49 protein-coding genes and 1 other annotated feature (2 of these 50 running past the window's edge) are annotated in these 57,671 nt (G+C 54.0%); of the genes, 14 read left to right on the top strand and 35 right to left on the bottom strand.

What is annotated here, in order from left to right; genetic code table 11:
* Positions 1-663: the 3' portion of a bis(5'-nucleosyl)-tetraphosphatase (symmetrical) ApaH gene (apaH, locus tag SBO83_RS11535; protein ID WP_396131607.1), read on the top strand. 192 nt of this gene lie to the left of the window's left edge; 663 of the gene's 855 nt are visible here — the last part of the coding sequence; its start codon lies off the left edge, out of view; it ends in the stop codon at positions 661-663.
* A gap of 66 nt (positions 664-729) precedes the next feature.
* On the opposite strand, the gene folA is transcribed toward apaH, so the two are convergent.
* A complete protein-coding gene (gene folA, locus SBO83_RS11530; protein WP_278878633.1) occupies positions 730-1,218 on the bottom strand; it encodes a type 3 dihydrofolate reductase in 489 nt (162 codons plus the stop codon).
* A 421-nt stretch (positions 1,219-1,639) separates the two neighbouring features.
* On the opposite strand from folA, the gene SBO83_RS11525 reads away from it, so the two are divergent.
* A complete protein-coding gene (locus SBO83_RS11525; RefSeq protein WP_396131606.1) occupies positions 1,640-2,254 on the top strand; it encodes a LysE family transporter in 615 nt (204 codons plus the stop codon).
* An 82-nt stretch (positions 2,255-2,336) separates the two neighbouring features.
* Here SBO83_RS11525 and kefC read toward each other — a convergent pair whose 3' ends face one another.
* The 5 genes from kefC to dapB all read right to left on the bottom strand — a co-directional run bounded on the left by kefC (position 2,337) and on the right by dapB (position 10,582).
* Positions 2,337-4,190 carry a glutathione-regulated potassium-efflux system protein KefC gene (gene kefC / locus SBO83_RS11520; RefSeq protein WP_353500964.1) on the bottom strand — a complete coding sequence of 618 codons (1,854 nt, stop codon included), beginning with the start codon at positions 4,188-4,190 and terminating at the stop codon, positions 2,337-2,339.
* Positions 4,177-4,737, bottom strand: coding sequence for a glutathione-regulated potassium-efflux system oxidoreductase KefF (gene kefF, locus SBO83_RS11515; RefSeq protein ID WP_396131605.1), 561 nt, complete (start codon positions 4,735-4,737; stop codon positions 4,177-4,179). Before kefF ends, kefC begins: the two co-directional genes overlap by 14 nt.
* Before the next feature lie 145 nt (positions 4,738-4,882).
* On the bottom strand, positions 4,883-8,107 hold the full coding sequence (gene carB / locus SBO83_RS11510) for a carbamoyl-phosphate synthase large subunit (protein ID WP_396131604.1): 3,225 nt from the start codon (positions 8,105-8,107) through the stop codon (positions 4,883-4,885).
* Positions 8,108-8,124: 17 nt separating this feature from the next.
* The gene (gene carA / locus SBO83_RS11505; RefSeq protein WP_353500961.1) at positions 8,125-9,285 is read right to left on the bottom strand and encodes a glutamine-hydrolyzing carbamoyl-phosphate synthase small subunit; all 1,161 of its coding nucleotides are present in this window, start codon (positions 9,283-9,285) and stop codon (positions 8,125-8,127) included.
* 475 nt (positions 9,286-9,760) lie between these two features.
* On the bottom strand, positions 9,761-10,582 hold the full coding sequence (gene dapB / locus SBO83_RS11500) for a 4-hydroxy-tetrahydrodipicolinate reductase (RefSeq protein WP_396131603.1): 822 nt from the start codon (positions 10,580-10,582) through the stop codon (positions 9,761-9,763).
* Positions 10,583-11,191: 609 nt separating this feature from the next.
* Between dapB and SBO83_RS11495 the strand changes: the two genes are divergently transcribed.
* Positions 11,192-12,343: a porin gene (locus SBO83_RS11495; RefSeq protein ID WP_353500959.1), complete on the top strand. Its 1,152-nt coding sequence runs from the start codon at positions 11,192-11,194 to the stop codon at positions 12,341-12,343.
* Between the two features lie 140 nt (positions 12,344-12,483).
* Positions 12,484-13,353 (top strand): SMP-30/gluconolactonase/LRE family protein, encoded by an 870-nt coding sequence (locus SBO83_RS11490; protein WP_396131602.1) that lies wholly within the window; start codon positions 12,484-12,486, stop codon positions 13,351-13,353.
* A 77-nt stretch (positions 13,354-13,430) separates the two neighbouring features.
* Here the strand turns inward: SBO83_RS11490 and ispH are convergent, their stop codons facing one another.
* From ispH to ribF, 5 genes are all read right to left on the bottom strand, one after another.
* Positions 13,431-14,384 carry a 4-hydroxy-3-methylbut-2-enyl diphosphate reductase gene (gene ispH, locus SBO83_RS11485; RefSeq protein WP_396131601.1) on the bottom strand — a complete coding sequence of 318 codons (954 nt, stop codon included), beginning with the start codon at positions 14,382-14,384 and terminating at the stop codon, positions 13,431-13,433.
* Positions 14,365-14,835 (bottom strand): FKBP-type peptidyl-prolyl cis-trans isomerase, encoded by a 471-nt coding sequence (gene fkpB, locus SBO83_RS11480; protein ID WP_396131600.1) that lies wholly within the window; start codon positions 14,833-14,835, stop codon positions 14,365-14,367. The genes ispH and fkpB overlap by 20 nt, the downstream gene beginning before the upstream one ends.
* A 3-nt stretch (positions 14,836-14,838) precedes the next feature.
* Positions 14,839-15,345: a signal peptidase II gene (lspA, locus tag SBO83_RS11475; RefSeq protein ID WP_353500957.1), complete on the bottom strand. Its 507-nt coding sequence runs from the start codon at positions 15,343-15,345 to the stop codon at positions 14,839-14,841.
* Positions 15,345-18,161 (bottom strand): isoleucine--tRNA ligase, encoded by a 2,817-nt coding sequence (ileS, locus tag SBO83_RS11470; protein WP_396131599.1) that lies wholly within the window; start codon positions 18,159-18,161, stop codon positions 15,345-15,347. The genes lspA and ileS overlap by 1 nt, the downstream gene beginning before the upstream one ends.
* Positions 18,162-18,232: 71 nt before the next feature.
* The gene (ribF, locus tag SBO83_RS11465) at positions 18,233-19,171 is read right to left on the bottom strand and encodes a bifunctional riboflavin kinase/FAD synthetase (protein WP_353500955.1); all 939 of its coding nucleotides are present in this window, start codon (positions 19,169-19,171) and stop codon (positions 18,233-18,235) included.
* A 509-nt stretch (positions 19,172-19,680) separates the two neighbouring features.
* Between ribF and rpsT the strand changes: the two genes are divergently transcribed.
* A complete protein-coding gene (gene rpsT, locus SBO83_RS11460; protein ID WP_034787052.1) occupies positions 19,681-19,944 on the top strand; it encodes a 30S ribosomal protein S20 in 264 nt (87 codons plus the stop codon).
* 97 nt (positions 19,945-20,041) lie between these two features.
* On the opposite strand, the gene nhaR is transcribed toward rpsT, so the two are convergent.
* The 4 genes from nhaR to dnaK form a co-directional block, all read right to left on the bottom strand.
* Positions 20,042-20,932 (bottom strand): transcriptional activator NhaR, encoded by an 891-nt coding sequence (gene nhaR, locus SBO83_RS11455; RefSeq protein ID WP_396131598.1) that lies wholly within the window; start codon positions 20,930-20,932, stop codon positions 20,042-20,044.
* A 47-nt stretch (positions 20,933-20,979) separates the two neighbouring features.
* Entirely contained in the window at positions 20,980-22,161 is a 1,182-nt protein-coding gene (gene nhaA / locus SBO83_RS11450; RefSeq protein ID WP_396131597.1) for a Na+/H+ antiporter NhaA, read from the bottom strand.
* A 225-nt stretch (positions 22,162-22,386) separates the two neighbouring features.
* On the bottom strand, positions 22,387-23,520 hold the full coding sequence (dnaJ, locus tag SBO83_RS11445) for a molecular chaperone DnaJ (RefSeq protein WP_396131596.1): 1,134 nt from the start codon (positions 23,518-23,520) through the stop codon (positions 22,387-22,389).
* 112 nt (positions 23,521-23,632) lie between these two features.
* Positions 23,633-25,534: a molecular chaperone DnaK gene (gene dnaK / locus SBO83_RS11440; protein ID WP_353500951.1), complete on the bottom strand. Its 1,902-nt coding sequence runs from the start codon at positions 25,532-25,534 to the stop codon at positions 23,633-23,635.
* Between the two features lie 318 nt (positions 25,535-25,852).
* On the opposite strand from dnaK, the gene satP reads away from it, so the two are divergent.
* On the top strand, positions 25,853-26,425 hold the full coding sequence (satP, locus tag SBO83_RS11435; protein WP_396131595.1) for an acetate uptake transporter: 573 nt from the start codon (positions 25,853-25,855) through the stop codon (positions 26,423-26,425).
* Positions 26,426-26,498: 73 nt separating this feature from the next.
* Here satP and SBO83_RS11430 read toward each other — a convergent pair whose 3' ends face one another.
* The 3 genes from SBO83_RS11430 to tal all read right to left on the bottom strand — a co-directional run bounded on the left by SBO83_RS11430 (position 26,499) and on the right by tal (position 29,632).
* On the bottom strand, positions 26,499-27,815 hold the full coding sequence (locus SBO83_RS11430) for an MFS transporter (RefSeq protein WP_396131594.1): 1,317 nt from the start codon (positions 27,813-27,815) through the stop codon (positions 26,499-26,501).
* A gap of 127 nt (positions 27,816-27,942) precedes the next feature.
* Complete coding sequence (gene mog / locus SBO83_RS11425; protein ID WP_396131593.1) at positions 27,943-28,530, bottom strand: molybdopterin adenylyltransferase; 588 nt, start codon at positions 28,528-28,530, stop codon at positions 27,943-27,945.
* Positions 28,531-28,678: 148 nt separating this feature from the next.
* Positions 28,679-29,632, bottom strand: a complete 954-nt coding sequence (gene tal, locus SBO83_RS11420) for a transaldolase (RefSeq protein WP_396131592.1) — start codon at positions 29,630-29,632, stop codon at positions 28,679-28,681.
* 282 nt (positions 29,633-29,914) lie between these two features.
* On the opposite strand from tal, the gene SBO83_RS11415 reads away from it, so the two are divergent.
* Positions 29,915-31,360, top strand: coding sequence for an amino acid carrier protein (locus SBO83_RS11415; protein WP_396131591.1), 1,446 nt, complete (start codon positions 29,915-29,917; stop codon positions 31,358-31,360).
* A gap of 137 nt (positions 31,361-31,497) precedes the next feature.
* Entirely contained in the window at positions 31,498-32,271 is a 774-nt protein-coding gene (gene yaaA / locus SBO83_RS11410; protein ID WP_396131590.1) for a peroxide stress protein YaaA, read from the top strand.
* Positions 32,272-32,339: 68 nt separating this feature from the next.
* Here the strand turns inward: yaaA and thrC are convergent, their stop codons facing one another.
* The 5 genes from thrC to SBO83_RS11385 all read right to left on the bottom strand — a co-directional run bounded on the left by thrC (position 32,340) and on the right by SBO83_RS11385 (position 38,116).
* On the bottom strand, positions 32,340-33,629 hold the full coding sequence (thrC, locus tag SBO83_RS11405; protein ID WP_396131709.1) for a threonine synthase: 1,290 nt from the start codon (positions 33,627-33,629) through the stop codon (positions 32,340-32,342).
* A gap of 3 nt (positions 33,630-33,632) precedes the next feature.
* On the bottom strand, positions 33,633-34,562 hold the full coding sequence (gene thrB, locus SBO83_RS11400) for a homoserine kinase (RefSeq protein ID WP_034787017.1): 930 nt from the start codon (positions 34,560-34,562) through the stop codon (positions 33,633-33,635).
* 1 nt (position 34,563) lies between these two features.
* On the bottom strand, positions 34,564-37,023 hold the full coding sequence (thrA, locus tag SBO83_RS11395; RefSeq protein ID WP_396131589.1) for a bifunctional aspartate kinase/homoserine dehydrogenase I: 2,460 nt from the start codon (positions 37,021-37,023) through the stop codon (positions 34,564-34,566).
* A gap of 55 nt (positions 37,024-37,078) precedes the next feature.
* Positions 37,079-37,196, bottom strand: a sequence feature (Thr leader region).
* A complete protein-coding gene (gene thrL, locus SBO83_RS11390; protein ID WP_229333726.1) occupies positions 37,135-37,197 on the bottom strand; it encodes a thr operon leader peptide in 63 nt (20 codons plus the stop codon). (Overlaps the previous feature by 62 nt.)
* 232 nt (positions 37,198-37,429) lie before the next feature.
* Positions 37,430-38,116, bottom strand: a complete 687-nt coding sequence (locus SBO83_RS11385) for a tRNA/rRNA methyltransferase (RefSeq protein WP_396131588.1) — start codon at positions 38,114-38,116, stop codon at positions 37,430-37,432.
* A gap of 664 nt (positions 38,117-38,780) precedes the next feature.
* Here SBO83_RS11385 and arcA point away from each other — a divergent pair.
* Entirely contained in the window at positions 38,781-39,497 is a 717-nt protein-coding gene (gene arcA / locus SBO83_RS11380) for a two-component system response regulator ArcA (RefSeq protein WP_034787008.1), read from the top strand.
* A gap of 89 nt (positions 39,498-39,586) precedes the next feature.
* On the opposite strand, the gene creA is transcribed toward arcA, so the two are convergent.
* Positions 39,587-40,063: a protein CreA gene (gene creA, locus SBO83_RS11375; RefSeq protein ID WP_396131587.1), complete on the bottom strand. Its 477-nt coding sequence runs from the start codon at positions 40,061-40,063 to the stop codon at positions 39,587-39,589.
* Positions 40,064-40,274: 211 nt separating this feature from the next.
* Between creA and robA the strand changes: the two genes are divergently transcribed.
* Positions 40,275-41,141 carry an MDR efflux pump AcrAB transcriptional activator RobA gene (gene robA / locus SBO83_RS11370; RefSeq protein WP_353500940.1) on the top strand — a complete coding sequence of 289 codons (867 nt, stop codon included), beginning with the start codon at positions 40,275-40,277 and terminating at the stop codon, positions 41,139-41,141.
* A 22-nt stretch (positions 41,142-41,163) separates the two neighbouring features.
* Here the strand turns inward: robA and gpmB are convergent, their stop codons facing one another.
* A complete protein-coding gene (gene gpmB, locus SBO83_RS11365; protein ID WP_396131586.1) occupies positions 41,164-41,811 on the bottom strand; it encodes a 2,3-diphosphoglycerate-dependent phosphoglycerate mutase GpmB in 648 nt (215 codons plus the stop codon).
* Positions 41,812-41,862: 51 nt separating this feature from the next.
* Between gpmB and yjjX the strand changes: the two genes are divergently transcribed.
* Entirely contained in the window at positions 41,863-42,396 is a 534-nt protein-coding gene (gene yjjX, locus SBO83_RS11360) for an inosine/xanthosine triphosphatase (RefSeq protein ID WP_034786997.1), read from the top strand.
* 8 nt (positions 42,397-42,404) lie between these two features.
* On the opposite strand, the gene trpR is transcribed toward yjjX, so the two are convergent.
* Positions 42,405-42,749, bottom strand: coding sequence for a trp operon repressor (trpR, locus tag SBO83_RS11355; RefSeq protein ID WP_396131585.1), 345 nt, complete (start codon positions 42,747-42,749; stop codon positions 42,405-42,407).
* Between the two features lie 55 nt (positions 42,750-42,804).
* Positions 42,805-44,733 (bottom strand): murein transglycosylase, encoded by a 1,929-nt coding sequence (sltY, locus tag SBO83_RS11350; RefSeq protein WP_396131584.1) that lies wholly within the window; start codon positions 44,731-44,733, stop codon positions 42,805-42,807.
* Between the two features lie 420 nt (positions 44,734-45,153).
* Between sltY and ettA the strand changes: the two genes are divergently transcribed.
* Complete coding sequence (gene ettA / locus SBO83_RS11345; protein WP_353500937.1) at positions 45,154-46,821, top strand: energy-dependent translational throttle protein EttA; 1,668 nt, start codon at positions 45,154-45,156, stop codon at positions 46,819-46,821.
* Positions 46,822-46,865: 44 nt separating this feature from the next.
* Here ettA and SBO83_RS11340 read toward each other — a convergent pair whose 3' ends face one another.
* Positions 46,866-47,786: a LysR substrate-binding domain-containing protein gene (locus SBO83_RS11340; protein WP_396131583.1), complete on the bottom strand. Its 921-nt coding sequence runs from the start codon at positions 47,784-47,786 to the stop codon at positions 46,866-46,868.
* Positions 47,787-47,887: 101 nt separating this feature from the next.
* On the opposite strand from SBO83_RS11340, the gene SBO83_RS11335 reads away from it, so the two are divergent.
* A complete protein-coding gene (locus SBO83_RS11335) occupies positions 47,888-48,889 on the top strand; it encodes a zinc-binding alcohol dehydrogenase family protein (protein WP_396131582.1) in 1,002 nt (333 codons plus the stop codon).
* Between the two features lie 65 nt (positions 48,890-48,954).
* Here the strand turns inward: SBO83_RS11335 and nadR are convergent, their stop codons facing one another.
* The 3 genes from nadR to serB form a co-directional block, all read right to left on the bottom strand.
* Positions 48,955-50,214 (bottom strand): multifunctional transcriptional regulator/nicotinamide-nucleotide adenylyltransferase/ribosylnicotinamide kinase NadR, encoded by a 1,260-nt coding sequence (gene nadR / locus SBO83_RS11330; protein WP_034786984.1) that lies wholly within the window; start codon positions 50,212-50,214, stop codon positions 48,955-48,957.
* 77 nt (positions 50,215-50,291) lie between these two features.
* Entirely contained in the window at positions 50,292-51,674 is a 1,383-nt protein-coding gene (gene radA, locus SBO83_RS11325; RefSeq protein WP_396131581.1) for a DNA repair protein RadA, read from the bottom strand.
* A gap of 29 nt (positions 51,675-51,703) precedes the next feature.
* Complete coding sequence (serB, locus tag SBO83_RS11320) at positions 51,704-52,669, bottom strand: phosphoserine phosphatase (RefSeq protein WP_396131580.1); 966 nt, start codon at positions 52,667-52,669, stop codon at positions 51,704-51,706.
* Positions 52,670-52,920: 251 nt separating this feature from the next.
* Here serB and SBO83_RS11315 point away from each other — a divergent pair, with 251 nt between their 5' ends.
* Positions 52,921-53,718 carry a YtjB family periplasmic protein gene (locus SBO83_RS11315; protein WP_396131579.1) on the top strand — a complete coding sequence of 266 codons (798 nt, stop codon included), beginning with the start codon at positions 52,921-52,923 and terminating at the stop codon, positions 53,716-53,718.
* On the opposite strand, the gene yjjJ is transcribed toward SBO83_RS11315, so the two are convergent.
* The 4 genes from yjjJ to deoA form a co-directional block, all read right to left on the bottom strand.
* A complete protein-coding gene (yjjJ, locus tag SBO83_RS11310) occupies positions 53,715-55,061 on the bottom strand; it encodes a type II toxin-antitoxin system HipA family toxin YjjJ (RefSeq protein WP_396131578.1) in 1,347 nt (448 codons plus the stop codon). The genes SBO83_RS11315 and yjjJ overlap by 4 nt on opposite strands.
* Before the next feature lie 252 nt (positions 55,062-55,313).
* Positions 55,314-56,033 carry a purine-nucleoside phosphorylase gene (gene deoD, locus SBO83_RS11305; RefSeq protein WP_353500931.1) on the bottom strand — a complete coding sequence of 240 codons (720 nt, stop codon included), beginning with the start codon at positions 56,031-56,033 and terminating at the stop codon, positions 55,314-55,316.
* 109 nt (positions 56,034-56,142) lie between these two features.
* The gene (gene deoB / locus SBO83_RS11300; RefSeq protein WP_353500930.1) at positions 56,143-57,366 is read right to left on the bottom strand and encodes a phosphopentomutase; all 1,224 of its coding nucleotides are present in this window, start codon (positions 57,364-57,366) and stop codon (positions 56,143-56,145) included.
* A 108-nt stretch (positions 57,367-57,474) separates the two neighbouring features.
* Positions 57,475-57,671, bottom strand: partial view of a thymidine phosphorylase gene (deoA, locus tag SBO83_RS11295; RefSeq protein ID WP_353500929.1) — the final stretch only. 1,123 nt of this gene lie beyond the right edge of the window; the window shows 197 of its 1,320 coding nt (coding positions 1,124-1,320); its start codon lies off the right edge, out of view — the gene reads right to left on this strand; the stop codon is at positions 57,475-57,477.

Here is a 57,671-nt window from a genome sequence, read left to right as displayed (position 1 = left end):
AATCATGACCTGCACTTGCTGGCGATCTATGCGGGGATCAGCTTTAACAAACCCAAAGATCGTCTCAATCCCCTGTTGGAAGCCGAAGACGCCGATGAGCTGATCAACTGGCTGCGTCGTCAACCGGTATTGCAGGTTGATGAAGAGCTGAAGCTGGTGATGGCTCATGCGGGCATCACGCCGCAGTGGGATCTGGAAACCGCGCAGATGTGCGCCCGTGAAGTGGAAGCCGTGCTGAGCAGCGACACCTATCCGCTGTTCCTCGACGCCATGTATGGCGATATGCCGAACAACTGGTCGCCAGAGCTGAGCGGCTTAGCACGTCTGCGTTTTAGCACCAACGCCCTTACCCGCATGCGCTACTGCTTCCCGAACGGTCAGTTGGACATGATGTGCAAGGACACGCCGGAGAACGCGCCGCGCCCACTTAAACCTTGGTTTGATATTGAAAGCCCGATCCGCCAGGCCGGATACAGTATCGCCTTTGGGCACTGGGCTTCTCTGGAAGGTAAAGGCGCGCCGGAAGGCGTTTATGCGCTGGATACCGGATGCTGCTGGGGTGGCGTATTGACCATGATCCGTTGGGAAGATAAGCAATATTTCACCCAACGCTCTAATCGCCGTAGCGACAAAGAGCAGGTTGCGGCGCCGACCGCGTCCTGAGCACCCTTGGGCAGATCAAAAAAGGCACCTTTTCAGGTGCCTTTTTTATTTAGCCGGCGTTGGGGCTTAGCCGCGGTTCCTGTCCAGAATTTCAAAGCAGAAGCCGTGAGAGTTCTGCTCGTCAGCGTCGTGGAATTCGCTGAAGGTGCTTTCCCACTCATCCGGCTCGTAGTCGGGGAAGTGCGTGTCCCCTTCTACTTCGGCATCAATGTGCGTCAGGTATAAACGGTCAGCGCGCGCCAGGAACTGGTCGTATACGTGACCACCGCCCATGACCATCACTTCCTCAACATCGCCCGCTGCAGCAATAGCAGCATCAATGGAGGTAACCCAGGTGACTCCGTCGTGCGTGCCCGGTTGTGAACTGATCACGATATTTAAGCGACCAGGCAAAGGACGACCAATAGACTCGAACGTTTTGCGTCCCATGATGACCGGTTTGTTCAGCGTATTACGCTTAAACCAAGCCAGGTCAGCCGGTAAATGCCAAGGCATGGCGTTTTCCATGCCAATAACGCGATCCGCCGCCAGTGCGGCGATCAGGCTGATAATCATTATGAAGCCCTGTGTAGAAGAGGATATTTACGGTGACTCAAAAAAGTGCAGACACTATACGGAAAGCCCCTCAAGCCGTCGATAGCGATAACTGCCCAACCTACAGATATAAGATGGCTCTTAGTCATGCGCGATTTATCATCATAAAAGTTCCAATTCGGCACCTTAATCCACGTCATATATAACGAATAATTATCTTAAAACGGTATATATCACTTATACGAATTCCAGACTCTTCAGAGCTTGTACAGTGCGGCTTACATGCTGGCGGTATTCGCGTACAGGGCCGTACAGCCCTCACCACTCCGCCGACGCGACTTTATACGAAACACAAAAAAAAAGCGTCGCCCTTAGTTTATGACTTTCAGGATTGGCGTATGATGCCGCCCTATCTGCTATTGAATCAACGACGGTTATTACCATGCTTGAAACCTCCCTGTTTGTCGCCAGCATCTCCCTGCTCGGCATGCTCTCCCCCGGCCCAGATTTCTTTCTGGTGATAAAGAATGCGGCGCGCTATCCGAAAGTGGCGGCGCTGATGACGTCTCTGGGTGTGATTTGCGGGGTGATAACCCATATGTCTTACTGCGTGGCCGGGCTGGCGGTAGTGATCACCACCACGCCGTGGCTGTTCGACATGCTGAAGTATGTCGGCGCGGCTTACCTGATTTGGGTCGGCATTCAGGCGCTGTTCTCGCGCTCCAATAGCAAAATGAATCTGGACGGCTTAGAGCAGCAACAAATCAAGCTGCACAAAGCTTTCATTCAGGGCTACTTGTGCAATTTGCTCAACCCAAAGGCCACTCTGTTCTTCCTGGCGATGTTCACTCAGGTGCTGCAAGTGAACTCCAGAGTGGGCGAAAAGCTGTGGTATGCCTCGATTATCATTGGGCTGTCAGCCATTTGGTGGCCGCTGCTCTCCCTGCTGATCCAAAGCGCGCCGGTGCGCCGTGGTCTGGCAAAAGCACAGAAGATTGTCGATAAGCTGCTCGGTGGCGTGCTGATTGGTTTAGGGATTAAAGTCGCGCTGAGCTAATACCCCGTGGCCTTAACGCAAAACGGGCGATGCCTGCGCACCGCCCGTTTAATAATAAACTTCTTATCTCTTCAAGTTCGCCTTATCCCTTGGCTTCAATCACCTCATCTTCCGGCGCTTTACCGTCAATACTTCCACGCCAGCCCTGCTGCTGCCCTGAGGCCAGACGCTTCTGATCCTGCTCGATGGCGTCCGTCAGCATATCTTTGGCACGCTGCATACTGGCAACGCGGAACTCGGTATCCTCATAATTCTCGATAGTGGCTTCGAGCATTTTAAGGTTGTAGCGACGGAACAGATCGGCTTTTTCCCGCGCCTCGTAAGCATCTAATCCCAGGAACTCCAGCGTCTCACGCCCGACGCGTAGCGAGCCTTCAAACAGCTCACGCTCTGGCGCCTCAACGCCAAGGCGACGCAGCTGATACCAGTGGTCGACGTCGCGAGCGCGGGCGATAATTTTCAGGTTCGGGAAATGCTCTTTCGCCAGCTCGGTGAGCTGGAGATTGGCCTCAACATCGTCAATCGCGTTAATCAGCACCTTGGCCTGCCCCGCACCAGCGGACTCCAGCAGGTCAACGCGGGTGGCGTCGCCGTAAAACACTTTTGTGCCGAACTTGCGCAGAGTTTCGATATGGTCCGGGTCGTGATCCAAAACCACGGTATGCACGTTATTGGCCAGCAACAGGCGGCCGGCGATCTGCCCGAAACGCCCAAATCCGGCAATGATCACCGTGGCATTTTCATCATCAATGGTATCGTCAGGGCGATTGTCTTTCGGCGCGTTGCGCTCCAGACGACTCGCCAGCACCAGCAGCAGCGGCGTGACCGCCATGGAAAGCGCCACCGCCAGCGTCAGGGCTTTCGCCCACTCCACTGGCAGCACACCGGCCATCTGCGCGGTGCTGAAAATCACGAAAGCGAATTCACTGCCCTGCCCGATAAGAATGGCAAACAGGCCGCGCTGGCGTTTTGGCACGCCGAGCATCGGCCCAATAAGCCACAGCAGCGCAGCTTTCAGCAGCATGAAGCCCACCAGCAAAGTGGCAATTAACAGCGGCTGATGCACCAGCGTGCCGAAATCGATAGACATGCCGACGCCGATGAAGAACAGCCCAAGCAGCAAACCTTTAAAGGGCTGAATATCGCTTTCCAGCGCGTGGCGGTATTCCGAACTCGCCAGCATCACACCTGCCAAAAACGCCCCCATCGCCATCGACAGGCCTGCCGTTTCGAGCAAAATACCAAAGCCGAATACCAGAAAAAGCGCCACGGCGCTGAACACTTCGCGCATACCTGAACGGGCAACAAAGTGCAGCAAGGGCCGCGCCACGTAGCGCCCGAGCAGGATAACCGCTGCCAGTGCGCCAATCACTTTCGCGGCGGATAGCCCAAAGCTTGCCAGCGTAGTGGCTTCTCCGGTGCTCGCCAATAGAGGGATCATGGCAACCAGCGGAATGGCCGCGATATCCTGAAACAGCAGCACGGCAAAGGCGCTACGGCCAATGGGTGAAGTGGTCAGGCTGCGCTCGCTCATGGCCTGCATGGCGATGGCGGTGGAGGAAAGCGCCAGCGTCAGGCCAATCAGCAAAGCGACTTTCCAGTCCAGACCCAGCAAATAACAGAACAGGCTGAGCAGTAAACCACAGCCGCCCATCTGGATACTGCCACCGCCGAATACCGAGGCGCGCAGGGTCCATAGGCGTTTCGGGTCCAGCTCAAGGCCGATGATAAACAGCATCAGCACCACGCCGATCTCCGCAAAGGTCAGAATCGACTCAGGGTCGGAAACCAGTTTTAGCCCCCACGGGCCGATGATGCAGCCCGCAATCAGATAGCCCAGCACCGAGCCTAAGCCAAGGCGCACGGCAATCGGCACAAACAGCGCGGCGGAGCCGAGGTAGAGCAGCCCTTCAAGCAGCAAATTATGGTTTTCCATCGCTGCCTCCCACTGGCGCGGTTTCTTTCAAACTCAGACAAGCCGACAGGCGGCGGCGATACTCTTCGCCGGAGGCTTTCAGCGCCGCCTCGTCGCAAATAAAGGTGTTATGTACGGCAAAATACGGCAGCCAGTTCATCCCGCAGTAAACTGCCGTGGCCTGCAGCGGCTGGGCTAGAACGTCGAAATCAGGATGGTCGCCCAGCTCAAAGTGATGCTCATTGCCGCCGGTGGTCACTGCCCACAGACAGTGTTTGCCGTTCAGGGCATTGCCTTCGTGGCCATAGGCCCAGCCGTGCTCCAGCACTTTATCAATCCACAGTTTTAGCAGCGGCGGCATGCTGTACCACTGAAGAGGATGTTGGAAAACCACCAGATCGGCGCGCTCGACCGCCGCCTGCTCAGCGCTGATATCAATGCTGAAATCGGGATAGAGATCGTAAAGAGAGCGGACTTCGACATCAGGAAGATCAGCGATTGCCGACAGCAAGCGCTGATTGGCCCGGGAGTGGCGTGGATAAGGGTGGGCGTAAACAATTAAAATCATCAGTCAGCTCATATCGTCAAAACATAGATTAATCATAAAGTATTTCTGCGGTTTATAACTGCCGCCAGTGCCAAGCGAAAGTAATAAAAACGCCCGCTTCCTTTCGGTTGCGGGCGGCGCAGTACCAGACACTAAAGTCTTAAGGTTACTTTTTAATTTTAGCGTGCATTTCCTGAACCGAAATCACCTGCTCGGTTGGGTCGGAAGAGAGCGCCATTGCGGTCGCGAAACCGCCGTTCAGGGTGGTGTCATAGTGCACTTTGTATTGCAGCGCGCTGCGGCGAATCAGCTTGGAATCCTCAATCGCCTGACGACCCGCCGTGGTGTTCACGATATACACATACTCGCCGTTTTTGATGCGGTCCTGAATGTGCGGGCGGCCTTCATGCACCTTGTTGACCAGGCGTGGGTTAATCCCCGCTTCGCCCAGCACCACAGCAGTACCGTGAGTAGCGTCCAGCTCGAAGCCGCGTTTAAGCAGCTTGGCGGCCAAATCCACCACGCGACCTTTATCCCCTTCGCGCACTGACAGCAGCGCACGCCCGGCTTTCTTCATGCCGGAGTTACTGCCGAGCTGCGCCTTGGCGAAGGCTTCGGCGAAGGTGCGACCGACGCCCATCACTTCGCCGGTAGAGCGCATTTCTGGCCCTAAGATTGGGTCAACGCCCGGGAACTTGTTGAACGGCAGCACCACTTCTTTCACCGAGTAGTACGGTGGAATGATCTCTTCGGTGACGCCTTGCTGAGCCAGCGTCTGCCCCGCCATCACGCGAGCCGCCACTTTCGCCAGCGGAATGCCCGTGGCTTTAGAGACGAACGGCACGGTACGCGCGGCGCGTGGGTTAACCTCAATCAGGTAAACCTCATTGTTTTTCACCGCGAACTGCACGTTCATCAGGCCGCGAACGCTCAGCTCAAAGGCCAGTTTCTCAACCTGTTGGCGCATCACGTCCTGAATCTCTTTGCTCAGCGTGTAGGCTGGCAGAGAACAGGCGGAGTCGCCGGAGTGCACGCCAGCTTGCTCGATGTGCTCCATGATGCCGCCAATCAGTACGCGCTCACCGTCGCAGATAGCGTCGACGTCCACTTCTACCGCGTCATCAAGGAAACGGTCGAGCAACACCGGCGCGTCGTTAGAGACGCTAACCGCGTTCTGGAAGTAGCGACGCAGGTCGATTTCGTCATACACGATTTCCATCGCGCGGCCGCCCAGCACGTAAGACGGGCGCACCACCAGCGGATAACCAATGCCGCTGGCTTTTTCTACCGCTTGCTCAATGGTCGCGACCGTGGCGTTAGCGGGCTGTTTCAGGCCCAGGCGGTTAACTGCCTGCTGGAAACGCTCGCGGTCTTCGGCGCGGTCGATGGCGTCAGGGCTAGTGCCGATAATTGGCACGCCGGCGGCTTCAAGTTCACGAGCCAGTTTCAGCGGAGTTTGCCCGCCGTATTGCACGATCACGCCTTTTGGCTGTTCGATACGCACGATTTCAAGCACGTCTTCTAGCGTCACTGACTCGAAGTACAGGCGATCAGAGGTGTCGTAGTCGGTGGAAACCGTTTCAGGATTACAGTTCACCATGATGGTTTCGTAACCGTCTTCGCGCAGCGCCAGCGAGGCGTGAACGCAGCAGTAGTCGAACTCGATGCCCTGACCGATACGGTTTGGTCCGCCGCCTAACACCATGATTTTTGGCTTATCGTTAGTCGGGTTGGACTCGCACTCTTCTTCATAAGTGGAGTACATGTAGGCAGTATCGGTGGAGAATTCTGCCGCACAGGTATCAACACGTTTGTAGACCGGGTGCAGGTTATATTTGTGACGCAGCTTGCGCACTTCGCTCTCTGACACACCTACCAAGGTCGCCAAACGCAGGTCGGCAAAGCCTTTGCGCTTCAGCATGCGCAGGTAGTCGTGAGTCAGGATGTTGAAGCCGCCTTCGGCTACGTCGTTTTCCAGCTTAACCAGCTCTTCAATCTGCACCAGGAACCAGCGGTCGATATTGGTCAGGTTGAAGATGCCGTCGACAGACAGGCCAGCGCGGAAGGCATCGGCGATGTACCAGATGCGGTCTGAACCGGCTTCTTTCAGTTCGCGGCGGATCTTGGTCAGGGCTTCCGGATCATCCAGACTCACTTTCGGGTCGAAGCCGCTGGCACCCACTTCCAAGCCGCGCAGGGCTTTTTGCAGAGATTCTTGCTGGGTGCGGCCAATCGCCATCACTTCGCCGACAGATTTCATCTGCGTGGTCAGACGGTCGTTGGCACCGGCAAACTTCTCGAAGTTGAAGCGAGGAATTTTGGTGACAACGTAGTCGATTGATGGCTCGAACGACGCCGGGGTTTTGCCGCCGGTGATGTCGTTCATCAGCTCGTCCAGCGTATAACCTACCGCCAGCTTGGCGGCCACTTTGGCAATCGGGAAGCCGGTTGCTTTAGAAGCCAGAGCAGAAGAGCGCGACACGCGCGGGTTCATTTCGATAACAATCAGGCGACCGTTTTTCGGGTTCACGGAGAACTGCACGTTAGAACCGCCGGTTTCCACGCCGATTTCACGCAGTACCGCCATCGAGGCGTTACGCATGATTTGGTACTCTTTGTCGGTCAGGGTCTGCGCCGGAGCCACGGTGATGGAGTCACCGGTGTGGATGCCCATGGCATCGAAGTTTTCGATTGAACAGACGATGATGCAGTTGTCGTTCTTATCGCGCACCACTTCCATTTCGTACTCTTTCCAGCCAATCAGCGACTCATCAATCAGCAGCTCTTTAGTTGGGGAAAGATCCAGACCGCGCTCGCAAATCTCTTCGAACTCTTCGCGGTTGTAGGCGATACCGCCGCCAGTGCCGCCCATGGTGAATGATGGGCGGATGATGCATGGGAAGCCAACGTCAGCGGCAACCGCCAGCGCTTCTTCCATATTGTGAGCAATGCCGGAACGCGCGGTGTCGAGGCCAATCTTCTTCATCGCCACGTCGAAACGGCGGCGGTCTTCGGCTTTGTCGATAGCGTCGGCGGTGGCACCAATCATGGTGACGCCAAACTCCGCCAGCACGCCCTGACGTTCCAGCTCGAGTGCGCAGTTCAGTGCTGTCTGGCCGCCCATGGTTGGCAGCACGGCATCTGGACGCTCTTTCTCGATGATTTTACGCACCACTTCCCAGTGAATGGGTTCGATGTAGGTTGCATCGGCCATTTCCGGGTCGGTCATGATGGTCGCCGGGTTGGAGTTCACCAGAATGACGCGGTAACCCTCTTCACGCAGGGCTTTACAGGCCTGCGCGCCGGAATAGTCAAACTCACAGGCCTGACCGATAACAATCGGGCCAGCGCCGAGGATCAGGATGCTTTTTATGTCTGTACGTTTTGGCATGTTTTAGTGCTCCTGATTTATTTGCCAGTCTGAGTGGCGTGAGAACGGTATTGCTCAATCAGCTCGATAAAGTGGTCGAACAGCGGTGCCGCGTCGTGCGGGCCCGGGCTGGCTTCTGGGTGCCCCTGGAAGCTGAACGCGGCTTTATCCGTGCGATGAATCCCCTGAACCGTGTGGTCGAACAGCGATTTGTGGGTCACGCGCAGGTTGGCTGGCAGGCCATTTTCATCTACCGCAAAGCCGTGGTTCTGCGCGGTGATCATCACCACATTGTTGTCGAGATCTTTCACCGGGTGGTTACCACCGTGATGGCCAAGCTTCATTTTCAGCGTTTTCGCGCCGCTGGCCAGTGCCAGTAACTGGTGGCCCAGACAGATGCCGAAGACCGGAATATCAGTCTCGAGGAAGGCCTTGATGGCGTCGATGGCGTAGTCGCATGGCTCCGGGTCGCCCGGTCCGTTGGACAGGAAGATGCCGTCTGGATTGAGCTTTAACACGTCTTCGGCTGGCGTTTGTGCCGGCACCACGGTCAGGCGGCAGCCGCGGTCAACCAGCATGCGCAGGATGTTGCGTTTTGCGCCGTAGTCATAAGCCACCACGTGGAATTTCAGCTCTTCGGCCGGTTTCGCTTCAGGCAGTTCGCCTTCTAATGTCCAGCTGCCCTGCTGCCAGCTGTAAGACTCTTTGGTAGTGACTTCTTTCGCCAAGTCCATGCCTTTCAGGCCCGGGAAGGCTTTAGCTTTCTCCAGTGCCAGCACCGCGTCCACGGAATCGCCAGCGATGATGCAGCCGTTTTGTGCGCCTTTTTCACGCAGCACGCGAGTCAGTTTACGGGTATCAATGTCGGCGATAGCGACGATGTTGTGGCGTTTGAGATAGTCAGAAAGATTTTCGGTACTGCGGTAGTTGCTGGCAATAAGAGGTAAATCGCGGATAACCAAACCTTGAGCGTGTACTGCAGAGGATTCTTCATCAGCGGCGTTAGTGCCGACATTACCAATATGGGGATAAGTAAGAGTAACAATTTGGCGGGAATAGGAAGGATCAGTAAGGATTTCTTGATAACCGGTCATCGACGTATTGAAGACCACTTCCCCCACTGCCGTACCTTCTGCCCCGATGGCCCGACCGTGGAATTGGGTTCCGTCTTCCAGAACCAATAGCGCTGACTTTATCAAAGCATCCTCCAGGAATAATCAATCACATTATTTGCATATTAATTCAGATAAGCCGATCTAAATCAATGCAAAAATCGCCCTCGAAGCCAATTTTCGGCAAATTGCGCGCATTCTAATGATGGGCGCTCGCTTTGTCTACCAAAAGCACCAATATTTCTCTGTTTTATACAGAACTCAGTGAAATAGCGACCTCACAGCCATAAAAGCACGGGCTAAGTCACTATAGTAAACGTTTGCGAGGGCGGTTGTCTGAAAAAAGGCGGGAAATCGGCAAATGTTACACATCGGATCTGTTGAGGAGGTCGTTTTGTAGTCAGCGAAGAGCTTTAAAACTCACAAAACATATTAAAATAGGCATCAAAATAAGAAAAAGAAGCCAAACATGATTTTTCATAAAAAAGAAAAGGGCAGCCAAGGAACCGCCCTATAATCAAAGAACTATGATTAAAACAACCACATCACAATGGTGTAAAACTTAAATATCATCTAATTTCAGCACATCACGCATATCGAACAAGCCAACTTTAACGTCCTCCAGCCACTTTCCTGCACGAACTGCGCCTTTTGCAAATGTCATTCGACTTGAAGCCTTATGGGTAATCTCAACGCGCTCGCCGATATCGGCAAAAATCGCCGTATGCTCACCCACGATGTCTCCTGCACGCACGGTCGCAAAGCCGATGCTCTTAGGATCACGCTCGCCGGTATGGCCGACGCGGGAAAACACCCCGTGCTCCTTGAGATTGCGACCCAATGTGTCGGCAATCGCCTCACCCATCGCTAACGCCGTGCCCGAAGGCGCATCAACTTTGTGGCGATGGTGAGCTTCAATAATTTCGATATCCGTGTAGTCGCCCATCACCTCGGCGGCTTTTTCCAACAGCTTGAGGACCAGATTGACACCTACGCTAAAGTTCGCGGCGAAAACAACCGGAATAGACTCGGCTGCCTGCTGGATTGCCGCCTTACCTGCGTCATCAAAGCCGGTAGTGCCGATAACAATACCTTTGCGATGTTTCACGCAGAAGTCGAGATAAGCCAGAGAAGCTTCTGGACGCGTGAAGTCGATCAAGACGTCGAAGTCGTTCACCACGTCATCCAGACTGTCGCTCACCTTAATGTTCAGGCGACCAACACCTGCCAGCTCGCCCGCGTCAGTTCCCACCAGCGAGGAGCCTTTGCGCTGAATGGCTGCGCCCAGCACTACGCCATCAGCTTCGCAAACCGCCTGAATAAGCTGGCGTCCCATTCTTCCACCCGCGCCCACAATGGCCATGCGCAGTTCAGCATTACTCATAATCTCTCTCTTTATAAATGTGTTCTGCTTTATAACAGCAGCAGGTTATCGGCCCCTCTGGAGAGGAGCCAGCAAAATTGCGGCATAATTAGAAAATTATGATATAGCCCAGCTAACATCAGTAAAACATATCAGCTCAAAAGTTATCCATTTGATGATTTTATGTTACTCATCAATGAAAAGCGTCAGGGTAAACAAGGCGCGTTTCTGAAAATAGCCATTTCCCACTCGCGCATAATCATTCAATTTTATGCATAGGGTTGCAGCAGAGTTTGGCTGCGGCATACAGCACCGTTGGCGTATCCCTGATTTGTCTTTACGCAGCACAATCCCCCTCGCTAATTGCTACATAAAGCAACAAACGCGCACTTTTAACGATCTAAAACATCAATTTTTCATTATATGTAACGAAATGATATTGATAAAACCAATAAATATGGTAATAAATAGCCCGCTAATTTTAACCCACGAAACTTGATTTCGTTGCGTTAATAATTCGGCGCGTTTTCACCTTTGCCAGATAGTCACCGGTAAAGGGAATATAAAATAATAATGAGCCAACATCATTGATGATTCTCTTAAAATCATCGAGTTGGCGCAGGGGCAACGATGAAATTCAAACTAAACAGAGTCACACAGGTGGCTTCTGCCGGGCTACTCTTTGGCCTGACGTCTTTCGCTTCACAGGCTGAAATCACCCTTATTAAGCAAGATCCGCAGCCAAATGACCTGCTGAGTCGTCTCGACTTCAAGGTTGGCGGCAGTATTCGCCCACAGTGGAATATGGAAACGGGCAATAAAGATAAAGGCTCTTACAAAAACAACGGCTTTGACGGCGGCTCGCGTTTTCGCTTCACGGCGGATTACTACCTGTTTGATGATATCAGCTGGGTCAGCTACTACGAACTGGGTGTCAACTTCCCTGCCCTGTTCGACTGGGATAATCACTATGCCGACGGCGCGCGCAATACCTCTCGCCGCCAACTCTACACCGGTCTGAAAAGCAAAACCTACGGACAGTTGACCTTCGGCCAGCAAAACAGCGTGTATTACGATGTGGTGGGCGTGAAAACCGATATCTGGGACTACGACATGCTCGCTCAGGCGCCGGGCAACGGCGTGAATGGCGACTACGACGGCTCTTATCGTTCGCGCAAAATGTTGAAATACAAGAACACCTTCGGTGATGCTGATGTCTACGCCTCTTACCTGTTCGCCGATACCGATCTGCTGACCGGCGATGGCCTGCGTTATAAACGTAAAGGCGGCGGCTCTATCGGCGTGGATTACCATATCACCAAAGAACTGACCTGGGGCACGGCGTACAACTACACCAACGCCGAGATGAAAAACCCGGGCGGCAACAGCTCCACCAACTATGACCAAAATATCATTGGTACCGCATTAAGCTGGAAACCGGGCAACTGGACGGCCTCTTTCGGCGGCGGTTATTACAACAACTTCCTGACGACTAAGCAGAAAGCGGATAATAACTACTTTGCTGGCGACGCCTACGGTCTGGAATACTTCCTGGGCTACGCCTTCCCAATAAACCAGTACGCGGTCAAAACCGTTCAGCCATACTTCATGGGTGACCGACTAACCTACGTCTCCGGCCGTGATTATCAGCGTATCGATAATGGCTTAGGCGTATCGGTTCAACTCGATTACGGCTTCCGCGTTGATTATGAACACGTATTTAGCTCCACCACCGACGACCGTGGCGACATGAACCTGGTTCGTCTGAGATACGATTTCTAACCCTTATTAGCTCACCTCAGGGGCTGGCTTTACGTTTTATTAACGGGCCGGCCCCTTCTTTTTACGCCTTTTATTCTATCCTCCATCAGCAAAGCCAGACTAGACTATGTAAAGACACTGCCATGAAGGAGAGCTTTACGATGTCAGCATTTTTACGATCCGCCATCACTGCGATAGACGACTACCGTGCCGAGCTGGGAGAGACGCCGGTATGGTGTCAACGCACGCAGTCATTACTGTGGGTCGATATTCTCAACTTAAAACTGCTGCGCTACTGGCCGTCCCAGCACAAAACCGAGGTACGCAAGCTGCCCTCGTTAACCAGCGCCGTGCTGTTAACCAGCGCGCTGAATCGCTTTTTGTTGGTCTCGCAAGATGGCCTGCACCTGTATGACTATGCCTTCAGCAAGACAGAGAAAATCTGTGATTATGTCGGCAGAGAAGGCACCAGAACGAATGAAGCCGCTATCGCGCCAGACGGCTCCCTGTGGTTCAGCACTATGGATGCGAAGGAAGAGCAGACGCTGGGCGGGTGGTATCGCTATGAGAGCGGTGCGCCACATCCCGAGCTGATGATGGACAACGTGGGCATTCCCAACACGCTGGCGTGGCATGAAAGCAAAGTGTGGTTTGCCGACAGCATGAAGAAGCGTTTTTACTCTGCCAACGCCCGCCATATCAATCCGCTGAAAATCGCCTGCTTCTCGTCTGGGGATAAAACGCCGGATGGCTCGGCAGTCTCCTTGGACGGCCTGCTGCTCACCGCCTGCTGGGGCAGCAGCTGTCTGTTACGCCAGCAAATCAATCAGGGCGAGCTGCTGACCCTCGACACTATTGCCCTTCCCGTCGCTCAGCCAAGCTGCTGTACCTTTGGCGGGCCGGACATGAGCGAGCTGTTCATCACCTCGGCGCGCAAAGGCTTGGAGAACCCAAGCGAACTGGACGGCGCCCTGCTCCACGTGCAGACCGGCACCACGGGCACGCCGCAGAACCTGTTCCGTCTCAACTGATTATCATAAAAAAAAAGCGGCCAGTTTTCACTGACCGCTTTCTACTCTTGCGCGCCTTGCTCGATTAGCTGATGAACTTAGTCAACCTGACGCACATCAACCCGCAGCTCTTTCGGCACTTCGAAAACGATATTCTCTTCGCGCCCTTCCACGTTAATCACATCCGCGCAGCCAAAGGCTTTCAGCTTGCTGATCACGTCCTGCACCAGAATGTCTGGAGCAGAAGCACCGGCGGTGACGCCAATGCTCTTGGCGTCTTTCAGCCAAGACTCTTGGATATCAGCGGCGGAGTCGATCAGGTAAGAAGGCACACCAACGCGCTGCGCCAGTTCGGCCAGACGATTAGAGTTTGACGAGTTCTTCGAGCCGACCACCAGCACCACGTCAGCCCCGTCGGCCAGATGGCGCACGGCCTCCTGACGGTTAGTGGTGGCGTAGCAAATGTCGTCTTTGCGTGGGCCGATGATTTTCGGGAAACGGTCGCGCAGGGCGTCGATCACTTCCGAGGTATCATCCACCGACAGCGTGGTTTGGGTCATGAAGCACAGGTTACTTTCATCTTTCACCTGCAGCTTATAGACGTCCGCTGGCGATTCGACCAAGTACATGCCGCCATTAGGGTTGCTGTACTGCCCCATGGTGCCTTCCACTTCTGGGTGACCGGCATGACCAATCAAAATCGCCTCGGTGCCCTTACGGCTGGCACGTGCGACTTCCATATGGACCTTCGTCACTAATGGGCAGGTGGCGTCAAACAGCATGGTCAGATCACGCGCTTTCGCCTCGGCGCGCACGGCTTGAGATACACCGTGTGCCGAGAAAATCAGGATTGAGCCGTCCGGCACTTCGCTGATTTGCTCGATAAACACCGCGCCGCGCTGGCGCAGGCTATCAACCACGTAACGGTTGTGAACCACCTCATGACGCACATAGATCGGCGCGCCATACAGCTCGAGGGCGCGCTCGACGATGCTGATCGCACGATCTACGCCTGCGCAGAACCCGCGTGGGTTAGCCAGCAGTATTTGCATCTTTCTCCTCCAGTTGCGGATCAATCTCCAGCACTTCGATATCGAAGTCGATATGCTGGCCCGCCAGTGGATGATTGAAATCAACGGTGATGGAATCTTCGGTCACGTCACGCACCACGCCAGGCATTTCGCTGCCGTCACGGGTAGTAAATAACATGATGGTGCCCACGTCAGGAATGCCCGTTTCTTGGAAATCTCGACGCGAGAAATATTGAACCAGATCAGGGCTTTTCGAGCCGAAAGCAGATTCAGGTGCCAGCGCAAAAGCGTGCTTATCGCCCACTTTCAACCCGAGCAGTTCATTCTCCAGCGCGTCGGACAGGCTGCCGTCTCCCAGTCGAAACAGGGCCGGTTTGCCATTACCACGGGTTGATTCCGCCGTTGAGCCATCTTCCAGCTTCAGGGTGAAATGCACCAGCACCGCGCTGTCGTGTTTTACCTGTTCAGACATGTTTTATCCTTTGCTCTTCGCGGCAGCATTGGGTTTGGCTAAGAAGCCTTCCAGCACCACCAGCACGGCACCCACACAGATAAAGCTGTCTGCCAGATTGAAGATCGGGTAATGCCAGTCGTTGACGTAGAAGTCGATAAAGTCGATGACAAAACCGTGAACCATGCGATCGAATAGGTTGCCCAGCGCGCCGCCGATAATCATCGCAAAAGCGATGTTATTCATGCGCTGAGTGGCGCTGCTGCGGTACATCAGCACCAGCAGAATAATCACGATAGCCAGAGCAATCAGGGCAAAGAACCAACGCTGCCAGCCGCCTTTATCCGCCAGGAAGCTAAACGCCGCCCCCGGATTATGGGCGTAAGTCAGGTTAAAGAACGGGATCAGCGGCATGGATTCGCCAAGCTGAAAATGCCCCATGACCAAGAACTTGCTGCCGAGATCAAGGATGACAACCAAAACCGCCAGCCAAAGCCAGCGGAGTCCGGTAGAACAAATAGGTTTACTCATTATGCAAACTTACGCTCTTCGCCGTCGCCGGCAATGTTAGTCACACAACGGCCACAGATTTCGCTGTGTTCCGCGTTCTGGCCGACGTCAGTGGTGTAGTGCCAGCAGCGTGGGCACTTGTCGCCTTCTGCTTTTTCCAGACCGATTTTCAGGCCCTTGAGCAACTCACTGGCTTGCGCGCTGTCATCAGCATCCGCCAATGGTGCCACGCGAGCGCCGGACGTCAGTAACACAAAGCGTAGCTCGTTACCCAGAGAACGCAGGTCAGCAGCCAATTTATCGTCAGCGTACAGCGTTACCGCAGCTTCCAACGAGCCTCCTACGCGCTTATCAGCACGCGCCTGCTCGATTACTTTGTTCACTTCGCCACGCACTTTCAGCAGCTCGTCCCAGAAGTCATCATTCATCGATTCGTCGCCAGCCAGGCCAAACAGGCCATCGAACCACTCTTCGGTGAAGACGAACTTCTCGCGGGAACCCGGCAGGAAGGCCCAGATTTCGTCTGCGGTGAAGGACATGATGGGCGCCATCCAGCGCACCAGTGCTTCAGAGATGTAATACAGCGCGGTCTGGCAGCTGCGGCGAGCCACGCTGTCGCTTTTCGCGGTGTACTGACGGTCTTTAATGATGTCGAGATAGAACGACCCCATTTCAACCGAGCAGAACTGCATCAGGCGCTGTACCACTTCGTGGAAGTCATAACGCTCGTAAGCGGCAATGATCTCTTCTTGAGCGGCTTTGGCACGGCCCACGGCCCAGCGATCCAGCACCACCATCTCTTCCGGCTTCACGCAGTGCAGCGCAGGATCAAACCCATTCAAGTTCGCCAGTAGGAAGCGCGCGGTGTTACGGATACGACGATAAGAGTCGGCAGAGCGCTTAAGGATCTCGTCTGACACGGCGATTTCGCCGGTGTAGTCAGTTGACGCAACCCATAGACGCAGAATGTCGCCGCCCAGCTTGTTCATCACGTCCTGAGGACTGACGGTGTTGCCGATGGACTTGGACATTTTGCGGCCCTGACCATCAACGGTGAAGCCGTGAGTCAGAACTTGTTTGTATGGCGCTTTGCCTTTCATGGCGGTTGAGATCATCAGAGATGACATGAACCAGCCACGGTGTTGGTCGGAGCCTTCCAGATACATGTCAGCTTCGTGGCCGTTGAACTCAGGGCGCACGGCAACCACCGAGGCGCTGGTTGAACCGGAGTCGAACCACACGTCTAGCGTGTCAGGCACTTTCACGTAATCTGCGGCGTCAGCACCCAGAATGTCGGCAGGATCGAGATCCCACCAAGCCTGAATACCGTCAACTTCAACGCGTTTCGCCACTTCTTCCATCAGTTCCAGAGTGCGCGGGTGCAGCTGTTCAGTGTCTTTATGCACGAACAGAGACATCGGCACGCCCCAGGTACGCTGACGGGAGATACACCAGTCAGGACGGTTAGCGACCATGTTTTCGATACGCGCCTGACCCCAATCTGGGATCCACTGCACGCCTTTGATCTCTTCCAGAGATTTCGCGCGCAGACCTTTCTGGTCCATGCTGACGAACCACTGCGGCGTAGCGCGGAAGATGATTGGCGTTTTGTGACGCCAGCAGCACGGATAGCTATGATTCAGCTTCTCAACGTGCAGCAGTGCGCCTTTCTCGCGCAGCAGTTCAACGATCAGGTCGTTGGCTTTGAAGACGAATTTACCATCCAGTGAAGGATAGGTGCCTGGCAAATAGCAGCCGTTAGGGCCAACTGGGTTAGCCACTTCCAGACCGTATTTCTGGCCAATCACGAAGTCATCCGGGCCGTGGCCCGGCGCGGTGTGAACAGCACCCGTACCGGCGTCCAGCGTCACGTGGTCGCCAAGAATCGCTGGCACGTCGAAGCCGAGGAACGGATGCTTGAAGCGCAGCAGTTCGAGGTCAGCGCCTTTGCACTCACCCAGCACGGTCCACTCAGCGATACCCGCGCGCTTCATGACGCTTTCCACCAAGTCGGTTGCCAGAATCAGGCACTGGCCTTCAACTTGCACCAACTGATAAGCAAACTCAGCATTCAAAGAGATCGCGCGGTTAGCTGGCATGGTCCACGGCGTGGTAGTCCAGATAACCAGAGAAACCGGGCCATTGAAGGCGGTCGCGCCAAATTTTGCCGCCACGGCGGCTGGGTCGACGGCGTTAAAGGTCACGTCGATGGATGGCGACACTTTGTCGTAATACTCCACTTCGGCTTCAGCCAGAGAAGAGCCGCAGTCCGCACACCAGTGGACAGGCTTAGCGCCTTTGTGCAGATGGCCATTGCCGATAATTTTGCCCAAAGCACGGATGATGTTGGCTTCGGTTTTGAAATCCATCGTCAGGTATGGGTGGTCCCAATCGCCCAGCACGCCAAGGCGGATGAAGTCTTTCTTCTGACCTTCAACCTGCTCAGCGGCGTATTTGCGACATGCCGCGCGGAATTCAGCAGCAGAGACTTTCTCACCCGGCTTGCCGATCAGCTGTTCTACTTTCAGCTCGATTGGCAGGCCGTGGCAGTCCCAGCCCGGCACATAAGGCGAGTCGAAACCGGCCATGCCCTTGGACTTAACAATAATGTCTTTGAGAATTTTGTTAACTGAGTGACCAATATGAATGCTGCCGTTCGCATACGGAGGGCCGTCATGCAAAATAAAGGACTTTTTGCCCTTTTTGGCTGCGCGAATAATCCCGTACAGATCCTGTTCATACCAGTTTTTCAGCATGTCAGGTTCTCGCTTGGCCAAATCGCCACGCATCGGGAACCCTGTTTCCGGCAAGTTCAGGGTGTTCTTATAGTCACTCATTAGATTCTCGGTTCCGTTTTTCTGCTGGATGTCAGGCCCATGGCGGCTGCCAGTAAACCTGTCATAAATAATTAGCGTGGTGCTGTCAGCCCAAAGAACTCCCGGGCGGTCACCTCATCGTTCGCAATTTGTTGCTTTAAGGCATCAAGCGACGAAAAACGCTGTTCGTTGCGCAATTTTGCGCGTAGCACCACGTCTATGTGGCGCCCATATAAATTGATATTGGTATCGAGCAGGTGCACTTCAAGCTGCTTGCGCACGCCGCCAACCGTCGGGCGAATACCAATGTTGGCAATGCCAGGAATAGGCTCATCGCCCAGACCCAGCACGTCCACGGCATACACGCCGCGCACCGGAGACACCAGACGCTTCAACGGCACGTTGGCCGTGGGGAAGCCGATGGTGCGGCCTAGTTTGTCGCCATGAACCACGCGCCCGGAGATGCTGAACGGGTGGCCGAGCAGCGTTTCAGCTAATGCTAAGTCGTCATCACGCAGCGCGTCACGAATCGCCGTACTGCTGATGCGACTGCCGCCTTCGCGGAAAGTCTGGGTGCTTATGACCTCAAAACCATACTCAGCGCCGGCTTTCTGTAGCAATTCGAAATCGCCCAGACGACCAGCACCAAATCGAAAATCATCGCCCACGGTCAGGAATTTGACGCCTAGTTTCTCCACCAATAGCTGGGAGATAAATGCCTGAGCAATGTTAGCCGCAAAACGCGGTTCAAAGCGCACACACAGCAAGTAATCAACGCCGCATTCGGCAAGATACTTGGCCTTATCTCGCAAACTGGTCAGTCGAGCAGGCGCTTTATCGCCCGCAAACAGCTCAAGAGGTTGCGGTTCAAAAATCATCACCATTACCGGAACGCCAAGCTTCTGCCCTTCCAGCTTTAGTTGTTCAATCAGTGCTTGATGGCCGCGATGCACGCCATCAAAATTACCAATAGTAAGGACGCAGCCATGATGGCGCGCCCGAATATTGTGTATCCCGCGAATTAGCTCCATAGCTGGCTCAAATCCATAGCTGACTCATAACGGTGGAAATCGGCGGATTATACCTTGTACAGCCTCCAAGGTTAACCAGCGATTCACTGGATCAGCGCAATCTCTTCGCCATACGGCAGATCTGACGGCGCAATTACGGCATCACCGAGGAAAATCTTACTTTCTCTCCTTCAGAGTGCGAGTTGCAGGTGCGATAGCCGTAGCTCGAATTATTTTGGCTATATATGTACGGAAAGCGTGACTTTTCGTAGAAACAAAGCGTTAATGCCCCCCGTTGGCTAAATAACCACTCTCCTGTCGAATTTTCTTGCGAAAGACTGTATTCCAAGGTGGGAAGCTGTTAAAATCCTGCGCCATCACAACGTAACAAGCGCCGATTGTAGTTTGAATCCGATTTGAATATAGAAACGGCGCTTATTTGCACAAATCCATTGACAAAAGAAGACCGAAAAGGCATATTCCTCGGCCTTCGAATTGTCCTCAATAGAAAAATATTTGGGAGTTGGACCTTGGCTAATATCAAATCAGCTAAGAAACGCGCCGTACAGTCAGAGAAACGTCGTAAGCATAACGCGAGCCGTCGTTCTATGGTGCGTACCTTTATCAAGAAGGTATACGCGGCTATTGCAGCAGGCGACAAAGCTGCTGCACAAAATGCATTTAACGAAATGCAACCAATTGTGGACCGTCAGTCTTGCAAAGGCCTGATCCACAAAAACAAAGCAGCGCGTCATAAGTCAAACTTGACTGCGCAAATCAACGCAATGCAATAATCGCATTTCGTTGTCTGCTTGATAAAAAAACCGGCTTCTGCCGGTTTTTTTATATCTGTTTTTTGCGCTTCCCGGCTCATTACTTCGCAAATCCCCCTCAGCCAGTGAACAGCCCTGAGAAGTCAGTGTTACACACCCGCTGTACCGAAGGGTGCTGAATCATCCGCTCTGCGAAAATCACGTAGTACTCTTCCTGTAAGCCCTCTACCCGCCCTACCTCGACAATATCATCCCCGTGAAACACCTCGGTCAGATACACCGACGGCGCGACAAAGATCGCATTGTGATTCCGGGCAAAAGCCTTCATCAGCGCGGCATCGTCAAACTCGCCCAAGATTTTCACCTTCAGCCCCTGAGTGTTAAACCAATTGAGCAGCTTGCGGCCAAGCATTGAGCGCCTGCCGGGGATAAGCAATGGGCGCTTCTCAAGGCACTCGGGGAAAGCCTCACTTTCTGCCGGCTGGCGGCAATAAAAGCTGATAGGGCTTTCCCCCAGCTTGACTGAAAACAGCCCTTCCTGCTGGGTGGAGTCCACCGGGCAATCCGACAGAATGATGTCGAGCTTGTGCTGGCTAAGCTGCTCCAGCAGCATCTCGTGAGTCGATTCGAAGCAGCGCAGATGGATATCTTGGTTATCCACCACGGCGGCATCCAGCACCCGGCTGACCAATCTTTTCGACAACGCATCGGCCACGCCGACATCAAACAGCAGGCTGGACTCTTTGCGATAGTTGACGATATCCAGCATCTCCTGGCTCATGGCAAACATCTTGTCGGCGTAGCGAAAGACCAGCTGCCCCAGCTCAGAAGGCACCAGTCCACGCCCCTGACGCTTAAACAGCTTGCCGCCAAGACGCTCTTCCAATGACTTAATCTGACCGGTGATGGTTTGCGGCGTCAGAAACAATGCCTCTGCCGCCCCCACCATCGATCCGGTTTTGCAAACCTGCCAAAAGTAGTACAGGTGGTTGAAATTGATATGCGACATACCTGCTCCTTCTGGCTATTCGAGGTTCACACAAGGTGAGCATTGGCCTACGCGCCGTGGCGATGGCCTTTCTTCGGCAATAACTTATTCAGTAACAGATAACCTAAAACTGCCGAAACGGTGGAGCCGAGCAAAATACCGATTTTCGAGTAAGTCAGTAGCTCTGGATCGGCTTTGGCAAAGGCCAGCGAGGCGATGAAAATCGACATCGTAAAACCAATACCGCAGAGCACGGATACCCCGGCAATCTGTTTGAAATTAATCCCTTCCGGCAAGCGCGCAATGCCAAGTTTTACCGCAATGCCGCTGAAAATCATGATGCCGATTGGCTTGCCAAGTAACAGACCGGCCGCGATACCCATCGGCAACAGCGAGAAGACACTCTCCGCCGACACGCCCTGCAGCGAGACACCGGCATTAGCAAAGGCAAATATCGGCAGGATAAACCAGGCCACGTAAGGGTGAATGCCATGCTCTAAACGGCGAGCCGGAGAGACTTTCTGTTTTGTCTCCAGCGGAATGAAGAAGCCGAGGATCACGCCCGCCAGAGTGGCATGGATACCCGATTTCAGCACGCAGACCCACAGCACCGCGCCCACCAACAGATACGGCGTGAGTTTGCCGACGCCGCGCCAGTTCAGCCATGCCAGTACGGCAATGGACAACGCCGCCAGCCCTAACGCCATGCCCGAGATATCGTGGCTGTAGAACAGCGCGATAATCACGATAGCGCCAAGGTCATCAATAATAGCGAGCGCCAGCAAGAACACCTTTAGCCCGGTCGGCACGCGCGAACCCAGCAGCGCCATTACGCCGAGTGCGAAAGCGATATCAGTCGCCGCCGGAATAGCCCAGCCTTGGCGCGCGACCTCATCCGCTCCGTTAAACATCAGGTAAATCACCGCCGGGGCAACCATACCGCCCACTGCAGCAATGGCCGGGAACAGCGCCTGCTCGCGATTTGCCAGATTGCCTTCGCGCAGTTCGCGCTTAACCTCAAGGCCAATCATCAGAAAGAACACCGCCATCAGGCCGTCGTTTATCCACAGCAGCAGCGGTTTATCAATTAATAGGTCAGCAAAGCGCAGCGTGACGGGAATGTCGAGAAAGGCTTGGTAAAGCCCCTGCATTGGCGTGTTGGCCATAACCAGTGCAATGATTGCGGCGACAATCAATACAATGCCGCCCGCGGCTTCCATACGTAAAAACTGACGAATAATATTCGACACTTTCAGACTCCTGTTAAATGCGTTAACGCAGCCATTTCCTGCGCAGTTGCGGCAAATTATAGCCAATAGCAAAGCTCGGAAAAAATCGATTATTGCTGCTTCATAGCTCGGTTTTATCGAATTATATGCCAAGACGCACTATAGCTTCGCCATAAAAAAATCCCCGCCGCCTGAACAGGCTGACGGGGATTGAAAGCGTTAACTAACTTCTTGAGTCTGAAGGGATTAACGCGTCAGATCATCAAAGAACTTTTTCACGCCATCTAAGAAGCTTTTAGAGCGCGGGCTGTTTTTCTCGCCCGATGCGCCACCGAAGCTCTCTTCCAGATCGCGCAGCAACTGCTTCTGTTTATCGTTCAGGCTAACCGGAGTCTCAACGACGACGCGGCACAGCAGGTCGCCCTGAGCCCCACCGCGAACGGATTTCACACCGCGACCGCGCATGCGGAACAGCTTGCCGGTCTGAGTCTCTGCTGGCACTTTCAGCTTCACGCGGCCATCGAGGGTTGGCACTTCAATCTCGCCGCCCAGAGCCGCCATCGCGAAGTTGATTGGCACTTCGCAGTACAGGTTATTGCCTTCGCGCTCAAAGATTTTGTGCGCTTTGACTTGAACCTGAACGTACAGGTCGCCCGCCGGAGCACCGTGCTCGCCCGCTTCGCCTTCGCCTTCCAGACGAATACGGTCGCCAGTGTCCACACCCGCAGGGATTTTCACTGACAGGGTTTTCGAGCGTTCTACGCGACCATGGCCGTGACACTTGTTGCACGGATCTTTAATGATTTTGCCGCGGCCCTGACAAGTAGGACAAGCCTGCTGCACAGTAAAGAAGCCCTGACGCATCTGCACTTGACCGGCACCGTGACAGGTCGGACAGGTTACCGGAGAGCTTCCGGCTTTCGCGCCGCTGCCGTGGCAAACGTCACACTCGGCCAGTGTCGGAATGCGGATCTCTTTGGTGACACCACGAACGGCCTCTTCCAAAGTCAGATCCATGTTGTAACGCAGATCTGAACCTCGGCTGGCACGCTGACGGCGTCCACCACCGAAGATGTCGCCAAAGACGTCACCAAAGATGTCGCTAAAGTCTGCACCGCCGCCACCGTAGCCGCCGCCACCGCCCATTCCGCCTTGTTCGAAGGCAGCATGACCATATTGGTCGTAAGCAGCACGTTTCTGTGCGTCAGTCAGAATTTCGTAAGCTTCTTTGATTTCTTTAAATTTGGTTTCGGATTCTTTATCACCCTGATTTCTATCAGGATGGTGCTTCATCGCTAGCCGCTTATAGGCTTTTTTGATTTCGCGCTCGTCGGCCGTTTTGGAAACGCCCAACAGCTCGTAATAATCTTGCTTCGCCATGCTTTTTCCTGCCCTCAACATGCGTGCACGGGCGCAGAGTTTCCTCGACGCCCGTGCTGGTTTTCAATAAAAGGTCTTATTAAGAACTCTTACTGTGCCCGCTTAAGGGCGATTATTTCTTGTCTTTAACTTCTTCGAATTCAGCGTCAACAACGTCGTCATCTTTCTTCGCGCTGTCGTCGCCGCCTTCGGCCTGGCCTTGTGGCTGTGCCATCTCTGCTAACTTGCCAGAAACCTGCACCAGCGCCTGCAGCTTAGCTTCGATATCCGCTTTATCTTCGCCTTTAGCAGAAACTTCCAGTGCTTTCAGGGCTTCTTCAATTGCGGTTTTATCTTCAGCTGGCAGCTTGTCGCCAGACTCTTCCAGTTGCTTACGCGTACCGTGGATCAGGTGATCCGCTTGGTTACGGGTCTGGACCAGTTCTTCAAACTTACGGTCAGACTCGGCGTTAGCTTCGGCATCGTTCACCATTTTCTGGATTTCTTCTTCGCTCAGACCAGAAGAAGCCTTGATGGTGATTTTCTGCTCGCGACCGGTATTTTTGTCTTTAGCAGAAACGTGCAAGATACCATCAGCATCCAGGTCGAAGGTGACTTCGATCTGCGCCATACCGCGTGGTGCAGCTTGGATGCCGTCCAGGTTGAACTGACCCAGAGACTTGTTATCGCTAGAACGTTTACGCTCACCCTGCACCACGTGGATGGTTACTGCAGACTGGTTGTCTTCCGCAGTAGAGAACACCTGGCTGTGCTTAGTTGGGATGGTGGTGTTCTTGGTGATCAGTGGAGTCATCACGCCGCCCATGGTTTCGATACCCAGAGACAGTGGAGTCACGTCCAGCAACAGAACGTCTTTAACATCACCAGACAACACGCCGCCCTGAACTGCAGCACCGATAGCTACAGCTTCATCCGGGTTAACGTCTTTACGTGGTTCTTTACCGAAGAAGTCTGCGACTTTCTTCTGAACCATTGGCATACGGGTCTGACCGCCTACCAAGATAACGTCTTGAATGTCAGAAACTGACAGGCCAGCGTCTTTCAGAGCTACTTTCAGTGGCTCGATAGAACGACCTACCAAGTCTTCAACCAGTGATTCCAGTTTTGCACGGGTCACTTTGATGTTCATGTGTTTTGGACCTGTCGCATCAGCAGTGATGTACGGCAGGTTAACATCAGTCTGTTGTGCAGAAGAAAGTTCGATTTTCGCTTTCTCAGCCGCTTCTTTCAGACGTTGCATAGCCAGCGGATCGTTACGCAGGTCCATGCCTTGCTCTTTCTTGAACTCTTCAACCAGATAGTTGATCAGACGGCTATCGAAGTCTTCACCACCCAGGTGGGTATCACCGTTGGTTGCCAGAACTTCGAAGGTTTTCTCGCCATCAACTTCATCGATTTCGATGATTGAAATATCGAAAGTACCACCACCCAAGTCGTATACCGCGATGGTGCGGTTGCCGACTTCACGATCCAGACCGTATGCCAGAGCAGCAGCGGTTGGTTCGTTGATGATACGTTTTACTTCCAGACCTGCGATACGGCCGGCGTCTTTGGTTGCCTGACGCTGAGCATCGTTGAAGTAAGCAGGTACAGTGATAACCGCTTCAGTTACTGGTTCGCCCAGATAATCTTCAGCCGTTTTCTTCATTTTCTTCAACACTTCTGCAGAAATCTGCGGAGGTGCGATTTTTTGGCCTTTAACGTCGATCCATGCGTCGCCGTTATCTGCGCCAACGATCTGGTAAGGCATGATGCCTTTGTCACGCTGTACTTCTTCGTCCTGGAAGCGACGGCCAATCAGGCGCTTAATCGCAAACAGGGTGTTTTGCGGGTTAGTGACAGCCTGACGCTTAGCTGGTGAGCCCACCAGAGTTTCGCCATCTGCTGCATAAGCGATGATGGAAGGAGTGGTGCGATCACCCTCTGCGTTCTCCAGCACACGTGCAGTTGTGCCATCCATAATAGCCACACAAGAGTTGGTGGTACCCAGGTCGATCCCAATAATTTTACCCATCTAAAACGTCTCCACTAAAAATTCATATTCGGTCAGGTTGTTACTGTATATGTGGACGAATTGTTTAATTTCAACTGCCCAATATTGCCTTTTACTGGCGGTAACAACTGCGGTTGAGAATAAGATGGGGCCATGCGAGCCAGCATCAAGGGGTCCAATGAAAAAAAATCTTCAACTGCGGTTACGCCAGATCAATGTTTGCTCGCTGACACCTCCTTATGATGCCGCGCGCTGGTGACGATATGTGGCCTTTTTGCCCCTTTCACAAGTGAATCTAGCCCGGTTATTTATTCGCGACATTTATAGTCCAGAGGAATTATGCAAAGCAAAACGATGGCTAACCCCTGCCCCTTGGGTCTGATGGGTTTTGGCATGACAACTATCTTGTTGAATTTACACAATGCCGGTTTCTTCCCACTGACTGCCGTTATCGTCAGCATGGGGATTTTCTATGGTGGCTTGATTCAGATATTCGCTGGCATCATGGAGTTTAAAAAGGGCAATACCTTTGGCACCACGGCCTTCACCTCTTATGGCGCATTCTGGCTGAGCTTGGTCGGCATTCTGATGCTGCCGCGCATGGGCGTGGCAGATGCCAGTAGCGAAAGCTTCTTAGGGGTTTATCTTGGTCTGTGGGGCGTCTTCACCCTTTTCATGTTTTTCGGCACCTTGAAAGCAAACCGCGGATTACAGGTGGTTTTTGGCAGCCTGACGGTACTGTTCGCCTTGCTGGCCGTGGGCAATATCACCGGTAACGCGGACGTGCTGCATATCGCCGGATTCGAAGGGATCTTCTGCGGCGCGAGCGCCATTTATTTGGCGATAGCCGAAGTGCTGAACGAGCAGTATGGCCGAACCGTGCTGCCGATTGGCGAGATGCAAAAAGCCTGATGGGGCTTGCTTCAAAAGATAAAAGCCCCGGCATCTTCGTCGGGGCTTTTTGCTTTCACGCTACCTGCTTCGATTAACGGCCTGAGGCTGCCTGCCGAGTAAACTCACTCTTCTCATCGCTATTCAAATCACGCGTCAGGTAGAAACCAATCAGCACCCCAACCACCGCCATGGCGAGAATATAATAGGCCGGTGCCATCGGCGTAACGTGCGTAATAAAGGAGATGAAGATTGGCGTGAGCCCGCCAAAAATGGCGTAAGAGACGTTATAAGAGAAAGAGATGCCGGTGAAACGCACCTCCGCCGGGAAGGCGCGAACCATGACATAAGGCACCGTCCCCACCAGCCCGACGCTAAAGCCCGCCAGCGCATACATCACCATAAGTTTTGATGGGTCAGTGGCAACCACGTGGTAGAAGGCCCAAGTACAAACGCCCAAGAACAGGCTGCCGAAGATAAACATCCTGCTGGCGCCGATGCGGTCGATAATCCAGCCCGCCACGATGCAGCCGAAGGTCAGAGCAATGGTCGCCATGCTGTTAGCCTGCAAAGCCTGAGCCGCCGGGATAGCAAACTGCTTTTGCAAATAGGTTGGCGTCATCAGAATAACCACCACCAGACAGGCCGACAGCAGCCAGGTCAAGAGCATTGAAATCACAATTTCTTTTTTGTGATTGACCACCACTGACTTCAGCGGCAGCACTTCCGCCAAGGCTTTCTTGGCTTTCATCTCAAGGAAAATCGGCGTCTCTTGTAACCAGCGGCGCAGGTACATGGCAATCAGGCCGAAAATCCCGCCGATGAAGAAAGGAATGCGCCAGCCGTAGTCACGCACGGCTTCTGCTGACAGCGTGCTGTGCAGCACGGTCGCCACCAGCGAGCCGAGCAGGATACCGACGGTCAGGCCCGCCGTCAGCGTACCGCAGGCAAAACCGATGTGCCTGCGCGGCACGTGTTCGGCCACAAACACCCAGGCTCCCGGCACTTCCCCGCCTACCGCCGCGCCTTGCAACAGGCGCATCAGCAGCAGTAACAGAGGTGCGGCAATACCAATGGAGGAATAGGTTGGCAGCAGGCCCATCGCCAGCGTCGGTAGCGCCATCAAGAGAATACTGAAGCTAAACATTCGCTTACGGCCAATCAGATCGCCAAAGTGCGCCATAATGACGCCACCCAGCGGGCGCGCCAGATAGCCAGCGGCGAAAATCCCGAAGGTTTGCACCTGCCGAACCCAATCAGGCATATCCGCCGGAAAGAACAGATCGCCGATAACCGCAGCAAAGAAAACAAAAATGATGAAGTCGTAGAACTCGAGGGCGCCGCCTAGTGCAGCAAGGGACAGTGTCTTGAAATCTTGCCGGTTAAGCCGACGATTATTAGCCTGTTGCATAAGATACCGTATAGCACAAAGTGGAAGGTGTAAAAAACGAGCCGCTACCTGTAAAGGAATGATTACTATAACGGCAAACGTTTTGCGCACCAGATGGGCTGAATCATATGTCAGAAAAAGTCTAACTTTAGTTTTTTGTATCGCGGCGGGCACTTTTGGGACGAAAAGCTGCTACCACGTCCTCGTGTGTTTCAATATACGGGCCGTCGAGCAGTTGAATGCAGTAAGGCACGCTGGCAAAAATGCCGGAAACAATCACCTTACCCGACTCATCTTTCAGGCCTTCAAGCGTTTCCTGAATCGACTTTGGCTGGCCCGGCAGATTCAAAATCAGCGCCTGTTTGCGGATAACCCCAACCTGACGAGAAAGGATAGCTGTGGGCACAAAGTGCAGGCTGATTTGACGCATCTGTTCGCCAAAGCCTGGCATTTCGCGGTCGGCAACGGCCAGGGTGGCATCCGGCGTGACGTCGCGACGTGCGGGGCCTGTACCGCCGGTGGTCAGCACCAAATGGCAGCCACTTTCATCCACCAATTCGCTAATCGCCTGCTCAATCAGCGGCTGCTCGTCGGGGATCAATCTCTTCTCCAACTTGAAGGGCGTGATCAGCGCCTTTTCCAGCCAGGCTTCTAATGCCGGAATGCCTTTATCCTGATAAATGCCGTTTGAAGCGCGGTCCGAAACCGACACCAAACCAATTCGTAAGTTATCCATGCTTTTCTTCTCCCCAAGCATTTGTTCGGCAACCCAGCCGTTAATGGGATAAAGGATAAGTATATCGGTAAGTCGGGGCGAGATTTTTTTCTTCAGACATTAAAAAAGGCGACTCATTGAGTCGCCTTTCTGATACCGAGTGCCGTGATTACAGCAGGTCAGCGATCATTTTTTCCAGTTTACCCTGGTCGATAGCAAACTTACGGATACCATCCGCCAGTTTGTCGATAGCCATTGGGTCTTGGCTGTGATCCCAGTAGAACTGAGCTTCAGTCAATGGCTCTGGACGTGCTTTGGTTTCGCCAGTGTAGGACAGTTTACGCTCCAACGGACCTTCGCTTTCTGCCAGTTCTTTCAACAGAGCAGGTGCGATAGTCAGACGGTCACAACCAGCCAGCTCGATGATTTCGCCGATGTTACGGAAGCTTGCGCCCATAACCACAGTCTCGTAGCCGTGCTGTTTGTAGTATTCGTAGATTTCAGTCACAGAGACAACGCCTGGATCTTCGTGCGGCGCGAACTCTTTTTTGTCGCCGTTAGCTTTGTACCAGTCGAGGATACGGCCAACGAATGGAGAAATCAGGTAAACGCCAGCTTCAGCACAAGCACGAGCCTGAGCGAAGGAGAACAGCAGAGTCAGGTTACAGTTGATGCCTTCTTTTTCCAGACGCTCAGCGGCACGGATACCCTGCCAGGTTGAAGCCAGTTTGATCAGGATACGGTCGTTGCTGATGCCAGCATCGTTATAAAGTTTGATCAGACGGTGGGCTTTAGCCACGCTCGCTTCAGTGTCATAGGACAGACGCGCGTCGACTTCGGTAGAAATGCGGCCTGGGACCAGTTTTAGGATCTCCAGACCGATGTTTACCGCCAGTTTGTCAGCCGCGTCAGTAACCTGCTGGTCACGATCGCTGCTTTGATCTTTAGCCCATGCAATGGCTTCGTCGATCAATTTACGGTATTCAGGAATTTGTGCAGCGTTGAGGATCAGAGACGGGTTGGTCGTAGCATCTTGCGGCTGGTACAGTTTCATTGCCGCAATATCCCCGGTGTCTGCAACAACTTTAGTGAGTTGGCGTAGGGAAGTCAGTTTATCGGTCATTTGGCATATCTCATCGTTTGTACATTTTCGTTGAGGCATTTTCATGCCTTGCCTTTGCCTGATGATAACATGCAAAAAGCCACGCGCAAGGCAGATATGGCGGTGCGATAGGCATGACAAAAATGGGTTTATCGTCTGCAGAATCTTAATTTTTCAGTCAAAATGACAGTGTCACCATGTGGGTAAAAAGGCTATGTTAACCAGCACTCTATACAAAATGGCTAAAATACAACCACCCATGCAGGGGTCAACTATCAATACCTTGATCAACAAAGGCGCCCAATGAGCGAAATGCTGAATTTTTTCGATAACATTCTTTGGGGCTCAATCCTGATTTACCTGCTGCTGGGGACGGGCATTTACTTTAGCCTGCGCACGCGTTTTATTCAGTTCCGCCTCTTTGGCCATATTTTCTCCTCACATCTGCATAAAAACGGCGCCAACCCGCGCGGTATTTCAACCTTTCAGGCCCTGTGTATCAGCCTGGCTGCCCGTATTGGTACAGGCAACGTGGCGGGCGTGGCCTTGGCTATTGCCGCAGGCGGGCCGGGAGCCATCTTCTGGATGTGGGTCGTTGCCTTCATTAGCATGGTGACCGCACTGTTCGAAAACACCTTGGCACAGCTGTTTAAGGGGCGTGATTTAAAAGGTAATTATCGCGGCGGTCCGGCGGATTACATGGAGAAAGGCCTCGGCATGCGCTGGATGGGCGTGCTGTTTTCCATCATGCTGGTGCTCTCTTTTGGTTTAATTTTCAATGCGCTACAGGCCAATGCGATTGCTCAGGTGGCCGCCCTCTCCTTTGACAGTAATCCTCATTACGTCGCCGCAGGTCTGGTGTTACTGACCGCCGTCACTCTGTTTGGCGGCCTAAAACGCTTCTCTAAACTGTCGCAATGGATGGTGCCTGTCATGGCGGTGGGCTATCTGCTGATGGCTACCTGGGTGATTGGGCATAATGTTGAACGCCTGCCGCAAGTCTTTGTTCTGATAGTTAAAAGCGCCTTTGGCTTGCAGGAAGTCGCCGCCGGCGCGGTCGGTTTTGCTATTACACAGGCGCTGACCCAAGGGGTGCAGCGCGGTCTGTTCTCTAACGAGGCGGGCATGGGCTCTTCCCCCAACGCCGCTGCCCTTGCCGCCCCCGAGCCCGCTCATCCGGCGGCGGTGGGCTTCTCGCAAATGCTCGGCGTATTTATCGATACCATCGTGATTTGCAGCGCCACGGCGTTGATTATCCTCAGCTCAGGCCTGTTAGATGCCCCTGACCAGCAGCTCAAGGGCATCGCGCTGATTCAGCAGGCCGTCTCAGCCGCGACCGGCAATGAGCTGGGCCATTATCTGGTGGCGACCTTTGTGTTTATTTTCGCCTTCTCCTCTATCTCCGCCAACTATGTTTATGCTGAGAACAATTTGGTATTCCTGCGCAGTGGCGAGAAAGCCAAACTCTACGTTTTCCGCCTGCTAGTTCTGGGCATGGTGGCTTTCGGCTGTCTGGCAAAACTGCCAACAGTGTGGAAAATGGCGGATATCAGCATGGCACTCATGACTATCATCAACCTCACCGCGCTGATGCTGCTTTCGGGTATTGCGCTGAAAGTCATCAAGGACTACGAGCGCCAGCGCCGCATGGGGCGAACGCCGGTGTTCAACCCCGACCACTTCCCGGAATTCCGCGAACAGCTCACTCCCGAGGTGTGGCAGAAAACCCCACCTCAGGCGAAACATTAAGTTTTTCCTATTGCAGCAATTTCCGTTCTGCCCGGCCTTTGCGCCATTTTTATGGCCGGCTCAGGGCAGATTTTTGCTAAAATAGAGCCGAAACCAAGATCTCACGATGAACCGATAGCCGACCAACGGATGCGACTATGCTGACCATTATTTCTCCTGCTAAAACGCTCGACTACGAAAGCCCGCTCGCCACAAAACGCTTTACCCAACCTGAATTACTGGATAAGTCGAGCCAGCTAATCAGCATTGCCCGCAAACTGACGCCAGCCCAGATCTCCAGCCTGATGGGCATCAGCGACAAGCTGGCGCTGCTCAATGCCGAACGCTTTAACGATTGGCAGCCGGATTTCAGCCCGGACAACGCGCGTCAGGCAATCTTGGCGTTTAAAGGTGATGTGTATACCGGCTTGCAGGCGGAAGATTTCAGCGAGAAAGATTTCGAGTTCGCCCAAGACCATCTGCGCATGCTCTCTGGTCTGTACGGCCTGCTGCGCCCGCTGGATTTGATGATGCCGTATCGCCTTGAAATGGGGATCCGCCTGGAAAACCCGCAGGGGTCGAATCTGTATACTTTCTGGGGCGATTTATTGACGGAGAAGCTCAATAAATTACTGGCTGAACAAGGCGATAAGGTCTTGATTAACCTGGCATCTGATGAGTATTTCAAAGCCGTGAAACCGGCCAAGCTTGATGGTGAAATCATCAAGCCGGTGTTCCTCGACCAGAAAAAGGGGAATTACAAGGTCATCAGCTTCTACGCTAAAAAGGCCCGTGGCCTGATGAGTCGTTTCATCATCAAAGAGCGTCTGAGCAAGGTCAGCCAGCTGCGAGATTTCAATCTGGAAGGCTATGAGTATGACCCAGCCCGCTCAGAAGGTAATGAGCTGGTGTTCATCCGTCCAGAGCAGTAAGCCGCGCTTCAAACCATAAAAAAAGCCCTCGCAAGAGGGCTTTTTAGTCTCTGAAAGTCAGCAGATCGTTACTTTGGCAGCGCCATCAGGAAACGACGCATTTCGCTGAAATCAGCCGGCAAGTCGTGCGACAGCAGCGGAAGATCCGCGCGCTCCGCCAGCTCTTTCGGCAAATCAATGTCCTGACCCAGAATCGCCTCCACGCTCTCCTTGAACTTGGCCGGATGCGCGGTGCCGATGAACAGGCCGAATTCGCCCGGTTGAAGTTGGTCGCGCAGCACGCGGTAGGCAATAGCGGCGTGAGGTTCAGAGATGTAGCCAATGTCCGCCAGCTCGCGCATCGCGTCTTCAGTGGTGTCATCGCTCACCGCGCCGAAGCCCAGGTCTTTCAGCTTCCAAATTTTGCGGCGGTACAGCTCTTCCACGCGCGGCCAGTTGTTTGGCTGGCTGACGTCCATCGCGTTGGATAATGTCGCCACCGTAGTTTTCGGCGCCCATTCGCCATTGGCGAGAAAGCGCGGCACGGTGTCATTGGCGTTGGTTGCTGCGATAAAGCGTTTGACCGGCAGCCCCAGTGATTTCGCCAGCAGACCAGCCGTCAGATCACCAAAGTTGCCGCTCGGCACGGAGATAACCAGCTGGTTGCGCGCTTCCTGTGGTAGTTGCGCCACGGCCTCAAAGTAGTAGCAGATTTGCGCCAGCAAGCGACTGATGTTAATCGAGTTTGCTGAGTTCAGTTTCAGCTCATGCTTCAGCTCTTCATCATCAAATGCTTGCTTCACCAGTGCCTGACACTGGTCAAAGTCGCCGTCGATCGCCACGGTGTGAATGTTGTCGCCCAGCGTACAGAACAGCTTTTCCTGCAACGGGCTGATTTTGCCTTTCGGATAGAGGATCACTACGCGAACGTTTTTCCTGCCGTGGAAGGCGTGAGCAACGGCCGCGCCGGTGTCACCCGAAGTCGCAGTCAGAATGGTCACCGGCTGGTCGCCAGAAACCTGTGTCAGCACCTGCGCCATAAAGCGGCCGCCGAAGTCTTTGAAGGCCAGAGTTGGGCCGTGGAACAGCTCCAGACAGGCAATATCGTCGGACACTTTGGCAACCGGCGCTGGGAAAGCAAAAGCACTTTTTACGCGCTGGTAGAGCTGGTCTTCTGGAATTTCATCACCAATGAACGCAGACAGAATGCGGCTGCTGCGGGTAACAAAGTCTTGATCCAGCAGGCCGTCGATGTCACTCAGCGCAAACTCAGGCAACTCGAGAGGAAAGAACAGGCCCTGCTGCTTTCCTAAACCTTGCTTAACGGCCTGAGCAAAGCTGACCTGCTCATTGTGGTCCTTCAGGTTGTACAGTTTCATCATTTATCCCAATAGTCTCGCGCCTGCGGTATCCAGACGACAAATATGAACAAAGCCTTCATCATTTTGCAGATAGTGATTCTGCAACCAGTCCGCCATACGTTTGGCGGTTGCGCTGTCGTTGCACACGGCAAACAGCGTCGGGCCGGAGCCTGAAATACCACAAGCCAGAGCGCCAATTTCTTCAGCGGCGGTGCGCGCCTCGGCAAAACCTGGAAGCAGGCGCGTGCGATAAGGCTCGGCAATTACGTCTTTCATTAATTTAGCAGCCAGTGCCGGTTGTTGCGTATGGCAGGCGTGAATGAAGCCAGCAAGATAGCGACCGTGGCTGATGCAGTCCTGACGGCGGTACTGGGCCGGTAGAATCGCGCGCGCTTCGGCGGTCGACACTTTGATGCCCGGATACGCCATCACCCACAGCCAATCATCAAAGCTCGGCACGTTTTGGCTGATCACACCCAGCTCTTCCAGCATCAGCTGGATGCCGCCGAGATAGCATGGCGCGACGTTGTCGAAGTGCACGCTGCCGGAGATGCGCCCTTCCAGCTCGCCCATCAGGGAAAGCATGGTATTTTCATCCAGCGGCTTGCCGCAGAACTCGTTCATCGCCACCAGCCCGGCAACCACCGAGCAGGCGCTAGAACCTAAGCCAGAGCCAATCGGCATGTTCTTTTCCAGCGTCATGGCGACCGGGATCTCTTTGCCGATTTCCTGACAGAAACGCTGCCAGCACTGGAAGACAATATTGTCTTCCATGCGATCCGGTAACTTGGAGACGAAGCGACCTTCGCTTTTCAAACTGAACTCTGTCGCTGCCTCTACGCTCACGCAGTCGCCGAGCAGCGTGCCGTCAACCGGAGAAACAGCGGCGCCCAGCACGTCAAAACCTACGCTGACATTGCCAATTGAGGCAGGGGCATACACCTTAACCATATTAAACTCCTAACTTCCATGACAGCGTTCGCAAAAGATCGGCAAAAACGCCGGCGGCAGTAACGTCATTGCCCGCGCCATAACCGCGTAAAACTAGTGGCAGAGGCTGATAATAACGGCTGTAGAACGCCAGAGCATTCTCGCCATTTTTTACTTTATACAGAGGATCGTTACCATCGACGGCCTCGATCTTCACCGTGCAGCGCCCCTCCTCGATAGCACCAACGTAGCGCAAAACCTTATCCTGTGCCGTGGCATCGGCCACGCGCTGGGCGAAATCAGCGTCCACCGTCGGCAGACGGCTCACAAAGTCGGTCACGCTGCCTTCAGAGTCGAAGGATAACGGCAGAACGGATTCAACTTCAATATCAGAGAGTTCCAGTTTGTAACCGGCTTCACGGGCCAGAATCAACAGCTTGCGAGCTACGTCCATTCCCGACAGGTCATCACGCGGGTCTGGCTCGGTATAGCCCATATCACGCGCCTGCAGCGTGGCCTCGGACAGCGACATCCCCTCATCCAGCTTGCCGAAAATGTAGGACAGCGAGCCAGAAAGAATGCCGGAGAAGCGCACCAGCTCGTCACCCGCGTTGAGCAGGTTTTGCAGATTTTCAATCACCGGCAGGCCCGCGCCGACGTTAGTGTCGTAAAGGAATTTGCGGCGTGAATGCTCAGCAGCTTTACGCAACTGATAGTAATAGTTCATCGATGAGGTATTGGCTTTCTTGTTTGGCGTCACGACGTGGAAGCCGTCAGCCAGGAAATCCGCATATTGATCAGCCACTTCTTGGCTGGAGGTACAGTCAACAATCACCGGGTTAAGCAAGTGATACTCTTTAACTAAACGAATCAGGCGGCCAAGGTTGAACGGCTCTTTCGCCGCGCCCAGCTCGTCACTCCAGTTGTCCAAAGAGATGCCGTGAATGTTGGTCAGCATAGCGCGAGAGTTGGCGATGCCGCACACCCGCAGGTCAATATGCTTGGCCTTAAGCCACGCCTGCTGGCGGCGAACCTGCTCGATAAGCGCCCCACCGACGCCGCCAACGCCAATCAGGAATACTTCGATAACCTGATCGGTGTTGAACAGCATCTGATGGCTGACGCGAACGCCAGTGGTGGCGTCGTCATTGTTCACCACGACTGAGATTGAGCGCTCGGAGGAGCCTTGGGCGATAGCCACGATATTGATGTTGGCGCGGGCCAGCGCGGAGAAGAACTTGGCCGAGATGCCGCGGAGCGTGCGCATGCCGTCGCCGACGACGGAGATAACCGCCAGCTTCTCCATCACGTCTAGCGGCTCGAGCAGGCCATCTTTCAGCTCCAGATAGAATTCGTCTTCCAGTGCGCGACGCGCGCGCTCCAGTTCTCCCTGAGGCACGCAGAAGCTGATGCTGTATTCCGAGGAGGACTGGGTGATCAGCACCACCGAAATGCCCGAGCGTGACATCACCGCGAACACTCGCGCCGCCATGCCGACCATGCCTTTCATGCCCGGCCCGGAGACATTGATCATCGCCATGTTATTCAGGTTGGTGATGCCTTTGACCGGCGTGTTGTCATCAAGGCTTTCGCTGCCAATCAGGGTGCCCGGCGCCTGCGGGTTGGTGGTGTTTTTAATCAGGCATGGGATTTGGAATTGGGCGATGGGCAGGATGGTGCGAGGGTGAAGGACTTTGGCGCCGAAGTAAGAAAGCTCCATAGCCTCTTGATAGGACATCGATTTTAACAAGCGAGCATCGGGCACGGTGCGCGGGTCGCAGGTGTAGACGCCATCGACATCAGTCCAGATTTCACAACAGTCGGCGCGCAGACAGGCCGCCAATACCGCCGCCGAGTAGTCGGAGCCATTACGGCCCAGCACCACCAGCTCGCCTCTGTCATTACCGGCAGTGAAGCCCGCCATCAGCACGATATTATCAGCAGGAATACCGCTGGCAGCGATGCGCAGAGTCGATTCGTTGATATCAACGGTGGATTCCAGATAGCTACCCTGAGCCAGCAATTTTTCCACTGGGTTGATCACAGTGACGCCATAGCCTTTGGCGACGAATACGGCTTCCATGATGGCGATAGAGAGCTTTTCACCGCGGCAGATGATGGACGCGTTGACGCTATCAGGACACTGTCCTAACAGACTGATTCCATGCAGTAATTGCTTAAGCTGGCCGAACTCTTGCTCGATGAAAGTTTTCACTTTCGGCAGATCGAAGCCCGGTACTTTCTCAGCAAGGCCGGTGATTAATTCGGAGAAAATGCGTTCTGCATCGCTCATGATTGGCTGGATCTCTTGCCCAGCAACCGTTCGCTCAATCATCGCGACGAGGTGGTTGGTAATTTTGGCCGGCGCAGAAAGTACCGTGGCAACCTGTCCCTGACGTGCATTGCTTTCCATGATGTCCGCGACGCGTAAGAAGCGTTCCGCGTTTGCTACTGAAGTCCCGCCAAATTTCAACACTCGCATTTCTGGTACTCTCCTGAAGCTCATTCGTAGATGACGATTCGTTAAAAAAGTCGCTAAAAAAAAAGCCCGCACTGTTTAGGTGCGGGCTTTTTTCTGTTTTTCCTGTACGCGTCAGCCCGCCCCGTAACCAGTGGTTTCGGTGGTGGTAATAATTGTTGTGTTCAGGCTGATCATTCGCATTTTTATTTTCTGTCTGTCTGTTTATATGTTGTGTTTTTTACTCTGTCTGCCCCTATTAGCTAAAGCATCAGGCACAACAAGTCAATTTTTTTCTGATTTTGCGCCAAGCGTCACAATGAAATACAAACAGATTATTCTCTGCCAAAACGGCCTAAATCAGTGAAAAAGAGAGGTCGTGAGGCACAGGCCCGAGCATTTCCCCATACAAACCACGCTGCGCCTCAGATCACTTCGTCAGCTTTTTTTCGATGTCATGCAGCAAAGTGTGCAACATTGCAGCATCTCTTTGTTGTAAAAGTCCTACGCGCTGCTGCACCCAATCCGACAATTTTTGGTCGTCGCTGGCTTCTACCGCGTCCAATAAACGGTTAATTCTTGAGCGCAACGCACCCAACTGTCCGGCATCGGGTTGAATCGCCACGGGTGCCGAAATTTGGTTTAGCGCTGACAGCTGATAGCAGAACACCATTACGGCCTGGCCAAGATTCAGCGAAGGGTAATCCGCCACCATCGGCACGCCGGTGAGAATATCGGCCAGATCCAGCTCTTCATTGGTCAACCCGCAATCTTCCCGCCCAAAAACCAGCGCGGCGTTGTTTATCCACCCACGCTTCTCCTCTAACTGGCCGAGCAGCTCCACAGGCGTGCTGTAGTAGTGGAAACGGGCGCGGCTGCGCGCGGTGGTCGCCACGGTGAAATCGATATCGGCCAGCGCCGCCTCTAGCGTCTCGAAATGTTGCGCATTATGCAGAATCTCATTGGACGCGTGCGCCACCCACCCCGCCTCGGGTTGCAGATGAGCCTGACTGTCGACAATACGCAATGACGCGAACCCCATGGTTTTCATTGCTCGTGCCGCTGCGCCGACATTTTCAGGCCGCGCCGGGGAAACCAAAATAATATGAAGTTGCATCAGTCCTCTGAATGTTCGTATTGGAATATCTGCGGTCGATCTTAAGTGAGCTTTTAATTGAGTAAAAGTGACTTCTCAAAATGCTCAACTTTTCACATAAACTTAACAGTCAAATATGGGCTAATAACTAAATGCCGTAAAATCTGCCATTAGCCAGAAAATAGAAATGAACCACTACTACATGACTTATAAAATTAAATAAGCCTTACTAATCATATTGATATATTGAATGATTAGAATCAATTCTCTCAATATAGTGGGCGGAAATTATAACCTGCTGAATCGTGACCAATTTTGCGCAAAATGTGACTTAACCGTGCATTCCTATAAGTGTTTTTCACTAAAGTGTTACCGTGCTACAATTGAATTTGATATATGTCAACAAAGCGTAGTTTTGTTGGGTGGTAATGTCGGCACTCGCTGTTATATTGCTGTTAATAGGGTTAGGATAAGCGCCATTCCAGCACCCAATAGGAAGTCACAAAGTGGGCTTCGCGACAGAGCTGGCGACGACATTGGTGTTGATGTAAAGCGCATCAGAAACGCATTTACGTACTTTAGTCATGTAACGAGTGAGATAGCGCATTCGCTGTCAAAATTCATCGGAATAACAAGGACTTCTGTACTCCTATTTTCAATTTGTTGGCAATCTTAGGTAGCAAACATGCAGACTCCTCATATCCTGATCGTCGAAGACGAGTTAGTGACCCGTAATACGCTAAAAAGTATTTTTGAAGCAGAAGGCTACATGGTGCATGAAGCCAATGATGGTGCAGAAATGCACAACATCTTGTCAGAACATGACATCAATCTGGTCATCATGGACATCAACCTGCCAGGTAAAAATGGCTTGCTGCTGGCCCGTGAACTGCGCGAACAAGCCAGCGTTGCCCTGATGTTCCTGACCGGCCGCGACAATGAAGTCGACAAGATCCTCGGTCTGGAAATCGGTGCTGATGATTACATCACCAAACCTTTTAACCCGCGTGAACTGACTATCCGTGCACGCAATCTGCTCTCCCGTACCATGAATCTGAGCACCACCGGTGAAGAACGCCGTCTGGTAGAAAGCTACAAATTCAACGGTTGGGAACTGGACATCAACAGCCGTTCGCTGGTGAGCCCGGCTGGCGAGCAATACAAGCTGCCGCGCAGTGAATTCCGCGCGATGCTGCATTTCTGTGAGAATCCGGGCAAAATTCAAACCCGTGGCGACTTGCTGAAGAAAATGACGGGCCGTGAGCTTAAGCCTCATGACCGTACCGTTGACGTCACTATCCGTCGCATTCGTAAACACTTCGAAGCCACGCCGGATACCCCAGAAATCATCGCCACCATTCATGGTGAAGGCTATCGTTTCTGTGGTGATTTAGAAGACTAAGCGGCAGGTTGCCAACCCTGTTGTCAGTCATCGTCAATGAAAAAGGCCAGCATATGCTGGCCTTTTCTTTTGGTATCAACCCGAGGCTGTTAGCGAGCACCCCAAGGGATGATTGGCACCGCGCTAAGGGCATTTTTTGGCGAACCGTCGACCACTTTGTCGGAATAACTCAGGTAAATAAGCGCATTGCGGGTAGCATCATAAAAACGTACCACCTGCAGCTTTTTGAATATCAGCGAGGTGCGTTTCTGGAACACCACCGTCCCCTTATCTTTACCCTGCTTAATCTTATCGCTGAGTTCGATTGGCCCAACCTGCTGGCAAGAGATTGCCGCGTCAGAGGTGTCTTCGGCCAGCCCTAAGCCGCCTTTTATCCCGCCCGTTTTGGCCCGACTGATATAACAGGTTACATTTTTAATATCAGGATCATCAAAGGCTTCAACCACAATTTTGTGGTCTGGACCTAGGAATTTGAACACGGTATCTACCGAGCCCACCTGCTCCGCATACGCCGAATTGGAACAAATCAAGAACAGTCCAAAAACAAAAATACAACACTTTTTCATTAGGTTACTCCGCAGCACGCTGCTAATGGTGAGATCAAGCAAAGACGATATTAAACAAAGCCCTTGCTCACAATTTGTAGTAGGAATATTCGGTTAGCTGAGAAAAAAGCACGTTTAGCTAAAAAAATCTTAAGAAGTCTTAAGCAGAAAAAGTTGCTATTATGCGGCGTCAACATTCTGTGCATTTATCTTAGTTCAACGAGGACGATCTATGGATCAAGCAGGAATCATTCGTGATCTTCTCAGCTGGTTAGAAACCCATTTAGACCAGCCGTTATCACTCGACAACGTCGCAGCCAAAGCCGGATATTCGAAATGGCACCTGCAACGTATGTTTAAGGATGTCACGAGTAACGCAATTGGTGCTTACATTCGTGCTCGTCGCCTGTCAAAAGCTGCCGTCGCTCTGCGATTGACCAGCCGACCAATTTTGGATATTGCCCTGCAATACCGTTTTGATTCTCAGCAGACGTTTACTCGCGCATTCAAAAAACAGTTCGCACAGACGCCCGCGCTATACCGTCGTTCAGAAGATTGGCACTCCTTCGGGATCTGCCCGCCGATTCGCCTTGGCGCCTTCATTTTGCCACAGCCAGAGTTCGTCTCGCTGCCGGAGCAAAATCTGATCGGCATTACGCAGAGCTACTCCTGTACGCTGGAACAGATCACCACTTACCGTAATGAAATGCGCCTGCATTTCTGGCGTCAGTACATTGGTGAAGCTAAAACCTTGCCGCCAGTACTCTACGGTTTGCACCACTCTCGCCCGAGTCAGGAGAAAGATGACGAGCAGGAAGTGTTGTACACCACGGCCATCGAACCGAAGCATCTGCCAGAGAATGTGGAAGGTCAACCGATTGTCGTGCAGGAAGGTGAATACGCGATGTTCCACTACAAAGGTTCACCGGAACTGCTGCAGGAATTCATCCTGACGCTGTACGGAACCTGTCTGCCGTCGCTGAAAATGACGCGCAGAAAGGGACAAGACATTGAGCGATTCTATACCAAACATAAAGTGCCGAGCGCCACGCCGCCGACCGAAATAGAATGCGATTATCTTATCCCTATTCGCCGTTAATTCTGCTGTAAAGCTGCCGCGTTTAGCGCTGCAGCTCATCTAATGCGGGCTGATCCAGATGCGAAATATCGCCCGCCGTCTCCACAATCCAGCCAGACGCCAGCCACGCACTTTCCTGATGATCCACACGCGAAATGGAACAGTTGCGCAGGCGCAGGCGGCGCTCGGCATAAGGCTCAAGCCCTAAAATCGTGCTAATAAGGCAACCCAGCGCAATGCCGTGGCTCACCAGCAGCGGTTTACTGCCCGCCGGTAAATCAAGGCAGCTGTCGAGTGCAGAGCGCATACGCTCGGCCAACTCAATCATGCTCTCGCCCTGTGGAATGCGGCCATCCGGCGTGCCGTCGACCATCTGCTTACGCCAGGTTTCTTCGTCCGCACTCAGGCCATCCAAATTACGGGTTTCCAGCACGCCCATGTGCAGCTCGCGCAGGCGCGGCTCCACGGTGACGGCGCAACCACAGGCGTCAGCGATGATTTGCGCCGTGGCGCGAGTACGCCCCAGATCGCTGGTGATGACGTGCGTGATGCCTTCGCGGCGCACGCGCTCGGCTACCTGCTGTGCCTGAAAAATGCCCTTTTGGGTCAACGGACTGTCTGACTGTCCCTGAATCTTGCGTGCTGCATTCCATTCGGTTTCGCCATGACGGACGAGATATACCTGTAACATGAGTGTTTTCCGTTATACTGCGTGAAATTTGCTAAAGGATGCTCAAACTCTATGTACCACGTTGTCGCTGCAACCACTAACCCGGCAAAAATTAAAGCTATTGCTCTGGCATTTGAGGACATTTTTGGTACTGACTCGTTCCGTATCGAAGGCGTAGATGTCGACAGCGGCGTGTCCAATCAACCCATCGGCAGCAGCGAAACCCGCACTGGTGCCAGACACCGCGTCATTAGCGCACGACAGGTGCGCCCAGAGGCAGATTTTTGGGTTGGCATAGAAGCCGGTATTGAAGACAACATGACCTTCGCCTGGATGGTCATCGAAAACATGCATCAACGCGGTGAATCCCGCTCAGCCAGCCTGATGCTGCCTGAAATTATATTACAAGAGATCAACCAAGGCAGTGAATTGGGCGATGAAATGGAAAAATTGACGGGAATTGCCGAAGTTAAACGCAAAGGCGGGGCGATTGGCATTTTTACCGCCGGCAAACTGACCCGCACCAGCGTCTATCATCAAGCTTTAGTGTTGGCGTTAGCGCCCTTCCATAACGCGGTGTATCAAGTCAGAGTGCAAACGCACTGACGCCTGCGTCAGACGTCTTTACTGACTTCGTCCGGGCCTAATAATTGCGTGCCGAGCCAGGCTTTCAGCGTGGCCGGTGCGTTTTTCAACCCGTTAGACCCTCGCGTGATCGTTGCAATCCCTGCCCCCAATTGATTCTTCAACTCTCGCTGGCTCAGCTCGCCACGCATCAACTCTTGAACAATTCTGACACGCGTGCCTAAGGCAGCCCGTTCATCGGGCGTCAGCAGCAATTGCAGCAGTTCGTGGTGGAGATTTTCAGCGAAAGATTGCTGTAACAGCGCCATAAAGCACTGCCAGTCCTCATTGCCTTGTTGGGAAAGAGCGGGATCGATTACCGGAGTTTGGGTCATGTCATGGCTGCCATACTATTAAACTAGTACGGCAGCATAACATAGCTGTTAAAAATCAGTAACGCCTCTGCCACTCGGCATCGGTCAAAACTTTCGCCGGCTGATGCAAAAAGTAGCGATAAAATGCGTCATATGCCAACACATTTTTAACATATCGCCGAGTTTCGGAGAAAGGGATACTTTCGATAAAGGCTACGGCGTCGATTTGGCCCGCGCTGTTACCCAACCAGGTGTTCACGCGCGATGGACCGGCATTATAGGCGGCGCTGGACAAAATACGGTTGCGCCCGAACTGCTGATAGACATATTCCAGATAGTTGGTGCCAATCAGAATATTGGTCTGTGGATCGAACAGCTGGCTTGGGCTGCTGTATCCCGGCAGATTAAACATCTGCACCGTGTGCTGCGCCGTGGCAGGCATGACCTGCATCAGGCCAGAGGCGCCCACCGGTGAGCGAGCCTCCGGGTTCCACGCGCTTTCCTGACGCGCAATCGCCATCGCGTAGCTCTGGGTAATGCCTTTATCATCCGTCGCTTGTTTAAATTCAGGTGCCCACGCCAGCGGGAAACGCTCCTCGAGATAATCCCACAGCTTGCCGGCAATGGTCGCCTGCACACTGAGATCGGCCCAGTTGCGCTCGAAGGCGTAACGCGCCAGCGCCGACTGCTGCTCTTTGCTGCGGCTAAGCACCAGATAGGTCCATTCGGTGCGCGCCAGGTTGTCCATGTGCCAGTACATCAGCTCACGCACGCGGGCGATTTCAGGCAGTGAAGCAAAGCTGGCGTCCGGTTTGGCGGCGACAGACACCTGTATTGGATAAGGCACGCCCAGCTTTTGCGCGGCGGCCATTGGATAGAAGCCACGCCCCTGCATCAGCGTGCGCAACATCGCCTCGCCCTGCTGGCGTTTACCTTGGTCAATCAGCACCGAGGCTTCCCAGTAGCGCCATTCATCTTCCTGCTGAGCATCCGCAGGCAGGCGATCCATCCACTGACTCAGCCCTTGTCGATCCCCGGCGGCCAGCGCCATGCGAATTCGGCGCTCCACCAGCGAGGTCGAATGGCTGCGCAGAATCACGCTATCGCGCCATTTGGCCTGCTCTGGCGTCGCGGTGCTGCCCATCAGCTGCCACGCCACGGCCTCTTCAAGCTCAAGGCGGTCACTGTCGCTCATCTTCTGCAAGCGAGCCAAAATCGGCAGCATCGAGCGGGCGTTTTCCACATCTTCACGGGCAATGCGGCTAAAAGCGATCGCCACGGCATTACGGGTGAAATCGGTCGGCCCGACGCTGCGGGCAAAGCTTTCAATGCTGTTCGGGTCGCTTTGCAGTTTCAGCAAGGCGTCGCGCATAGTCTGGTAGTCGTCAGGCAGCTGCTTGGCGAGGAAATTCACCAGATTGCTGTTGCCCTGCTTCATCGCCAAACCAATGCGTTGAAGGGTCACTAGCGCCGTCTGATTGCCACCCTGCTGCCACAGGCTAAACAGCTTGTCGCAGGCGTTCGGCAGCGAGGTGCCGGTTAGCCAGATGTCTTTCGCCGCGTTCAGCGCGGTTTGCTGATCGCCCGTCGACCATTTGGCGTAATAGTAGTTACAGCGCGCGGCCACCGGCTTTGGCGGCTGCGGGCTGAAGGTCAGCAAGCCCGTCCAGTCTTGACGATTGGCCAACTCATTAACGAAGCGTGAAGGCAGAGAACGCGCCGGAGGCAAAGTAGGATGAGATTGCACGAAGCTGCTGATCTGCTGCGGCGTCGCCAGACTTAAGTCCTGCGTCAACTGACGGTATTCCAAATAAGGATAAAGTGGATAATCCTTCAGGGTTGGCATCAGCTGATTAACCACGTCCATCTGGTTATTGTCCCACGCCTGCTTGATTTGCATATAACGCTGGCGCTGAGCGTCCAATGAGTCCGCTTTTGCGACTCCAGAAACGGCCACCAACAACATGCCTGCTGCCAAAAGATACCCTTTGTCCACCTTGACCATACTTGCCTTTATCCTCGCTGGTTGTATTGCTGACTGCCAAACAGGGTACAGCCTTCGTCGCTCATCAATGACGAATCAAGGCCGCAATGCGTAGACACCAACTACGCTAATCGATTCATTTTTAAAATTGAAGTCATGCGTTCACAGCATCACAAACTTTACACAGTGTGGTGCAAGCCGCGCGCAGATACCAGACGACAGCAAGCCGATTTCTCTCCCGCGCGATCATTTTTCATCTTTAAAGGAGATTATTGGCGTCCTGTGAGGTTCGATGGTTGGGAAGCGTAGCGAAACAGGCTAAACTTCGCAGTCGGAACACTTATCAGTCATGCCGTTTACGGCGGGGCTGACTTTAATCCGCCGCAGCGCCTGCTTGTTGCAGACAGCGCGCGGCTCGCATAGAAAGAGGCTCAAAACAACGTGGCTCAATACGTATACTCAATGCATCGCCTCGGCAAAGTGGTTCCGCCGAAGCGTCACATTCTTAAAAACATCTCCCTGAGTTTCTTCCCTGGCGCTAAAATCGGCGTACTGGGTCTTAACGGTTCTGGTAAATCCACCTTACTGCGCATCATGGCCGGTATTGATACCGACATCGAAGGCGAAGCTCGCCCGCAGCCAGATCTGAAAATCGGCTACCTGCCTCAGGAGCCTCAGCTCAACATGGAGCACACCGTCCGCGAGTCGGTGGAAGAAGCGGTTTCAGAAGTCGTCGGCGCGTTAAAACGCCTTGATGAAGTCTATGCTCTCTACGCAGACCCGGATGCAGATTTCGACAAACTGGCTGCTGAGCAAGGCAGGCTGGAAGAGATCATTCAGGCGCACGACGGTCACAACCTGAACACCCAGCTGGAGCGCGCTGCTGATGCCCTGCGTCTGCCAGACTGGGACGCCAAAGTGGCCACCCTATCCGGTGGTGAGCGCCGCCGCGTGGCGCTGTGCCGCCTGCTGCTTGAAAAGCCAGAAATGCTGCTGCTCGACGAACCGACCAACCACTTGGACGCCGAGTCCGTGGCCTGGCTGGAACGCTTCCTGCACGACTTCGAGGGCACCGTGGTGGCGATCACCCACGACCGTTACTTCCTCGACAACGTTGCGGGTTGGATTCTGGAGCTTGACCGTGGTGAAGGTATTCCATGGGAAGGCAACTACTCCACCTGGCTGGAGCAGAAAGATGAACGTCTGGCGCAGGAAGCGTCTTCTGAAGCGGCGCGTCGTAAGTCTATTGAGAAAGAGCTGGAGTGGGTGCGTCAGGGCGCGAAAGGCCGTCAGTCTAAGGGCAAAGCCCGTCTGGCACGTTTCGAAGAGCTGAACAGCACGGAATACCAGAAACGTAACGAAACCAACGAATTGTTCATTCCACCTGGTCCACGCTTAGGCGACAAAGTGGTCGAAGTGAAGAATCTGAGCAAATCCTACGGCGACCGCGTTCTGATTGACGACCTCTCCTTCTCCGTACCGAAAGGCGCGATCGTCGGTATTATCGGTCCAAACGGCGCGGGTAAATCTACCCTGTTCCGCATGATGTCTGGTCAAGAGCAGCCAAACGGCGGCACCATTGAACTAGGCGACACAGTGAAACTGGCCTCTGTCGATCAGTTCCGTGACGCAATGGACAACAGCAAAACCGTGTGGGAAGAAGTGTCTGGTGGTCAAGACATCATGCGCATCGGCACCACCGAAATGCCAAGCCGCGCCTACGTTGGCCGCTTCAACTTCAAAGGTGTTGATCAGGGCAAACGCGTCGGCGAGCTGTCCGGTGGTGAGCGCGGTCGTCTGCACTTGGCGAAACTGCTGCAAGTGGGCGGCAACATGCTGCTGCTCGATGAGCCAACCAACGACCTCGACATCGAAACCCTGCGCGCACTGGAAAACGCCTTGTTGGAGTTCCCGGGCTGCGCCATGGTCATTTCCCATGACCGCTGGTTCCTCGACCGTATCGCGACTCACATCCTTGATTACCAGGATGAAGGTAAAGTTGAATTCTTCGAAGGTAACTTCACCGAATACGAAGAGTACAAAAAACGCACGCTGGGCGCTGACGCACTGGAACCTAAGCGTATTAAATACAAGAAGATGATCAAATAAGTCCCGATCCTTTGCTTGATGAAAGGCCCGGAAACGGGCCTTTTTTATTGCTCCGCTTTAACCGCCAACGCCTCGCTGTAGCTTTTCGCAAAACCATACTCTTCCAGCATAAAATCGATAAAACAGGCCAGCGCCGGTGAGTTCAACTTGCGGCTCGGGTAGACCAGATAGAGGTCATTGCCCTCGGCTTCCCACTCGGGCAACACCCGCACCAGCAGCCCTTTCGCCACCTCGTCATGACATAAAAACGCCGGTAGCAGCGTGATCCCCGCCCCTTCCACCGCGCATTCGCGAGCATAGAGCAGGTTGTCGGTGGAGTGCGCCCCCGGCAGCAGCCAGCGATGATAAGTCTCGCCGCGATGCAGCACCCACTCCGCCCACGCCCGGTGCGCGATACAGTGGTGCGACGCCAATTGCTGCGGATGCGTCAGCGGTGGGTGTGCCGCGAGATAGGCCGGGGAGGCCAAGAGATAGCGCGGGCTGTGGCCCAGCTCGCGGCCAATCAGCGACGAGTCCTGCGGCTTGCCGGTGCGCAGCGCCAAATCGAAGCCTTCCTGCACTAAGTCCACCATGGCATCCGACACCGACACTTCCAGCGACACGTCTGGATAACGCTTTTGAAACTCGACGTTCATGCGCGCCAGCAGCGTCGCGCCCAGTCCCGCCGGGCTGGTGATGCGCAGGCGGCCGCTGGGGTTATCGCGCAGACGGCGGATCGCCAGCTCGGCGCGTTCGCTCGCCAGCATCATCTCTTGGCAGTGGATCAAATAGCGCTCACCGGCGAAGGTCAGATTGAGCTGCCGCGTGGTGCGGTTCAGTAAGCGAATGCCCACTGACTTCTCCAACTGGCTCACGCGCTGGCTGACGCTCGACTTGGGCAACCCCGCGCGCTCGGCGGCGGCGGTAAAGCTGCCACACTCGGCAACCAAGGCGAACAGCGCCATATCCTGCAATTGTTTGAACATGATTGTTCACCTTAGACGAACACTTTGTTAGTTATTGTCCATCTTATCAGCTTAGCCCATGGCGACTACACTCTCTCTATACCCAATTCGGAGGAACAAAGATGTCTATCAACGCCATTGCCGTAAACCCTAAAAACCCAGCGCACTTTATTGCGATAGAACTGCCACAGCCTGAAGTCGGCGAGTTTGACCTGCTGGTTGAAGTAAAAGCCGTCTCCGTCAATCCGGTCGATACCAAGGTGCACAAAGGCGCACAGAAAAATGGCCTGGATGCCCCGCGCGTGCTGGGCTGGGATGCCAGCGGCGTGGTGAAAGCCGTCGGCAGCGCGGTGAAAAACTTTAAGCCGGGCGACGAAGTCTGGTACGCCGGTGACATCACTCGTTCAGGTAGCAACGCCACCGAGCAGCTGATTGACTCGCGCATTGTGGCCCGTAAACCAAGCTCCCTCAACTGGGCAGAAGCCGCCGCCATGCCCCTGACCGCGCTGACCGCGTGGGAGGCGCTGTTCGAACACCTGCATATTCAAAACGCCGGTGAAGAGAAAACCCTGTTGATCATCGGCGGTGCCGGTGGCGTTGGCTCGCTGGCTATTCCTTTTGCCGCGCTGCGCAGCAAAGTGAAAGTGATCGCCACCGCCTCACGCCCGGAATCGGCCCAGTGGTGTCTGGATCGCGGCGCGGACCTGACCGTGAACTACAAAGATTTGAAAGGTGAGTTGGCGAAGCATGACATCAAACAGGTAGATTTCATCCTCTGCCTGAATGACACCGACGGCCACTGGGCCGCCATCAGCGACCTGATCGCGCCAATGGGCCACATCTGCACCATCGTTGAGAATGAGCATCCGCTGGACCAGAGCAGCCTGAAAGTGAAAAGCGCCGCGCTGCACTGGGAGCTGATGTTTACCCGCAGCATGTTCAACACGCCGGACATCGCCCAGCAGGGAGAAATCCTCAAGGAGGTGGCTGAGTTAGTGGACGCGGGCAAAGTGAAAACCACGCTGAGCGACACCCTGCACGGCCTGACGGTGGAAAGCATTGAAGCCGCCCACGCCAAAGTGCTCGACGGCCATATGCAAGGCAAAGTGGTTATCGCCTTCTAAGCCGGAGTGTTTGCATAAAAAAGCCCTCGATTTGTGAGAATCGAGGGCTTTTTCATTATGACTATTTACTCTTTCGGCAGCGCGCTCACCCGGCTGGTATCGGCCGCCAGCATGATCTGCACCAGCTCCACGCACTCGAGGAAACGCTCGTCGTAGTCCGAGGATTTCACGTGCACATAGTCGATGTTGTTCTGCTGCAACATCTCGATTAACAGGTTCTGGAAGGAGGATCGGTCAGTGGTGCTGCCCAAACTGCGCAGCCCGTCCGCCACCCAGGGCGTGTTGTTCTCCAGCAGGATCACCAGATCAAACCGGTATTCGTCCATCAAGGCTTGGACAAAGGGATGCTCGCGACCTTCGTACTTTTTGCAAAATGCCTGCGTGGTCAGGAAGTCGGTATCGATGAAAGCCACCTTGTTGGCGTATTTCACCGCGAAGTCAATGTACTGGGCCTGCCCGAGCGCGATTTTGTCATAGTCGGAATATTGCAGCGCCATCTCGTCACCGCCGAGGTGGGAGAAGACATAATCGCGGCCATATTCCCACGCACTTGTGGTGTTGAAAATATTGGCTAACTTATTGACCAGCGTTGACTTTCCGCTCGACTCGCCGCCCAGCACCGCCACGGTTCGCACAAAGAACGGCTTCACTTCGGTCGGGATATAGTCCCAATAGCGGAATGGGTCGCGGCGGATTTGCGATCCGCTGATATTCATAAACGAGCGTTTGGGATCGATAAGCACGGTTTCGATCCCCAGATGCTCGCGGTAGCGCGGCGCATCGTTCTCTTCGCTCGAATAGATGGTGTTCGGCACGATCCCCTGCTTGTTCATAAAGTCGGTGATCCCCTTGCTCCACACGTCCCAGCCGTGCGGATAAGGCTCCATCCCCTCTTCGTTAAATGAGTGAATATGGATATTTTTCTGATACTTGAAGGTTTGCAGCAGCCAGCGCAGTCGGTCGCTCACCGTGGGTTGCTGAGACATGGAGCTGTTCTCAAACAGGCTCAGGTCGCGAGGTTCGTCATAGCCCATGATGATGTGCAGTTCATCGACCTGGCTACAGGCGCGCTGGATTAAATAGATGTGTCCGGTATGCAGGGGATAAAATTTACCAAACACCACGCCGATGTTTTTCTCCCGGCGGGGGAATTCAAGATCGAGGAAACGGTGCAGCGCTTCCAGCTTTTGCGCACTCGGGCTTTTGATTTTGGCATTCAGCAGTTGGCTTAGATAGCCCTTGGTCATGCCACTGGCGTCCGCGACCTGCTGTAATGTACATCCCTGTTTCTTAATTGCCGTCTTCAGATAATCAAACTGTGACATACCTTGTCCTCTACCCTGCGTTTAATTTACTAAACAAAAATAGCACAACTGGCGGGTAGAGGAATACTCAGAAAATGTTACAGATCGTCGAGGATCGCCAGCGCATCTGCCAGCTTCTTCACGCCAAACACCTGCATTCCGGCGGGCACCTTTTTCGGCACGTTGGCATGAGGCACGATGGCGCGTTTGAAGCCGTGCTTGGCGGCTTCGGTGATTCGCTCCTGACCACTCGGCACCGGGCGAATCTCTCCTGCCAGCCCCACTTCCCCGAACACCACTAAATCTTGCGGCAGCGGGCGGTCACGCAGGCTGGAAACCAACGACAGCAGGAGTGCGAGGTCAGCACTGGTTTCCGTGACTTTTACGCCGCCGACCACGTTGACGAACACGTCCTGATCCGCCATCTGCAAGCCGCCGTGACGGTGCAACACCGCCAGCAGAATCGCCAGTCGGTTCTGCTCAAGGCCTACCGCCACGCGACGCGGGTTGCCCATCATCGAGTGGTCCACCAGCGCCTGAATCTCCACCAGCAGCGGGCGAGTCCCTTCCCACAGCACCATCACCGAGCTGCCGGACGTAATCTCATCACCGCGGCTCAGGAAGATGGCCGACGGGTTGCTCACTTCGCGCAAACCCTGTTCGGTCATGGCGAACACGCCAAGCTCGTTGACCGCGCCGAAACGGTTTTTATGGCTACGCAGGGTGCGGAAGCGGGAGTCGGCATCGCCGTCCAGCAGCACCGAGCAGTCGATACAGTGCTCAAGCACCTTCGGCCCGGCCAGAGAACCGTCTTTTGTCACGTGGCCGACCATGACAATCGCCACGCCGCGCGTCTTGGCGAAGCGGGTCAGGTAGGCAGCGGTTTCGCGTACCTGCGCCACCGTGCCCGGCGACGACTGAATGTCCGCCATGTGCATCACCTGAATGGAGTCGATCACCATCAGCTTCGGCTTCTCCTGATCGGCAATCAGGCAGATTTGTTCAATGCTGGTTTCAGACAGCATGTTCATGTTGGCGGTCGGCAGCCCGAGGCGATGGGCGCGCATTGCTACCTGCTGGAGTGACTCCTCGCCGGTGACGTACAGGGTTTTCATGTTTTCGCCGAGGTTACAGAGGATCTGCAACAGCAGCGTACTTTTACCCGCCCCCGGATTACCACCAATCAGGATCGCACTGCCCGGCACCACGCCGCCGCCCAGCACGCGGTCAAACTCTTTGAATCCGGTGCTGAAGCGCGGCAGTTCGTCGAGACTGATTTCAGACAGCTTCTGCACGCGGCTAACGCCCGCATCGCCGGCATAACCACTCAAACGCTCGTTGCGGGCCACGGTTGGCGATGCAGACAAACGGATTTCGGTAATGGAGTTCCAGGCCTGACAGGCACTGCATTGCCCCTGCCAGCGCGGATAATCTGCGCCGCATTCATTACACACAAATGCTCGTTTTGCTGCTTTTGCCACAACTTACCTCGAAATATTGGATTTAAAACTTAGGCTAAGCTTCCGCTTAAAATGCAGAGAACGCCAATTAAGTCGGCATGACGGATACAAACCTCCGCCTGCTCGTAGACCTTCGGCTTAGCGTGGTAGGCAATGCCCATGCCCGCGACGGCCATCATCTTCAGGTCGTTCGCGCCGTCGCCGATGGCCACGGTTTGCTCTTTCGGGATCTCAAGCTTCTCTGCCAGCTTGAGCAAAGTATCGGCTTTATATTGTGCATCGACGATGGGACCAATCACGCGCCCAGTTAGCTTACCGTCGCGGATTTCCAGCTCGTTGGCCGCCACGTCAATCAGGTTCAGCTTGTCGCGCAGGTATTCGGCGTAATAGGTGAAGCCGCCGGAGGCGATAGCCACGTGCCAGCCCAGCTCTTGCAGGCGCTGCACCATTTTGGTCAGGCCCGGCATCAGCGGTAGTGTTTCGCGCACTTGTTGCAGAATACCGGCATCAGCATCTTGTAGGGTGGCGACGCGTTGACGCAGGCTGGCCGAAAAATCCAGCTCGCCGCGCATCGCGCGCTCGGTCACTTCAGCCACCTGCTCTCCGACGCCCGCCAGTTTGGCAATTTCGTCGATGCATTCAATCTCAATCGCGGTAGAATCCATGTCCATCACCAGCAGCCCCGGCGTGCGCATGTGCGGCACTTTGCCAAGCTGAGTGACATCTAGCTCGAAGGACTCCGCCAGAGCTTCGATGTCCGCGGTCAAGGCACCGGCCAGACGAATAACCTGATAATCATCCACCGTCCAGGCACTGACAATCACCAGAGCGCGGCCCAGACGGCGCTGGAAGTTCGTAATGCTTGTTTTGTCCAGTTTCCTGCCGTACAGCAGCCAGCCAGTATGTCCAGCACGGTAGTCCAACGGCATGACTTCGTCACCGCTGAGTGAAAGGGGAAGTCCCGGCCATTGGTGGATCTCCGCTGGAAGATCGCAATAGGTCAGACTGTTTGGCATGATTACTCCTGTCGAGCAGTTAGGCGTAGAAAAACAAGAATTGCGTAAAATATTACCCAAAATCATTCACGTTGCGTCAAGGCGGCAACTGAGTGAAACCCAGGAGCATACATCAGTATGTGACTGGGATTCGCGAAGGCAGCCAACGCAGAAGCAGCTTGAAGGATGAAGGGTATAAATGAGGCAACAAGCTACCCTATAGCCCGCGCTTCTGGCAACATTAAAGTCGTCGAAAATCTTAAGGAAACAGAATGGCAAAGGCCAAACTGAAATTTCGCCTGCATCGCACAGCTATCGTTTTGATTTGCTTGGCTTTATTGGTAATTCTGATGCAAGGAGCTTCTTACTTTAGCTTGGGGCATCAGCTTGCCCGTTCCCAGCAGGTGGAACAACTTGCCCAGACACTGGCGAAACAGGTGGCTTTTACTCTGGCTCCGCTGATGGACAGCGAGAATGATGGCGCGGATATCGCCCAGATTTCCACTATTTTGAATCAACTTACCGACAACAGTCGCATTCTTGATGCCAGCGTGTATCAGATGGACGGCACGCTGATCGCCCATGCCGGTGAAAAGGTGCCGGTTCGCGACCGGCTGGCACTCGACGGCAAGCGCGCGGGAAGCTACTTTAACCACCAAATCGTTCAGCCGATCGAAGATAAAGACGGCCCAAACGGCTTTCTGCGCCTGACCCTCGACACCCACGTGCTGGCAACCGAATCCAAACAGGTGGATAACACCACCAACCTGCTGCGCCTGATGATGCTCGCCGCGTTAGGCGTCGGCATTATTCTCGCCCGCACCCTGCTGCAGGGTCGCCGCAGCCGCTGGCAGCAATCCCCTTTCCTACTGACTGCCAGCACGCCGGTGAAAGAGGATGATGAGCCAGAGGAAGAAGCAGCTGACGAGTTCGGCCCGCCGCCGACGCTCAACATGACCGAGCCAGACACCGAGGTCGCTCCCGCGAAACCCGCCACCGAGCAACAAACCAAAGAAGCCGCTCAGGCCGCCTACCGCAGCCTGAAACGCAGCCGGGAAAAGCGGGATTAGGCCAGCCGCCGAATATTGGCGGTGATTTCCGTAACCTGAGCCAGCATCTGGCTGGCTATCAGGCGGAATTCAGGGCTGATAAGCGCATCCTGCTCCACCTTCTGCCAAAAATCTAACGCCCAGCGCTGGGCCCGCAGCCACTGGCTTTTCGCCACGGCCGGGTCTAAAACAATATTGATTGCCTGCCGTTTCATGTTGCCGCTTCTGTCCGGCGCGAAGCTCATCGGCAGCATGTCGTAAACCGGCGATAGCTCGAAGGCGAACTTGTTCGGCAATAACGGCGGGTCGATAAACGACAGGTTCCCCTGATGCATGTCACCGTTGGCGATCAGCTTGCCAAAGGCGTAAAGCTCGCCAATGCGCACCAGCGTGCTCTGCGAAATCAGTTTCTCCTGCTGCAATTTTTGCGCGATGGCGACCCAGCTACCGTGGCTGCCCGTGAATTCAGCGGCGACGGCCTCCAGCGAGGTCAAACCGCGCCGCCCGCGCTCGCCAAGGCGATCAAAGCGTTCGACCTCTAAGAACACCTCACCATGACTTCCGCTGTACACCTCTGCCTGCGCCGCTGCAATGCCTGCCTGTTGCAGCACGGCCAGCGCGTGAGCCTCCGCACGCAGTAAATCACCCCAGCGCCGGGTGTTTTCATTGGCTTCTTGTGGTGAAAATTTTACTAAAACGTGGGAAGCGGGCTTCTGCTGGTGCTCGACAAAAACGCTAAACTTCGGCTGCTCTCCCCCGGCCGAAGAACCCACCTCTTGCCCCGCGAGGCTTTTTTGCGCCAGCTTCTCGAAAGCAGAGATCTTATCTTGGAAAGCCACGGCCGCCTCATCCGGCTTTAACGCCCACTGCTGATACGCGGCCTGCCCCACAATGAGGTTGCCCACGGTTTCATTGCCATGTCGGCTGAGGGCCAGCAGGGTTTGCGATTCATTCCACAGCTTAATGTCTTCAGGTAGGGCCAGCAGCGCGCTGATATCTCGACCCCACGCGCGGCCCAAAAATCCCTGAGGGCGCATGTCGGTAATAAACCACGGCAGCCCGTCGAACAGCACGCATTGGCCATCGACAGTTTCAAACGCGCAGCTCTCCGCAGGCCATATCGACACAATGCGGCCTACTTGCTCCGCCTGCCCCTGGGTATCAATTCGGTAGAATGCAAATTCGCTCTCTCCACCAATGGATCGCAGCAAGGCGTAGCGCGTCGACTTCCCGCGGCCAATCTTGCGTACATCATTCTGCTCGGCAAGCCTGCGGGAAAGGGTTGCCTGACTTACCCCGATTTGGGCCATGATCTCTTTCGCCGTCAGGCTGCCCTGACGCAGTAAATCAGCTAACTCGCTCATCGATGAATAGCATCCTGAATAGAAAGATGAATAGAAAGAGATAATTATTTATAGATCAACACTGAAGAACAAGCGAGGAAAAAAACCATTAAAAATAGAAATTTAGGGCGATTACTGAAAATACGAGAAAGATTATCGATCAAATAAAGCACAAAAAACCGTGTTTTCGTGAATAGAAAAGCTGAAAAATATGAATAGAAACGGGGACTTTTAAGGGTCCCCGTTTTGTTGTTTGTAATCTGGCTACAGAACTTACTCTTTATCGCCCAGCAGAACGGATTCCAACGCGATTTCGATCATGTCGTTGAAGGTGGTCTGGCGTTCTTCAGCGGTGGTTTGCTCGTGAGTACGGATGTGGTCAGAAACAGTACAAATAGTCAGTGCTTTAGCGCCGAACTCTGCTGCAACGCCGTAGATACCGGCAGCTTCCATTTCAACACCCAGAATGCCGTATTTTTCCATCACGTCGAACATTTGCGGGTCTGGCGTGTAGAACAGGTCAGCGGAGAAGATGTTACCCACGCGCGCGGTGATGCCTTTGGCTTTGGCCGCGTCAGAAGCGTTGCGCACCATGTCGAAGTCAGCGATAGCCGCGTAGTCATGGTCTTTGAAACGCATACGGTTCACTTTGGAATCCGTACATGCGCCCATGCCGATAACGATGTCGCGCAGCTTGATGTCTGGACGGACTGCGCCGCAAGAACCCACACGGATGATTTTCTTCACGCCGAATTCGGTGATCAGCTCTTTGGCATAGATTGAGCAAGAAGGAATGCCCATGCCGTGGCCCATTACAGAAATTTTGCGGCCTTTATAAGTACCGGTGAAGCCCAACATGCCACGCACGTCGTTCACTTGTTTCACGTCTTGCAGGAAAGTCTCAGCAATGTGCTTGGCGCGCAGCGGATCGCCCGGCATCAGCACTACGTCAGCAAAGTCGCCCATCTCGGCATTAATGTGTGGAGTTGCCATTGTTATCGTCCTTTCATTCTTTTTAGATTTTATAGATAAAAAACAGGGTGGATTTCACGCCGTAGCCGGACCCGAAGCCAACAACGCTACGGCGCGAAAGGCGCTGTGTTTACAGCATGGATTTACCGTAATCCATCGGCGACAAATCGAAGTACTTCGCCACGGTCTGGCCGATATCCGCGAAGGTGTCGCGGTAACCTAACGAGCCAGGTTTCACTTTCGGGCCGTAGATTAACACTGGAATGTGCTCGCGGGTATGGTCGGTGCCACGCCAGGTTGGGTCACAACCGTGGTCGGCGGTGAAGATGATGATGTCATCTTCTTTCACCAGCTCCAGCAGCTCTGGCATACGGCGGTCGAACAGCTCTAGCGCAGCCGCGTAGCCCGGCACGTCACGGCGGTGGCCGTAAGCGGAGTCGAAATCTACGAAGTTGGTGAAGACGATAGTTTTGTCGCCAGCCAGTTTCATCTCTTGAATGGTCGCGTCAAACAGCGCGTCCAAGCCAGTGGCTTTCACCTTTTTGGTGATACCCACCTGAGCATAGATGTCGGCGATTTTACCCACAGACACCACGTTGCCGTTTTTCTCATCAACCAACTTTTTCAGAATGGTTGGCGCTGGCGGCTCTACGGCTAAGTCATGGCGGTTACCAGTGCGCTCGAAGTGACCTTTTTTGTCACCAATGAACGGACGCGCGATAACACGACCAATGTTGTAGCCGCCTTCGGTCAGCTCTTCACGGGCGATTTCACACAGCTCGTACAGGCGATCTAAGCCGAAAGTCTCTTCGTGGCAGGCAATCTGGAACACGGAGTCAGCAGAGGTATAGAAAATCGGCTTGCCGGTTTTCATGTGCTCTTCGCCCAAGTCGTCCAGCACCACGGTACCGGAAGAGTGGCAGTTGCCCAGATAACCCGGCAGGTTGCCGCGCTCTACCAGCTTATCCAGCAGTTCCTGCGGGAAGCTGTTGGTGGTGTCGCTGAAGTAACCCCAGTCGAACAAGACCGGCACACCGGCGATTTCCCAGTGACCAGACGGGGTGTCTTTACCGGAAGAAAGCTCGCTGGCGTAGGCGTAAGCGCCGGTTATCTCAGCGTTACCGTCCATACCGTCTGGGATCTTGCCGGTAGAAGCTTCGGCAGCTTTCGCCAAACCTAAACGGGTCAGGTTAGGCAGATTCAGTGGCCCTTGGCGTCCAACGTTGGCATCGCCACGTGCACAGGCAGCGGCAATATGGCCCAATGTGTCAGAACCTGCATCACCGAATTTTTCAGCATCTTTACTGGCACCAATACCGAATGAGTCCAGTACCATGATAAACGTACGTTTCATCTTGCACTCCTATGCTCAATTATTCGTTGCGTGCATCGGTTCAGGCCGACACACAGATCATATTGAATTGGGGGCGTCACTACGCATTTTCAACCACCAAATATCCGATTATTTAATTCTGCGATACACCACCGGGGTGGTTTCCGGCGCCTTGTCGCTGAGAACTATCGCCGCGCGAACTTCTTCAGCGGCGCTCTGCCAGGCTTCTTCATTGCTGGCGTGGATCATCGCCAATGGCTGCTGGGTGTCCACCTGCTGGCCCAATTGCGCCATGTTGGTCAGCCCAACGCTGTAGTCGATTGGGT

The organism is Ewingella allii, from assembly GCF_044430645.1.
GTDB lineage: Bacteria > Pseudomonadota > Gammaproteobacteria > Enterobacterales > Enterobacteriaceae > Ewingella > Ewingella allii.
This window is presented reverse-complemented; position numbering and strand designations above follow the sequence as displayed.

Coding starts and splice junctions, on each gene's coding strand:
- folA (WP_278878633.1), bottom strand. CDS start 1,218: ATGATTATCAGCCTGATCGCCGCACTGGCGGCGGATCGCGTTATTGGC.
- SBO83_RS11525 (WP_396131606.1), top strand. CDS start 1,640: ATGCTTGAAACCTCCCTGTTTGTCGCCAGCATCTCCCTGCTCGGCATG.
- kefC (WP_353500964.1), bottom strand. CDS start 4,190: ATGGAAAACCATAATTTGCTGCTTGAAGGGCTGCTCTACCTCGGCTCC.
- kefF (WP_396131605.1), bottom strand. CDS start 4,737: ATGATTTTAATTGTTTACGCCCACCCTTATCCACGCCACTCCCGGGCC.
- carB (WP_396131604.1), bottom strand. CDS start 8,107: ATGCCAAAACGTACAGACATAAAAAGCATCCTGATCCTCGGCGCTGGC.
- dapB (WP_396131603.1), bottom strand. CDS start 10,582: ATGAGTAATGCTGAACTGCGCATGGCCATTGTGGGCGCGGGTGGAAGA.
- SBO83_RS11495 (WP_353500959.1), top strand. CDS start 11,192: ATGAAATTCAAACTAAACAGAGTCACACAGGTGGCTTCTGCCGGGCTA.
- SBO83_RS11490 (WP_396131602.1), top strand. CDS start 12,484: ATGTCAGCATTTTTACGATCCGCCATCACTGCGATAGACGACTACCGT.
- ispH (WP_396131601.1), bottom strand. CDS start 14,384: ATGCAAATACTGCTGGCTAACCCACGCGGGTTCTGCGCAGGCGTAGAT.
- fkpB (WP_396131600.1), bottom strand. CDS start 14,835: ATGTCTGAACAGGTAAAACACGACAGCGCGGTGCTGGTGCATTTCACC.
- lspA (WP_353500957.1), bottom strand. CDS start 15,345: ATGAGTAAACCTATTTGTTCTACCGGACTCCGCTGGCTTTGGCTGGCG.
- ileS (WP_396131599.1), bottom strand. CDS start 18,161: ATGAGTGACTATAAGAACACCCTGAACTTGCCGGAAACAGGGTTCCCG.
- ribF (WP_353500955.1), bottom strand. CDS start 19,171: ATGGAGCTAATTCGCGGGATACACAATATTCGGGCGCGCCATCATGGC.
- nhaR (WP_396131598.1), bottom strand. CDS start 20,932: ATGTCGCATATCAATTTCAACCACCTGTACTACTTTTGGCAGGTTTGC.
- dnaJ (WP_396131596.1), bottom strand. CDS start 23,520: ATGGCGAAGCAAGATTATTACGAGCTGTTGGGCGTTTCCAAAACGGCC.
- dnaK (WP_353500951.1), bottom strand. CDS start 25,534: ATGGGTAAAATTATTGGGATCGACCTGGGTACCACCAACTCTTGTGTG.
- satP (WP_396131595.1), top strand. CDS start 25,853: ATGCAAAGCAAAACGATGGCTAACCCCTGCCCCTTGGGTCTGATGGGT.
- SBO83_RS11430 (WP_396131594.1), bottom strand. CDS start 27,815: ATGCAACAGGCTAATAATCGTCGGCTTAACCGGCAAGATTTCAAGACA.
- mog (WP_396131593.1), bottom strand. CDS start 28,530: ATGGATAACTTACGAATTGGTTTGGTGTCGGTTTCGGACCGCGCTTCA.
- tal (WP_396131592.1), bottom strand. CDS start 29,632: ATGACCGATAAACTGACTTCCCTACGCCAACTCACTAAAGTTGTTGCA.
- SBO83_RS11415 (WP_396131591.1), top strand. CDS start 29,915: ATGAGCGAAATGCTGAATTTTTTCGATAACATTCTTTGGGGCTCAATC.
- yaaA (WP_396131590.1), top strand. CDS start 31,498: ATGCTGACCATTATTTCTCCTGCTAAAACGCTCGACTACGAAAGCCCG.
- thrC (WP_396131709.1), bottom strand. CDS start 33,629: ATGAAACTGTACAACCTGAAGGACCACAATGAGCAGGTCAGCTTTGCT.
- thrB (WP_034787017.1), bottom strand. CDS start 34,562: ATGGTTAAGGTGTATGCCCCTGCCTCAATTGGCAATGTCAGCGTAGGT.
- thrA (WP_396131589.1), bottom strand. CDS start 37,023: ATGCGAGTGTTGAAATTTGGCGGGACTTCAGTAGCAAACGCGGAACGC.
- SBO83_RS11385 (WP_396131588.1), bottom strand. CDS start 38,116: ATGCAACTTCATATTATTTTGGTTTCCCCGGCGCGGCCTGAAAATGTC.
- arcA (WP_034787008.1), top strand. CDS start 38,781: ATGCAGACTCCTCATATCCTGATCGTCGAAGACGAGTTAGTGACCCGT.
- creA (WP_396131587.1), bottom strand. CDS start 40,063: ATGAAAAAGTGTTGTATTTTTGTTTTTGGACTGTTCTTGATTTGTTCC.
- robA (WP_353500940.1), top strand. CDS start 40,275: ATGGATCAAGCAGGAATCATTCGTGATCTTCTCAGCTGGTTAGAAACC.
- gpmB (WP_396131586.1), bottom strand. CDS start 41,811: ATGTTACAGGTATATCTCGTCCGTCATGGCGAAACCGAATGGAATGCA.
- yjjX (WP_034786997.1), top strand. CDS start 41,863: ATGTACCACGTTGTCGCTGCAACCACTAACCCGGCAAAAATTAAAGCT.
- trpR (WP_396131585.1), bottom strand. CDS start 42,749: ATGACCCAAACTCCGGTAATCGATCCCGCTCTTTCCCAACAAGGCAAT.
- sltY (WP_396131584.1), bottom strand. CDS start 44,733: ATGGTCAAGGTGGACAAAGGGTATCTTTTGGCAGCAGGCATGTTGTTG.
- SBO83_RS11340 (WP_396131583.1), bottom strand. CDS start 47,786: ATGTTCAAACAATTGCAGGATATGGCGCTGTTCGCCTTGGTTGCCGAG.
- SBO83_RS11335 (WP_396131582.1), top strand. CDS start 47,888: ATGTCTATCAACGCCATTGCCGTAAACCCTAAAAACCCAGCGCACTTT.
- nadR (WP_034786984.1), bottom strand. CDS start 50,214: ATGTCACAGTTTGATTATCTGAAGACGGCAATTAAGAAACAGGGATGT.
- serB (WP_396131580.1), bottom strand. CDS start 52,669: ATGCCAAACAGTCTGACCTATTGCGATCTTCCAGCGGAGATCCACCAA.
- SBO83_RS11315 (WP_396131579.1), top strand. CDS start 52,921: ATGGCAAAGGCCAAACTGAAATTTCGCCTGCATCGCACAGCTATCGTT.
- yjjJ (WP_396131578.1), bottom strand. CDS start 55,061: ATGAGCGAGTTAGCTGATTTACTGCGTCAGGGCAGCCTGACGGCGAAA.
- deoD (WP_353500931.1), bottom strand. CDS start 56,033: ATGGCAACTCCACACATTAATGCCGAGATGGGCGACTTTGCTGACGTA.
- deoB (WP_353500930.1), bottom strand. CDS start 57,366: ATGAAACGTACGTTTATCATGGTACTGGACTCATTCGGTATTGGTGCC.